Source organism: Kitasatospora sp. NPDC040550 (assembly GCF_055594965.1).
This window is the reverse complement of sequence record NZ_JBVIWC010000004.1, coordinates 380,538-438,208: the sequence shown is the minus strand read 5'-3', so window position 1 is coordinate 438,208 and position 57,671 is coordinate 380,538. Positions and strand designations below refer to the sequence as shown.

At 73.8% G+C, this 57,671-nt stretch carries 30 protein-coding genes (2 of these 30 cut by a window edge); 19 read left to right on the top strand and 11 right to left on the bottom strand.

Annotation, left to right across the window (positions count from 1 at the left end; all coding sequences use genetic code 11):
- The 3 genes in view from ACZ58X_RS09485 to ACZ58X_RS09475 are tightly spaced (at most 48 nt apart) and all read left to right on the top strand, a layout consistent with a single transcriptional unit that may run on beyond the window.
- Nucleotides 1-238: the 3' portion of a beta-ketoacyl synthase N-terminal-like domain-containing protein gene (locus ACZ58X_RS09485; protein WP_470333065.1), read on the top strand. It extends 1,559 nt beyond the left edge of the window; only the last 238 of its 1,797 coding nucleotides appear in the window; its start codon lies off the left edge, out of view; its stop codon occupies nt 236-238.
- Nucleotides 235-1,539: a cytochrome P450 gene (locus ACZ58X_RS09480; RefSeq protein WP_470333064.1), complete on the top strand. Its 1,305-nt coding sequence runs from the start codon at nt 235-237 to the stop codon at nt 1,537-1,539. Before ACZ58X_RS09485 ends, ACZ58X_RS09480 begins: the two co-directional genes overlap by 4 nt.
- A 48-nt stretch (nt 1,540-1,587) precedes the next feature.
- Complete coding sequence (locus ACZ58X_RS09475) at nt 1,588-2,283, top strand: formyltransferase family protein (RefSeq protein WP_470333063.1); 696 nt, start codon at nt 1,588-1,590, stop codon at nt 2,281-2,283.
- Between the two features lie 70 nt (nt 2,284-2,353).
- Here the strand turns inward: ACZ58X_RS09475 and ACZ58X_RS09470 are convergent, their stop codons facing one another.
- Complete coding sequence (locus tag ACZ58X_RS09470) at nt 2,354-2,647, bottom strand: hypothetical protein (protein WP_470333062.1); 294 nt, start codon at nt 2,645-2,647, stop codon at nt 2,354-2,356.
- Here ACZ58X_RS09470 and ACZ58X_RS09465 point away from each other — a divergent pair.
- The gene (locus ACZ58X_RS09465; RefSeq protein WP_470333061.1) at nt 2,646-2,843 is read left to right on the top strand and encodes a TetR/AcrR family transcriptional regulator C-terminal ligand-binding domain-containing protein; all 198 of its coding nucleotides are present in this window, start codon (nt 2,646-2,648) and stop codon (nt 2,841-2,843) included. The genes ACZ58X_RS09470 and ACZ58X_RS09465 overlap by 2 nt on opposite strands.
- 92 nt (nt 2,844-2,935) lie before the next feature.
- On the opposite strand, the gene ACZ58X_RS09460 is transcribed toward ACZ58X_RS09465, so the two are convergent.
- The 3 genes from ACZ58X_RS09460 to ddaH form a co-directional block, all read right to left on the bottom strand.
- Nucleotides 2,936-3,862 carry a TauD/TfdA family dioxygenase gene (locus ACZ58X_RS09460; RefSeq protein ID WP_470333060.1) on the bottom strand — a complete coding sequence of 309 codons (927 nt, stop codon included), beginning with the start codon at nt 3,860-3,862 and terminating at the stop codon, nt 2,936-2,938.
- The gene (locus ACZ58X_RS09455) at nt 3,859-5,766 is read right to left on the bottom strand and encodes a non-ribosomal peptide synthetase (RefSeq protein ID WP_470333059.1); all 1,908 of its coding nucleotides are present in this window, start codon (nt 5,764-5,766) and stop codon (nt 3,859-3,861) included. Before ACZ58X_RS09455 ends, ACZ58X_RS09460 begins: the two co-directional genes overlap by 4 nt.
- Nucleotides 5,767-5,918: 152 nt before the next feature.
- A complete protein-coding gene (ddaH, locus tag ACZ58X_RS09450) occupies nt 5,919-6,779 on the bottom strand; it encodes a dimethylargininase (RefSeq protein WP_375890456.1) in 861 nt (286 codons plus the stop codon).
- Between the two features lie 465 nt (nt 6,780-7,244).
- Between ddaH and ACZ58X_RS09445 the strand changes: the two genes are divergently transcribed.
- Together ACZ58X_RS09445 and ACZ58X_RS09440 are read left to right on the top strand one after the other, a co-directional pair.
- Nucleotides 7,245-10,505, top strand: coding sequence for a non-ribosomal peptide synthetase (locus tag ACZ58X_RS09445; RefSeq protein WP_470333058.1), 3,261 nt, complete (start codon nt 7,245-7,247; stop codon nt 10,503-10,505).
- Between the two features lie 83 nt (nt 10,506-10,588).
- Nucleotides 10,589-15,736, top strand: a complete 5,148-nt coding sequence (locus ACZ58X_RS09440; RefSeq protein ID WP_470333057.1) for an amino acid adenylation domain-containing protein — start codon at nt 10,589-10,591, stop codon at nt 15,734-15,736.
- Between the two features lie 122 nt (nt 15,737-15,858).
- Here ACZ58X_RS09440 and ACZ58X_RS09435 read toward each other — a convergent pair whose 3' ends face one another.
- The 5 genes from ACZ58X_RS09435 to ACZ58X_RS09415 form a co-directional block, all read right to left on the bottom strand.
- On the bottom strand, nt 15,859-16,971 hold the full coding sequence (locus ACZ58X_RS09435) for a DUF6421 family protein (RefSeq protein ID WP_470333056.1): 1,113 nt from the start codon (nt 16,969-16,971) through the stop codon (nt 15,859-15,861).
- A gap of 27 nt (nt 16,972-16,998) precedes the next feature.
- Nucleotides 16,999-18,261 carry a class I SAM-dependent methyltransferase gene (locus ACZ58X_RS09430; RefSeq protein WP_470333055.1) on the bottom strand — a complete coding sequence of 421 codons (1,263 nt, stop codon included), beginning with the start codon at nt 18,259-18,261 and terminating at the stop codon, nt 16,999-17,001.
- Between the two features lie 33 nt (nt 18,262-18,294).
- Nucleotides 18,295-19,452 (bottom strand): acyl-CoA dehydrogenase family protein, encoded by a 1,158-nt coding sequence (locus tag ACZ58X_RS09425; RefSeq protein WP_470333054.1) that lies wholly within the window; start codon nt 19,450-19,452, stop codon nt 18,295-18,297.
- Nucleotides 19,452-19,730, bottom strand: a complete 279-nt coding sequence (locus ACZ58X_RS09420; RefSeq protein ID WP_470333053.1) for a phosphopantetheine-binding protein — start codon at nt 19,728-19,730, stop codon at nt 19,452-19,454. Before ACZ58X_RS09420 ends, ACZ58X_RS09425 begins: the two co-directional genes overlap by 1 nt.
- Nucleotides 19,731-19,837: 107 nt before the next feature.
- The gene (locus tag ACZ58X_RS09415) at nt 19,838-20,056 is read right to left on the bottom strand and encodes an MbtH family protein (protein ID WP_380419462.1); all 219 of its coding nucleotides are present in this window, start codon (nt 20,054-20,056) and stop codon (nt 19,838-19,840) included.
- A 461-nt stretch (nt 20,057-20,517) separates the two neighbouring features.
- Here ACZ58X_RS09415 and ACZ58X_RS09410 point away from each other — a divergent pair, with 461 nt between their 5' ends.
- The 9 genes from ACZ58X_RS09410 to ACZ58X_RS09370 all read left to right on the top strand — a co-directional run bounded on the left by ACZ58X_RS09410 (nt 20,518) and on the right by ACZ58X_RS09370 (nt 35,439).
- Nucleotides 20,518-26,316 (top strand): amino acid adenylation domain-containing protein, encoded by a 5,799-nt coding sequence (locus ACZ58X_RS09410; RefSeq protein ID WP_470333052.1) that lies wholly within the window; start codon nt 20,518-20,520, stop codon nt 26,314-26,316.
- Complete coding sequence (locus ACZ58X_RS09405; protein ID WP_470333051.1) at nt 26,313-27,029, top strand: hypothetical protein; 717 nt, start codon at nt 26,313-26,315, stop codon at nt 27,027-27,029. The genes ACZ58X_RS09410 and ACZ58X_RS09405 overlap by 4 nt, the downstream gene beginning before the upstream one ends.
- A 102-nt stretch (nt 27,030-27,131) precedes the next feature.
- Nucleotides 27,132-28,946 (top strand): non-ribosomal peptide synthetase, encoded by a 1,815-nt coding sequence (locus ACZ58X_RS09400; RefSeq protein WP_470333050.1) that lies wholly within the window; start codon nt 27,132-27,134, stop codon nt 28,944-28,946.
- On the top strand, nt 28,943-30,172 hold the full coding sequence (locus ACZ58X_RS09395; protein WP_470333049.1) for a cytochrome P450: 1,230 nt from the start codon (nt 28,943-28,945) through the stop codon (nt 30,170-30,172). The genes ACZ58X_RS09400 and ACZ58X_RS09395 overlap by 4 nt, the downstream gene beginning before the upstream one ends.
- Before the next feature lie 32 nt (nt 30,173-30,204).
- The gene (locus ACZ58X_RS09390; protein WP_470333048.1) at nt 30,205-30,948 is read left to right on the top strand and encodes a thioesterase II family protein; all 744 of its coding nucleotides are present in this window, start codon (nt 30,205-30,207) and stop codon (nt 30,946-30,948) included.
- The gene (locus tag ACZ58X_RS09385) at nt 30,945-32,270 is read left to right on the top strand and encodes an MFS transporter (RefSeq protein WP_470333047.1); all 1,326 of its coding nucleotides are present in this window, start codon (nt 30,945-30,947) and stop codon (nt 32,268-32,270) included. Before ACZ58X_RS09390 ends, ACZ58X_RS09385 begins: the two co-directional genes overlap by 4 nt.
- Nucleotides 32,263-33,294 carry a GHMP family kinase ATP-binding protein gene (locus tag ACZ58X_RS09380; protein WP_470333046.1) on the top strand — a complete coding sequence of 344 codons (1,032 nt, stop codon included), beginning with the start codon at nt 32,263-32,265 and terminating at the stop codon, nt 33,292-33,294. Before ACZ58X_RS09385 ends, ACZ58X_RS09380 begins: the two co-directional genes overlap by 8 nt.
- On the top strand, nt 33,284-34,879 hold the full coding sequence (locus tag ACZ58X_RS09375) for an amino acid adenylation domain-containing protein (protein WP_470333045.1): 1,596 nt from the start codon (nt 33,284-33,286) through the stop codon (nt 34,877-34,879). The genes ACZ58X_RS09380 and ACZ58X_RS09375 overlap by 11 nt, the downstream gene beginning before the upstream one ends.
- A gap of 59 nt (nt 34,880-34,938) precedes the next feature.
- Nucleotides 34,939-35,439 carry an FBP domain-containing protein gene (locus tag ACZ58X_RS09370; RefSeq protein WP_470333044.1) on the top strand — a complete coding sequence of 167 codons (501 nt, stop codon included), beginning with the start codon at nt 34,939-34,941 and terminating at the stop codon, nt 35,437-35,439.
- A 69-nt stretch (nt 35,440-35,508) separates the two neighbouring features.
- Here ACZ58X_RS09370 and ACZ58X_RS09365 read toward each other — a convergent pair whose 3' ends face one another.
- The gene (locus ACZ58X_RS09365) at nt 35,509-37,341 is read right to left on the bottom strand and encodes a non-ribosomal peptide synthetase (protein ID WP_470333043.1); all 1,833 of its coding nucleotides are present in this window, start codon (nt 37,339-37,341) and stop codon (nt 35,509-35,511) included.
- Nucleotides 37,342-37,644: 303 nt separating this feature from the next.
- On the opposite strand from ACZ58X_RS09365, the gene ACZ58X_RS09360 reads away from it, so the two are divergent.
- The 4 genes from ACZ58X_RS09360 (at nt 37,645) to ACZ58X_RS09345 (ending at nt 57,084) form a co-directional block, all read left to right on the top strand.
- Entirely contained in the window at nt 37,645-41,004 is a 3,360-nt protein-coding gene (locus ACZ58X_RS09360; protein WP_470333042.1) for a non-ribosomal peptide synthetase, read from the top strand.
- Between the two features lie 59 nt (nt 41,005-41,063).
- Complete coding sequence (locus ACZ58X_RS09355) at nt 41,064-41,882, top strand: phytanoyl-CoA dioxygenase family protein (protein WP_470333041.1); 819 nt, start codon at nt 41,064-41,066, stop codon at nt 41,880-41,882.
- Between the two features lie 197 nt (nt 41,883-42,079).
- The gene (locus ACZ58X_RS09350) at nt 42,080-53,092 is read left to right on the top strand and encodes an amino acid adenylation domain-containing protein (RefSeq protein ID WP_470333040.1); all 11,013 of its coding nucleotides are present in this window, start codon (nt 42,080-42,082) and stop codon (nt 53,090-53,092) included.
- The gene (locus ACZ58X_RS09345; RefSeq protein WP_470333039.1) at nt 53,092-57,084 is read left to right on the top strand and encodes an amino acid adenylation domain-containing protein; all 3,993 of its coding nucleotides are present in this window, start codon (nt 53,092-53,094) and stop codon (nt 57,082-57,084) included. The genes ACZ58X_RS09350 and ACZ58X_RS09345 overlap by 1 nt, the downstream gene beginning before the upstream one ends.
- 80 nt (nt 57,085-57,164) lie before the next feature.
- On the opposite strand, the gene ACZ58X_RS09340 is transcribed toward ACZ58X_RS09345, so the two are convergent.
- On the bottom strand, nt 57,165-57,671 hold the end of the coding sequence (locus ACZ58X_RS09340) for a GntG family PLP-dependent aldolase (RefSeq protein ID WP_470333106.1). The gene runs 534 nt beyond the window's last position; 507 of the gene's 1,041 nt are visible here — the last part of the coding sequence; its start codon lies off the right edge, out of view; its stop codon occupies nt 57,165-57,167.

The window sequence follows — 57,671 nt, the reverse complement described above, 5'->3', positions numbered from 1 at the left end:
CTCGACCGCCACGGCTGCCGCCGCCGTCCCGGCGTCCGACTCCGACGCCTTCGCCCGCACCGACGCCGGGATCGTGCCGTCCGGCCGGGACGCCGGGGCACTGGCCGAGCTGGCCGCCGCCTGGGTGGGCGGCCGGTCGGCGGACTTCGCGGCACTGCACCGCGGCGAGGCCAGCCACCGGGTGCCGCTGCCCACCTACCCGTTCCAGCCGCGCCGGTTCTGGCGCACGGACTGGTGACCGTGCGCACCCCGGGCCCGGCCTCGACAGCGGCCCCGGCCCCGACACCAGGCCCGAGCCCGGCCCCGGCCGCCGTGGACCTGGGCGACCCGGCCACCTTCGCCGACCCCGACCTCGACCTCGACGCGTACTGGCGCACCCTGCGCGACACTTCGCCACTGCACTGGAACCCCCCGGTCGACGGCCGGCGCGGGTTCTGGGTGCTCTCCCGGCACGAGGACATCCTGGCCACCTACCGGGACGACACCCACTTCACCTCCGAGCGCGGCAACGTTCTGGTCACCCTGCTGGAGGGCGGCGACGCCGGGGCCGGCCGGATGCTGGCCGTCACCGACGGGCACCGCCACCACGAGCTGCGCAAGATCCTGCAACGGGTGCTCTCCCCCCGGGTGCTGGACGAGGTGGCCGTCACCGTGCGGGCCAACACCCGGCGGTGGATCCGCGAGGCGGTCGAGTCCGGCGGCTGCGACTTCGCCGAGCGGATCGCCGCCCGGATCCCGATGACCACGATCTGCAGCCTGCTCGGCGTGCCCGAGCGGGACCAGGACCTCCTGCTCGACCTGACCAGGACGGCGCTGTCGGCGGACGACGAGGACGTCGACGAGGTCGACTCCGAGATGGCCCGCAACGAGATCCTGATGTACTTCATGGACGTCGTCGAGGAGCGCCGCGAACACCCCGGCGAGGACGTGATCAGCATGCTGATCGCCAGCTCCGTCGACGGCGTGCCGCTGACCGACGAGGACGTGGTGCTCAACTGCTACAGCCTGATCATCGGCGGCGACGAGACCAGCCGGCTGACGATGATCGACTGCGTCCGCACCCTGGCGGCCCGGCCCGACCAGTGGCAGCGGCTCAAGCGGGGCGAGGTCGAGGTCGGGACGGCCGTGGACGAGGTGCTGCGCTGGGCCTCGCCCACCCTGCACTTCGGGCGCAGCGTCGTCCGGGAGACCGAGGTGCACGGCGTACGGCTGCGGCCCGGCGAGATCGTCACGCTCTGGCACGCCTCCGGCAACCGGGACGAGCGGGTCTTCGACCGGCCCGGGCTCTTCGACCTCGGCCGCACCCCCAACAAGCACCTGGCCTTCGGGTACGGCCCGCACTTCTGCGTGGGCTCCTACCTGGCCAAGGTGGAGATCGCCGAACTGCTCAGGGCGCTGCGGGACTTCACCACCGGGTTCGAGCAGACCGCCGAGCCGCGGCCGATCCGCTCCAACTTCCTGACCGGGTTCGCCACCCTGCCGGTGCGCTTCGACCCGGACCGCGCCGGGCTGGCAGCCGGACCGGAAGGGGCCGACTGACGCGCTGCCGCCGACACCGAGACCCGACCAGTGAGCGCAGGAGGACGGATGAACATCTACCTATCGGGACAGGGGGCGTTCGCGGTGCAGGTCGCGGAGGCCCTGCTGGACAGCGGGCACAAGATCGTCGGCGCGGCCGCGCCCCGGCTGCGCAAGGGGAAGTCCGACGAGGCCGACGCGATGTGCTGGGACCGCGTGCGGTCCTGGGCGTTCCCCAGGGACATCCCCTGGACGGACTCGGCCGAACTGCGGGCGCGGCACGTCCCGGACGGGGTGGACGTCATCCTCGCCGCGCACTCGCACGCCTTCCTCGGCCGGGAGACCCGCGCCCGGGCCACCGTCGCCACCATCGGCTACCACCCCAGCCTGCTGCCGCTGCACCGAGGCCGGGACGCGATCCGGTGGACGATCCGGGACGGCGACAAGGTGACCGGCGGGAGCGTCTACCACCTGACCGAGCGCACCGACGCCGGCCCGATCGCCGCCCAGCAGCACCTGTTCGTGCCGCCGGGCTCGACCGTGCAGAGCCTGTGGCGCGACCACCTGGCGCCGCTCGGGGTGCGACTGCTGCTCAAGGTGGTCGCCGACCTGGCCGCCGACCGGCGGATCGAGGTCCCGCAGGACGAGTCGCTGGCGACCTGGGAGCCCGCGATGGGCGCGCCACCGCTGTTCAAGCCCGAGCTGATCGCGCTGCCGGGCACAGCGCGGGTCGACGGCAGCAGGTGGGCACTGCACGAGCAGTGAGCCCGCACGCCGCAGGCCGTCGGCCCCGCCCCCTGGCGAACGGCGGGCGGGGCCGACGGCCTGCGGCGCGTCAGTCCCCGGCAGCGGCCCGGGCGGTGCCCTCGGCCTCGGGACGGCCGGGCAGCAGCAGGCAGAGCGGCACCGCGGCGGCGGTGAGCGCCACCGACCACCAGAAGGCCTGGTCGAAGCCCCGGGCCAGGGCGACCGGGGTGCGGTCGCCGCCGGTGCCGTGCTGGAGCACCACGGTGAGCAGCGCGATGCCCACCGAGCCGCCGATCTGCTGGGCGACCCTGGTGATGATGCTGGCGTCGGGGATCTCGGCGCGCTCCAGACCGACGAAGGCGGCCCCGGCCGGGGCGATCATGGCGGCGCCCAGCGCGAGCCCGCGGACGAACAGGGCCGCCGCCCGCGGCGAGGTCGACCCGGCCAGGCTCACCCCCCGGCTCAAGTCGCTCCCCTTCGACCTGCTGCGCCTCCAGATCCTCACCACGTTCGCGCCCGCGCCCGACGACGCCCTGGAGGAGATCGTCGACACCCTCTTCCTGCCCCTGCTGCGCTGACGCCCGCCGGACCGGGCCGTCCGAGCGCCCGGCGCTCCGACCGCCCGGCACTCCGGCGGCTCAGCCACTCGACGGCTCAGCCACTCGACGGCTCAGCCGCTCAACGGCTCGGCCATGGCGACGGCGACCCGGCGGGGCGGGGTGAAGGGCTCGCGGGCGTGGGCGGTCAGCATGTTGTCGAGCATGACGACGTCGCCCTCCCGGTAGTCGAAGCGCGTCGAGGCCTTGCGGTAGCAGTCCCGCACGTGCGCCATCACGTCGTCCGGGATCGGGCCGCCGTCGCCGTAGTAGGTGTTGTTGGGCAACTCCTCGACGGCGAAGAGGGCTTCGAGGCCGGCCCGGAGGCCGGGCGAGAGGGTGGAGAGGTGGAACATGGCCGCGTGGTTGAACCAGACCGGCTCTCCGGTCTCCGGGTGGGTCCGGACGGCGTCACGGACCACCCGGGTGCGCAGGGTGCCGTCGTCGAGCCACTCGGGCTCGATCCGGTTGGCCGCGCAGTAGGCCGCCACCTCGCCCCGGTCGGTGGTCCCGAAGACGTCCTGCCAGGGCAGGCCGAAGCCGGGGCCGAAGTTGCGGACCAGCATCCAGCGCCGCCGGGTGAAGTCGGCCAGCACCTCCGGGTCGAGCAGCCGGAGGATCTCCCGGCAGTCGGCCAGCGGGGTCGCGCCGCGGTCGGCGGGCGGCTGGACGCAGTGGAAGAACAGCGTCATCGGCCAGGAGGCCTGGTACGAGTTCTCGTTGTGGAAGAAGATCTCCTCCCGGGCCGGGTGCTCGGTCGAGGTGTAGACCCCGCCCTGGATCCGGCTGCGCGGGGACGACTTCTCCTGGTACGGGAGCGGCGGGCCGGCCAGCCGGCGGACGGTCTCCTCGAAGTCCTCGACGCCCCGCAGCGCGAAGCCGCGCAGCAGCACGGCCCCGTGGCTGCGGACGAGTTCCCGGATCCGCGCGCGGTGCCGCCGGGCGTGGTCGACCAGCAGGGTCGACGCCCGGTCCGGCTCGATCCGGTACGGGAGCGTCATCGGGCGCTCACCGCCGACGCGGGCCGCGCGGACTCCGGCCCGTCCTCCAGGGCCGCGCCGAGCGAGCGGATCGTCGGGTGGTCGAGCAGCATCCGGCTCTCCAGCCGGATGCCCAGCTTCGCCGCCCGGCCCGCCACCAGCAGGGTGGCGACCGAGTCGCCGCCGACGTCCAGGAAGTGGTCGTCGATGCCGACCTCGTCCAGGCCGAGCACCTCCTGCCAGATCCCGGCCAGCGCCCGCTGCAGCGGGGTGACCGGCGGGGCGCTCGGGCCGGAGCCCTCGACGGGGGCGTCCGGGAGGCGGGAGCGGTCCACCTTGCCGTTGGCGGTCAACGGCAGGGCCTCCACCGGCACCACGACCGAGGGCACCAGGTAGCCGGGCAGCACCTCGCGGGTCCAGGCCCTGATCTCCTCCGCCTGCGGCTGCGCCCCGGGCCGGCCGGTCACGAAGGCGATGATCCGCCGGGTCTCCCCGACGTCCCGGACCACGGCGGCCGCGGCCGCCACCTGCTCGTGCCGCTGGAGCACCGCCTCGATCTCCCCCGGGCTGACCCGGTGGCCGTTCACCTTCGCCTCGTCGTCCAGCCGGCCGATGAACTCCACCGAGCCGTCCGCGAGGTAGCGTCCCGCGTCGCCGGTCCGGTAGAGCCGACTGCCGGGCGGCCCGTACGGGTCGGGGACGAAGTGCCCGGCGGTCGGGCCGGGCAGTCCCGCGTACCCGCGCGCCACGCCCGCTCCCCCGATGTGGATCTCCCCGGCGACCCCGACCCCGGCGATCCCCAGATCCGGATCCAGCACGTACTGGCGGACGTTGGAGATCGGCCGGCCGATCGGCACGGCCGGTCCGGCGGGGAGCGGGTCGGACACGAAGGCGGCCGAGGAGCCCACCGTGGCCTCGGTCGGGCCGTACTCGTTGACCACCCGCAGCTGCGGCATCCGCTCCAGCCACGGGCGCACCAGCTCGGTCGGCAGTGCCTCCCCGCCCACCACGAAGGTGCCCACCTCGGGGGTGTGGAAGGAGAGCGGGAGGGCGTGCTCCAGCATCCGCAGGTGCGCCGGGGTGAGCTTGACCAGGTCGAACCGGACGCCCTGGCGCAGCAGTTCGGCCAGTTCGTCGACCCCCTGGCCGTCCGGGACGATCCGGACGCCGGCACCGGTGACCAGCGGGGCGAGCAGGCCGGTCAGCGTCAGGTCGAAGGTGAGCGGGGTGTGCAGCGCGGCGCCCTCGGCCGCGGGGTCGCCGGTCAGGTAGGCGCGGGCGGCGTGGTCCACGTAGTTGGCGAGCGCCTGCTGCTCGATCAGGACGCCCTTCGGCCGGCCGGTGGAGCCGGAGGTGTAGAGCACGTAGGCGAGGTGGTCCGGTCGGACCGCGACCGGCTCCAGCGGGCGACCGCCGCCGTGGTCCACGTCCAGCACCGGGACCGCCTGGCCGGCGAGGAGCCCGGCGGTCCGGGCGTCGCCGATGACGCCGCAGGGCTCGGCGTCCGCGAGGACGGCCCGGATCCGCTCCTTCGGCCACTCCGGGTCCAGCGGCACGAAGGCGGCACCGGCCCGCAGCACCGCGAGCACCGCGGCGACCAGGGCGGGCGAGCGCGGCAGGCAGATCGCGACCCGCTGCTCCGGCCGGGCCCCGACGGCGTGCAGCCGACCGGCCAACTCTCCGGCCCAGCTGTCCAGTTCCGCGTAGTCGAGGTCGCCGATGCCGGTCAGCAGGGCGGGCCGCCCGCCGTCCCGCTCGGCCCAGCGCGCGAAGCGTCGGTACACCGGCTCGGCCGCCGGGACGGCGGGCCCGGCGGAGAGTTCGGCCAGCCGTTCCGCCGTTCCGCCCGGTGCGGCGGTGCTGTCGTGATCGGCCCTCTCGGGCTCGGCTCTGTCGGGCTCGGCTCTGTTCTGCTCGGCCTGCAACGCGGACTCCTCATTCCTCCCACGACCCGGTCCGGCCCGGGTCGTTCGGCGAGTTGACTCGACTGCTCGACTGCTCGACTGCACGGCTGGGCGACCGCTCGACCGGGCGACGGGCGCCCCGCCGGCTCAGCCCTGCGGCCCGGCCCTGCGGCTCAGCCCCGGGGCTCGGGCCGCAGTTCGAGGGTGCAGCACTTCGCGGCGCCGCCCGCCTTGAGAAGCTCGGTGGTGTCCACCCCGACCGGGTTGAAGCCGCGCTCCCGGAGCTGCTCGATCAGGCCGGCCGCCGCCTGCGGCAGCACCACGTTGAGGCCGTCCGAGAAGGCGTTGAGGCCGAACACCGCGGCGTCCTGGGCATCGGCGAGGATCGCGTCCGGGAAGAGGGTCTCCAGGACGGAGCGGCTGCCGGGGGTGAAGGCCGCCGGGAAGTACATCACCTCGGTGTCGGACAGCACCGAGAGCGCGGTGTCCAGGTGGTAGTGCTCGGGGTTGACCAGGGTCAGCGAGGTGACCGGCAGCCCGAAGAACTCCTGCGCCTCGTAGTGCGAGCGCTGGTCGGTGCGGAAGCCGGTGCCGGCCAGGATCCGCCGCCCGACCGGCAGGTAGTCGCCCTCGCCCTCGTTGACGAACTCGGGCCAGAGCACCTCGCGGTAGCCCTGCTGGACGAACCAGGCCAGGTAGGCCGGCCCCTCGGCGGTCCGTTCGACGTGCCGGAACCGGGCCCCGAGGACCTTGCCGTCCACCACCGTCGCGCCGTTGGCGGCGAAGACCATGTCCGGCAGGCCGGGTACCGGCTCGATCACCTCGACGGTGTGGCCCAGCGACAGGTACACCTCGCGCAGCCGCTCCCACTGGAGCAGCGCCGACTCGCGGTCCACCGGCTTCTCGGGGTGCATCCACGGGTTGATGGAGTACGTCACGTCGAAGTGCTGCGGACGACACATCAGGAGTCGGCGCGGGGTGGCCCTTCGGGCCGTCGGCCGTATCGGCTCGGGCTGAGTACCGCCACTGGACACAGGGATCTCCTCTGCGATGGTGGTTTCAGGAGAGGGAATGGGGTGCCGGGTCGCCGTGCGGACCGCGGCGCCGGTGGGGGTGCACCAGGGCCCGGTCACGAAACGCCGTCACCGCGACGATCCTGACATGTCATCGGCAAGCCCACAATCACCCGACCCTAGCAGTCGACCTGCCCATTGTCCCGGGTGTTCATGCCACGAACGGCCGACCGGACTCCGCCGCTCCGCCCGGCCGGCGGGCGGTTCGCCGCCCGCGGCCCCGGCGACATAACGGGCACAACCGCTCCGTTACCCCTCCAACCGCCCCAGGGGGGATCAATGATCCGGGGCCTTGACTTCCCCGGGCGTCAGTCAATAGCTTGCGCCGGAGTGCCCAGATGCCCCGAACCGCGCAATCACGACCCGGCATCGCCGAACTCCACCGGAATTCCGGCGATCCGCGGGAAGGAAAGGTCGGACCGCCGGATGACGAACCAGGACACCGGGACCGGAACGCCGGCCGAGGAACAGCGCCCCACCCTCCGGGAGATTCCGCTCGCCCACCCGCAGGAACGCCTCTGGTTCCTGCACCAGCTCCATCCGGACGTGCCGGTGTACAACGAGCCGGCCGCCTACGGAATCACCGGCGAACTCGACGTCCCGGCGCTCACGGAGGCGATCCGGGCGCTGGTCGGACGGCACGAACCGCTCCGGACCGGATTCGCCGTCCGGGGGGACCGGCCGGTCCAACTGATAGCCGACGAACTGCCCTTCGAGTTCCCGGTGGAAGACCTCGGAACGGATGCCGGGGCGGTCCTGCGCCGGCTTTCCGAAGCCGCCTCGAAACCCTTCGACCTGAGCCGCCCCGGGCTTTTCGACATCCGGCTGGCGAAGCTGTCCGAAAACCACCACATCCTGTACCTCAACCTCCACCACCTCATCACGGACGGCCAGTCCGGCCGACTTCTGATCGATGAGATCGGCCGTTCCTACCGGAACGTGAAATCCGGCCGCCCGCCCGTTTCCGAGCCGCTCCCGGTGAGTTATTCACGGTATTCGGTGCAGCAGCGCGAGCGCCTAGCCGGCGCGGCGGCCGAAGCCGACCTGGCGTACTGGGAGTCGGCGCTGACCGGCGTTCCCGGCCTGCTCCGGCTGCCCGCCGACCGCCCGCGCGGGGCCACCCAGGACTTCACCGGGGCCGACTTCCGCTTCAAGCTCTCCGGTTCGTCCACGCAACGCCTCACCGAAGTCGCCAAGCGGTACAACGCGTCGCACTACATGGTCCTGCTCGCGGCATTCAACCTCCTGCTGCACCGGTACTCGGGGCAGCAGTCCCTCGTGGTCGGCACCCCGGTCGCGAACCGGCCGGGCGATGGCCTGGAACAGACCCTCGGATTCTTCGTCAACACCCTCCCGATCCGCAGCGACCACGCCCCCGGGCAGACCTTCGCCGAGTACCTGGGCGCGCTGCGCGAGACCTGCCTGGACGCCTTCGCCCACCAGGAGACCCCGTTCGACCACATCGTCCAACGGCTCGGCCTCCAGGGCGAACTGAGCCACGCCCCGCTGGTGCAGACGGTCTTCGCGTACAACCACACCCAGCACCGCCCGCACCTCGCCGGCCTGGACGTCCGCCCGCTCGACGTACGCACCGCGACCGCCCGCTACGAGCTCGGCCTCTACCTGGACCGCTCGCCGCAGGGCGGCCTGGACGGCCGGTTCGAGTTCGCCACCGCGCTCTTCGACCGCACCACGGTGGCCCGGCTCGCCGAGAACTACCGGACGCTGCTGGACGGGCTGTTGGCCGACCCCGACCGGCCGCTGGAGGCGTACGAGCTCTGCTCACCCGCCGAACGCGCCCTGATCGCCCGCTGGAACCGCACCGGGGCGCAGTTCCCGGAAGAGCGCTGCGTGCACGAGTTGTTCGAGGCGCAGGCCGCCCGCACGCCGGACGCCGTCGCGGTGAGCGCGGCGGACGGCGAGCTGACGTACCGTGAACTGGACCGCCGCGCCTCGGCCCTGGCCGAGCGGCTGCGCGGGCGCGGGGTCGGCCCGGACCAGTGCGTCGGCGTGTTCGTCGAGCGCTCGGTGGCCCTGGTGGTGGCCCTGCTCGGCATCCTCAAGGCCGGCGGCGCCTATCTGCCGCTCGACCTCGCGGCGCCCCGCGCCCGGCTGGAGCAGATCCTGTGGGACGCCCGCGCCCGGGTGGTGCTGACCGGCGGGGTGCCGCTGGAGCCGTTCGACGGCATCGAGCCGATCGGCCCGCTGCCGGACCCGGACCCGGCGGACGGCCCCGACCACCCCGAGCAGGCGGCCCGCCCGGCCCACCTCGCGGCCCATCCGGAGCACCTGGTCTCGGTGTACTACACCTCCGGCTCCACCGGCGCCCCCAAGGGCGTGGCCAACCGGCACCGCGGCTGGGTCAACCGGCTGACCTGGATGCAGCGCCGGCACGCCCTGCACCCGGGCGAGACGGTGCTGCACAAGACCACCCTCACCTTCGACGACTCCGCCCTGGAGATCTTCTGGCCGCTGTCCGTCGGCGGCCGGGTGGCGGTGCTGCCGCCCGACCTGCACCGCGACCCGCAGGCCATCGTCGAGGCCCTGGCCCGGCACCGCTCGGTGTACCTCCAGGTCGTCCCCAGCATGCTCAACTCCGTGCTGGACGTGGTGGAGCAGCGCGGCGCCGCCGGGCTGGAGGCGCTGCGCGGCACCACCTCCAGCGGCGAGGCGCTGTCCCCCGGCACCGTGCGGCGCTTCCGCGCGCTGATGCCCGGCGAACTGCACAACACCTGGGGCGCCACCGAGGTCTCCATCGACTCCACCCACCACACCTGCACGGCCGAGGACCTCACCGGCGCCGGACCGGTCAGCCTGGGCCGGCCGTTCGACAACAACACCGTGCACGTGCTGGACGCCTCGCTCCGGCCGGTCCCGATCGGCGTCGTCGGCGACCTGTACATCGGCGGCGTCGGCCTGGCCCGCGGCTACGCGGGCGACCCGGCCCGCACGGCCGCCGCCTTCGTCCCGCACCCCTCGCTGACCGGCGACCGGCTCTACCGCACCGGCGACAAGGGCCTGCTGCGGCCGGACGGGCGGCTGGAGTTCGTCGGACGCACCGACCACCAGGTCAAGATCCGCGGCATGCGGGTGGAACTGGGCGAGATCGAGGCGGTACTGGAGGCCCACCCCGGGGTGAAGGAGGCGGTCGTCCTGGTCCACGAGGGCGAGAACGGGCTGCGCCGTCTGGTCGCCTACGTGACCGCCCTGCGGCCCGACCGGCGGCCCTCCGCCGAGGAGGTGCGCGCCCACGTCGGACAGCGGCTGCCGGAGTACATGGTGCCCTCCTTCGTCACCGTCCAGGACCGCTTCGAGGTGAACACCAACGGCAAGGTCGACCGCGGCGCGCTGGCGCCCCCGGAGCGCCTGCTGGACGACGCCGGGGCCCCGGGCGAGCCCTGCGAGGGGCCGGTCGAGGCCTTCGTCGCCGACATCTGGCGCGACCTGCTCGGCCTGACCCGGATCGGGGCGCTGGACGGCTTCTTCGCCCTGGGCGGCAACTCCCTGGTCGCCACCCGGTTCGTCTCCCGGGTGCGCCAGCGGGCCGGCATCGACCTGCCGCTGATGTCGGTCTTCACCAAACCGACGCTGCGCGAACTGAGCGCCGAGGTCGAGCAGCTGCTGGTGCGACGGCTGGAGGAGATGACCGAGGCCGAGGCCGGGGAGCTGCTGCGGCAGCTGTCCTGACTCCGGGCCCACCCGACCGCCGGCCCACCGGGCCGGCGGTCCGACCACTTCTCGACCATTTCGCGACCATGGGGGAGACCGACATGCCTGACGAGCGATCCGGCACGGGACCGACCGACGCAGAAGCGACCGGCGCGGGACTGACCGGACTCAAGCGCGACCTGCTGCGCCGGATCCTCTCCGGCGACGCCGCGCCCGATCCCGTCGAGGGGCTGCGCCGCCGGCCCCGGGAGGGCCGGATCCCGGCCTCCGCGGCGCAGCGGCGGCTCTGGTTCATCGACCACCTGAACGAGTCCAGCACCTCCTACAACGTGCCGTTCGCGCTGCGGATCTCCGGCCCGCTGCGGGAGGACGCCCTGTGGTGGGCCTTCGACGAGCTCCTGGCCCGGCACGAGGCCCTGCGGACCACCTTCGGCTTCACCGGCGAGGAGCTGTTCCAGGAGATCGCGCCGTCCGTGCGGGTGGCCCGCGACCGCCACGACCTGCGGGGGCTGCCGGAGGCGGAGCGCGGGCGCGCGGCCGAGGAGCTGATCGCCGAGGAGGCCCGGCGGCCGTTCCGGCTGGACGGCGAGCCGCTGCTGCGGGTGGTGCTGATCCGGGTGCGGGACGAGCTCAGCCACGTCCTGGTCAACCTCCACCACATCGTCACCGACGGCTGGTCCGAGGGCATCCTGTTCCAGGAGCTGGGCGTGCTCTACTCGGCCCGGGTGCGGGGTGTGGAGCCCGACCTGGCGCCGCCCGGGCTCCAGTACGCGGACTACACCGGCTGGGAGGCCGAACCCGAGGTCCGGGACCTGTACGAGCAGCAGCTCGGCTACTGGCGCGAGCGGCTCAAGGACGTCCCCGCCGGGGCCGCCCTGCCGACGGACCGGCCGCGCCCGGTCGAGCCGAGCATGCGCGGGGCCTCGGTGCCGGTCGCGGTGCCGGCCGACCTCCAGGCCGTCCTGCGGCGCTGGGACGGCGGCGACCGGGCCTCGCTGTTCACCGGCGCGGTCGCGGTGCTGGCCCAACTGCTGCACCGCTACGGCGGCGAGGACACCGTGGTGATCGGCGTGCCGGTGGCCAACCGGGCCCGGCGCGAGCTGGAGCCGGTGGTCGGGTTCTTCTCCAACACCGTCGCCCTGCGGGTCGACCTCGCCGACCGGCCCACCCAGGCCGAGCTGCTGGACCGGGTCCGGACCGTCTCGGTGGAGGCGCTGTCCCACCAGAACGTCCCGTTCAACCAGGTCGTGGAGGCGCTCGGGATCCAGCGTGCCCCGGGCACCAATCCGGTCTTCCAGGTCATGTGCTCGGTCAACCAGGCCACCGCGCCGCCGGTGCTGGCGGACTGCGGGGTCGAGCTGGTGGACCTGGACAACGACACCGCCAAGTTCGACCTGGAGCTGGTCGTCACGTACGACCGGGACCGGGTCGACTGCCGCTTCGAGTACGCCACCGACCTGTTCGACCGGGCGACCGTGGAGCAGTTGGCCGGTCACTTCCAGCTGCTGCTGGCCGCGTTCCTGGAGCGGCCGCGGTCCCGTACCGGGGACCTCGCCCTGGGCGGCGACGGCGCCGGTGGGACGCCGGCGGACGGGGTGGTGCTCACCGACCGGTACGGGCAGCCGTGCCCGGTCGGCGTGTTCGGCGCCGTGACGGTGGCCGGCGTGCCGGACGGCCGTACCGCCCGGCGGCTGCGCGACGGCACCCTGGAGTACCGGGACGAGCCCTCCGCCGCCGCCCCGGCGTCGGCGCCGGCCCCCGCGACGGAGGCGCCGCGGACCGGCACCGAGCGGCGGCTGGCCGCGATCTGGAGCCAGGTGCTCGACGCCGGGACACCCGGCCGGGAGCAGGACTTCTTCCGTACCGGCGGCGACTCGCTGCTGGCCACCAAGGTGGTGGCCCGGGTGCGCCGGGCCTGGGGCATCAAGCTGTCGGTCCGCCAGATGCTGCGCTCCCCCACCCTGGGCGCGCTGGCCGCCGAGATCGACCGGCTGGTCGCCGAACGGGGCGCGGAACCGGCGCCCCAGCCGTCCGGGCCGGCTCCGGTGGCGCGTCCGGCGACGCTGCCGCTGTCGCTCGCCCAGCGCGGCATCTGGTTCAACAACCAGGTCGAGGGCCAGAGTTCCTACTACCACATGCCCTTGGCGCTGCGGCTGACCGGTCCGCTGGACCGGGCGGCGCTGCACGCGGCGCTCGGTGACGTACTCGCCCGGCACGAGAGCCTGCGCACGGTGTTCCCGGTCCGCGACGGCGAGCCGTGCCAGCTGGTCCGGGCGCCGTTCGAGCCCGCGCTGCCGGTGCTCCCGGTCGAGGCCGGGGGCCTCGACGCGGCGCTGCGCACGGCCGCGGCCCGGCCCTTCGACCTGAGCGGCGAACCGCCGGTGCGGGCCTGCCTGTTCGAGGTCGGCGCCGAGGACCACCTGCTGCTGATCGTGATCCACCACATCGCCTGCGACGGCCTCTCCTGGCAGCCGCTGTGCGAGGACCTGTCGACGGCCTACGCCGCCCGGAAGGCCGGGGCCGCGCCGCGCTGGGAGCCGCTGCCGCTGCAGTACCCGGACCACGCCCTGTGGCAGCACGACGCGCTGGGCAGCGCGACGGACCCCGACAGCGGGCTGGCCCGGCAGCTCGCGCACTGGACCGGGCGCCTGGCCGGGCTGCCCGAGGAACTGCCGCTGCCGACCGACCGGGTGCGCCAGGCGACCGCCGACTACCGGGGCGACACCGTCCCGCTGGCCGTCCCGGCCGCGCTGCACCGGGCGATCGGCGAGCTGGCCGGCTCCGCCGGGGCCAGCGTCCACATGGTGGTGCAGGCGGCGCTGGCCGCCCTGTTGACCCGGATGGGCGCGGGCGTGGACATCCCGCTGGGCACGGCGGTCGCGGGCCGCTCGGAGGAGTCCCTGGAGCGGCTGGTCGGCTGCTTCATCAACACCGTCGTGCTGCGCACCGACACCTCGGGCGACCCGAGCTTCGCGGCGCTGCTGGAGCGGGTGCGGGAGACCGACCTGGCCGCCTACGCGAACCAGGACGTCCCCTTCGACCTGCTGGTGTCCGCCCTGAACCCGGCCCGCCAGCCGGGCCGCAACCCGCTGTTCCAGGTCCTGCTGTCGGTCGCGGGCCGGCCCGAGGCCAGCCCGGAGCTGGCCGGGCTCCGGGTGGAGCCGGTGCTGTTCGAACTGCCGGTCTCCCCCTTCGACCTGGACTTCTCGCTGGTCGAGCAGCAGGGCGCGGACGGCGGCCCGGCCGGTCTGCTGGGGCACGTCACCTACAACACGGCGCTGTTCGACCGGCGGACCGTCGCCGCGCTGGCCGAGCGGTTCACCACCCTGCTGGCGTCCGCCGTCGCCGGGCCGGCCCGGCCGCTGTCCGAGCTGGAGCTGCTCCCGGCGGCCGAGCGCCGACGGATCCTGACGGACTGGAACAGCACCGGCGCCCGGGTCCCCGCGGTGACGCTGCCGGCGCTCTTCGAGGCCGCCGCCGCCCGGGCCCCGCAGGCACCGGCGCTGGAGTACGGCGACACCCGGCTGACGTACCGGGAGCTCGGCGCCCGGGCCAACCGGCTGGCCCGGCTGCTGATCGGGCGCGGGATCGGCCCGGAGCAGTTCGTCGCCGTGGCGCTGCCGCGCGGCGTCGAGCTGGTGGTGGCGGTGCTCGCGGTGGCCAAGGCCGGGGCGGCGTTCATCCCGGTCGACCCGGGCTACCCGGCCGAGCGGATCGCGTTCATGCTGGCGGACGCCGGTCCGGCCCTGGTGGTCACCACCGCGGACTCCGGGCTGCCGGAGACCGGGACGGCCCGGCTGGTGCTGGACGACGCCGCCACCGCGGAGCTGCTGGCCCGGCAGTCGGACGGCGATCCCACCGACGCCGACCGGACGGCCCCGCTCGACCCGCTCAGCCCCGCGTACGCGATCTACACCTCGGGCTCGACGGGGGTCCCCAAGGGCGCCGTGATGCCGCACACCGGTCTGCTCGCGCTGAGCGACCAGATGGCCGAGCGGCTGCGGATCGACCACGGCTCCCGGGTGCTCCAGGTGTCCACGCCGAGCTTCGACGCCTGGGTGCTGGAGCTGCTGATGGCCTTCCCGGTCGGGGCGGCCCTGGTGGTGGCCCCGCCGGGCCCGCTGGCCGGCGAGGAGCTGGCGGACTTCCTGCGCGGGCGGCGGATCACCCACGCCTTCCTCGCCCCGACCCGGCTGGCCACCGTGCCCCCGGTCGAACTGCCCGCGCTGGTCGGCCTGGCCAGCGGCAGCGAGGTGCTGCCCGGGGACCTGGTGGGCCGCTGGTCGCCCGGGCGCCGGATGATCAACATCTACGGGGCCACCGAGTCCACCGTCATCTCCACCACCACCGGCCCGCTCTCCGGCGACGGCGTGCCGACGCTCGGCGGGCCGAACCTGGACGCCCAGGTGTACGTGCTGGACGAGGCGCTGCGGCCGGTGCCGCCGGGCGTCCCCGGGCAGGCCTACCTGGCCGGCACCGGGCTGGCCCGCGGCTACCTGCACCGCCCCGTCCTGACCGCCGACCGCTTCGTGCCCTGCCCGTTCGGGGCGCCGGGCGAGCGGATGTACCGGACCGGGGACGTGGTGCGCTGGACGCCGGACGGCGAGCTGATGTTCGTCGGCCGGGCCGACGACCAGGTGAAGCTGCGCGGCCTGCGGATCGAGCTGGGCGAGGTCGAGTCGGCGGTCGGCTCGCACCCCGCGGTGGCGCACGCCGTCGCCGTGGTGAGCGGCTCGGCGACGGGCGACCGGCTGGTCGCGTACGCCGTGCCGATGGCCGGAACGGCGGTGGACGGCCCCGCGCTGCGCGAGCACGCCGCCCGCACCCTGCCCGACTTCATGGTGCCCTCGGCCGTGGTGGTGCTGGACGCCTTCCCGCTGCTGCCCAACGGCAAGGTCGACCGCGGTGCGCTGCCGGCCGCGCCGGAGCCCGAGGAGGAGTACACGGCGCCGCGCACGCCCGTCGAGGAGACGCTCGCCGGGATCTGGCAGGACATCCTCGGGGTCGAGCGGATCGGCGTGCACACGGACTTCTTCCGGCTCGGCGGGCACTCCCTGATGGCCACCCAGATCCTGAGCCGGATCCGCTCCTCGCTGGGGGTCGCGGTCCCGCTGGTGCGCTTCTTCGAGCACTCGACGATCGCCGAACTGGCCGCCGAGGTGGACCGGACCGGGCGGGCGGGCGCGGCGGAGCCGGCGGTGGTGCGACGCCGTCGGACCGTGCTGACCGACACCGCCCGGCCGGAGTGACCGGGCGGGCTCCGGAAACGACCGGACCGGCCCGCGGCGGGAGCTGCGGGCCGGTCCGTCGGTGTCGCGTCCGGGCGGGGGTCGTGCGGGGCGTGCGGGCTGTGCGGGGGCCGTGCGGGCGCTCAGATCCCCAGGCGCTGCTTGACCTCGGCGAAGAACGGGATGTGCCGGTAGTCCTTGGCCTGCGGGTCGTAGTCGGTGTAGCGGTTGGTGAACTCCAGCAGCCCGGCGCGGACCCGCTCCAGCGGCTCGGTGCGGATCCGCCGCTCGATCGCCCGGATCTCGCCCAGGAAGGCGGCCAGCACCGCCGGCAGCTCAGGGGCCAGCTCGATCAGGCCGTCGCGCAGCCGGATTCCCCGGTGCTCCGTCAGGTAGCTGAACAGCAGCTGGGAGGCGACCGCGTCGTAGTTGGGGCGCGGGATGCCCTCCACCGCGTAGCGCAGCAGTCGCTCGGCCAGGATGTACTCGTAGGCGGCGCGGGCCTGCTGCTCGGGCAGCTGCGCGTCGTCGAGGCAGACCAGCATGGCCGAGACGTCCACCCGGAGCTCCTCCAGCCCGGCCAGCGGCTTGAGCTTCTTGGCGTCCAGGAACTCCGGGATCGGCAGGTCGCCCTGCCGGTGGTGGTACTCGTGCAGCCGGACCCACCAGGAGGAGGCGGCCTCGACGACGTCGTCGGGGGCGCCCTGGATCCGCGGGAAGCTGCCCGGTGCCATCACGGCGTCGATCATCTTCCGGGTGATCCGGTTGTGGCGCTCGACGAACTTGTCGATGAAGTAGAAGATCAGGTCGTCCGGGTCCTGCCGGCCGTCGAGGTGGTTCTCCGGGAACAGGGCGACGACCACCCGGGACTCGAAGCCCTCCGACTTCGCGAGCAGGTTGACCGGCCGGGTGTTGCTGGCGTACCGGACGGCCAGGTGCGGGTCGGTCGGCAGGGTCCGGTACGCCAGGTAGTCGAGCGAGAGCTTCGGGAAGTACGAGGCGTCGAAGAACGAGAAGACGTGGTTGTCGCGCTCCTCGTTGATGTGCGCCTTGGTCGCAAGGAGCCGGGAGCCGTCCGGGCTCTCCCGCAGGTCGGCCAGGAAGGCCTGGACGATCGGCTGGCGGCTCAGCTCGGTGCTGCCCGCCAGTTCCTTGGCCAGCCGCTCCAGGAACACCGGGTCCCTCGGGTCCGCGACCGGCTGCAACCGGCGGCGCAGGGCGTTCACTTCGGCGATCACCGGCGCTACGGGGTCCACGACTGGTTCTCCTCTCCGCGCGGCCGGTCAGCCGGCCGGTGTGACGGTCAGGTGCGGGAACTCCGAGGTGGTGAGCATGACCCGGGCGCGCTGGACGGCGTTGAAGCCGGTGTCGTACCCCAGCCCGGTGAGGATCTCCCGGCCGGTGCGGCGGCCGTCCGCGGCCTCCTGGATCGCCTTGACCTCGGGCCAGGCGATCCAGGAGGCCACCTCGGAGGCGTTCGGGTCGGGGTGGTAGCCGCCGTCCCGGTCCAGGACGTGGCGGTGGCGCACGGCCTTCGGGCGGTCGAGCACGCCGTCCAGGAACATCCGGTTGCGGTCGGCGTCCGAGACCCTGGTGCCCGTGCCGGCGCGGTCGGGGCGCAGGTAGAACCAGAGCATCGGCGAGTTGTCCAGGTGCAGCAGGTTGACCAGCTGCCAGCGCGCCAGGTCGTCCAACCGCTCGTACGGGGCCAGCAGTTCGGGGTCGGTGAGCTCCATGGTCCAGAGGAACCGCCGGCGCATCTTGTCGAAGCCGTTGACCTTCGGGGCCTCCAGCAGCAGGCCGCACTCGCGGGCCAGCCCGGCCAGCGAGTCGACGTCGTAGGAGGTCTCGCAGGGGTTCATCCAGCGGTCCGCCCAGGCGGGTTCGGGGCTGCGCCGGGTGTCCTCCAGGTGCTTCGTCATGGTGCTCTCGACCTGGAGCGAGCCGGCCAGGCTCCGGGCCAGGGCGTACCGCTCGCGGTGGCCGTGCTCGGCCTCGGGGGCCAGGATCCGCAGGGCCGCCTGGAAGGACTCGGCCTCCCGGCGGTGGAAGCGGTTGTAGACCATGAGTTCGAGCACGCCGTCGTCCCGCACCGCCGCGGACAGCCGCTCCAGGCAGCGCCGCGGCTCCGGGTTGTGGTGGATCACCCCGGTGCAGACGACCAGGTCGAACTCCCGGTCGTACCCGGCCTGGGTGATGCCCTGCCGCACCAGCCGCAGGTTGGTCACCCCGAGCTGCTCGGCGTTCTGCCGGCAGATGGCGAGCGACTCCGCGGAGACGTCGGTGCCGAGCACCTCGGCCGCGGGGAACTGGAGCGCCGTGATCAGCGCCTGGTTGGTCCCGCAGCCGGCGACCCAGATCCGGCGGACCGGCCCGAGGTCGGCCCGGCCGGTCTCCTGGCGGATCAGGGCGGCGTGGAAGTCCGGGTCGCTCATCCGGTCGAGGTGGACCGGCTTCCACGGGTAGGGGAACGTCCCGTAGAACTCGGAGACGGTGTTCTCGTGCCCGATCAGCCCGTGCGGCGTCGACACTTGTGCTACTCCCATTCGCTCAGGGTTGCGGTGCGGATCGGCGGCCGATCAGATCAGGGTCACCGAGCGGTCGAGCAGGGACAGCGCTCCGATGCCCACCCGCAGGCCGTCGTTGGCGTGGGTCAGGCTCGCCGACCGGAGGTCGCGGAAGTGCCGCTCCAGCGGGATCGGGGCGTCCTGGAGGTAGCCCAGCCGCAGTCCACCCAGCTGCACCATGTTGTCGACCGCCCGGAAGGCCAGGTCGGAGGTGGCCACCTTGAGGGCGTTGAGCTGGAGTTGGGTCCGCGGGTGGGCCAGCGAGCGGCCCTCGGCCCGGGCCAGGTCGACCTCCTCGCGGACCCGGGTGAGGTAGGCGCTGGCGAGTTCGAGGTCCACCCGGATCCGGGCGAGCCGCTCGTGGAAGAGGTCGGAGGCGCCGTCGGCCCGGCCGGACTTCCAGAGGAAGCGCACCAGTTCGCTCAGCGCACCGCGGGCGGCACCCAGCCAGCAGGCGGCCCAGGCGAGGTGCGAGACCGGGATCATGCTCTCCCGCGCCACGTCGGCGAAGCGGCCGGAGCCGCCGATGACGTTCCGGGCCGGGGCGCTGCCCTTGATGACCATCCCGACGCTCTCGGTGGCCCGCATGCCGAGCGCGTTCCACTCGCCGGTGGTCACCAGTTCCAGGTCGGCGCGGTCGGCGTAGACCAGCGAGACCTCGTGCTCCGAGGCCTCCGCGCCGGCCCGCATGCTGATCAGGTAGCCGTCCGCGTGCGCGCCGCCGGTCACCACCGGGGCGATCCGGTCGATGCCGACCCGGTCGCCGTCGGGGACCAGCGGGCTGTGGGCGGTGAACAGGCTCGCACCCCGGCCCTGTTCGCTGGTGACGGAGGCGACGAAGAGCTCCTCCGCGCCGATCCGGGTGAGCAGGTCGGCCTTGAGCTCCGCGCTGCCGTACCGGACCACCGCGTCGACGTGCGACACGTGCATCGCCCAGATCTGGGCGGTGGACAGGCAGGCGCCGGCCAGTTCCTGCGCGACCTCGGTCCACAGCCGGGTGGAGGCGCCGGAGCCGCCGTACTCCTCCGGGACGGTCAGGCTGAGCAGCCGGTGCTCGCGCAGGGTCTCCAGCGACGCGGCCGGGAAGGCCGCGAGCCGGTCGGACTCGGCGGCCTGTTCACGCAGGACCGGCAGGATCCCGGCCACGATCTCGGCCGCGGTCGCCGACATCAGCCGTCCTTCCGAACCGGGTGGCCCGCCTGCGCGAGGGTTTCGGAAACCTCGGCCCAGAGCGTCGCGGGTGTCGCGAAGATCTGGAAGTTGAGCAACTCGAAGGCGAACTCGACGTCGTACTCACGCTCCAGCTGCATCATCAGCTGGACGATTCCGATGGAGGTCAGACCGGCTCCCGAGAGATCGAGATCCGGAACCAGTTCGACGCCACCGGAAATCCCGGGGACGACCTTCAGGAGGACTTTCTCGAAACGGTCGTCCCATGGCCTGCTCACGGTGCTGCCCCTCCCGCTGTACGGAAAACCATCGCTGCTACTGGTGAATTCGGCCGAATTCGGCCGCGCGATTCAGGACGCGTCGGCCGACGACTCCGACATGGATTTCAGGAGGTCTCGCCGGCCATTGCCCGGCGCAGGCTGAGCGGACGCATGTCGGTCCAGACCTCGGCGATGTGGTCGAGGCATTCCTGCTTCGTCCCGGTGAACCCGGGCGCGGTCCAACCGGCCGGCGGAGTGCCGTCCGCAGGCCAAACCGAGTACTGCTCCTCGTGGTTGACGACGACCTGGTAGGACCGGAGGTCCTCGTCGCTCTGCTCGCTCACGTGTCCCTCTTTCCGATCAAGGCCTGCCCCCGCACACCCGTCGACACGTATTTCCGCCCGGGTTCCTCATCGGCCGATCGAACGGCCGGGCAATCCGGCGACAGCGGGGCCCATCGCCTCGCGGCGGCCATAAGTCCGGTTCCGGGCAGGGGCTTCGATGCCAATGATCCTCTCCGCGTCCCACCCCGCTGTCAATGGTCGGAAGAGAAGTAGGGACGCCCGGACCGGGCCCCGCCCGGGCCAATATCCATACCCACCCCAACCGGGACAGACCTGAACTATTCCCACCCGCCGCTCCAACTCCCGTGGCACACCCGGAAAACGGCTGTTGACAGGAGCATCGCCAACGCTAAGATCGACTTGGATCGACTTAGTGACTGCCGTCTGCGCACCGGAAGACCATATCGACGCCGCCCCCCACCTCGCGGCCGATAAATGGGATGAAGAAAGGTCACGGCGCTTTGAGCAGCAATGAAAGCCCCAGCCCGGAGACGCTCGAGCCGGACGTCTTTCCGGCAGCCAAGGCGCAGGAGCAGCTGTACTTCGTGCAGCAGGTCATCGGCGACTCCCCCGCCTACCACGTCCCGGTCGTCTTCGCCCTGACCGGCCGGCTCGACCCGGCGGCCCTGGAGCGCGCGGTGCGCCGGGTGGCCCTGAGGCACGAGGCGCTGCGGACCCACTTCACCCTCGGCGACGACGGACTCCGGCAGGTGGTCACCGACCGCCCCGCCGACTGGCGGATCGTCGACTGCGCGTCCGAGGGCGAACTGGCCGCCCTGCTGCGGTCGGAGACCGACCGGCCGTTCGACCTGGAAGCGCCCCCGCTGTTCCGTGCCGCCCTGCTGCGGCGCGACGAGCGGACCGCCCTGCTGGTGCTGACGATGCATCACATCGTGTGCGACGGATGGTCCCTGGGCATCGTGGTCGACGAACTGTTCCGCCACTACGGCGCGTTCGCGGCCGGGCTGGACCTCGACCTGCCGGAACCCGAGTTCCAGTACGGCGACTACGCCGACTGGCAGCGCGCCTGGCTGCGCAGCCCCGCCGCCGAGAAGCACCTCGACTTCTGGTCCCGGACCCTCGGCGGAGAGCTGCCGGTCCTGGAACTGCCCGGGGACCGGCCGGCCGGCGCCCCGGCCCCGGGCCTCGGCGGCGGCCTGCTCACCTTCCCGCTGGAACCCGAACTGCTGGACGGCCTGCACGCGTTGGCCACCACGGCCCGCAGCACGCTGTTCACCGTACTGCTCGCCGCGTACCAGGTCCTGCTCAGCCGGTACACCGGGGTCGAGGACGTCATCGTCGGCAGCCCGGTGGCCAACCGCAGCCGGATCGAGTTCGAGCGGACGGTCGGCTTCTTCGTCAACATGGTGGCGATCCGCACCGACCTCGGCCCGGCCGTTCCCGGGACGGCCGGGGCGGGAACGGGCGGGCCGAGCTTCCGCGAACTGCTGACCCGGGTGCGCACCGCCGCGTTACAGGCCCAGGACCACCACGAGCTCCCCTTCGAGTCGGTCGTCCAGCTGGTCAACCCGCGCCGCGACCCCGGCCACGACCCGGTCTTCCAGGCCCTGTTCATGCTGGACGACACCACGACCGAGCCGCCCGCGGCCGAGGGGCTGGAGATCGTCCCGGTGCCGGTCCACTCCGACACCGCCAAGTTCCAGCTCTCCCTCCAGGTGAACGAGCACGACGACCGGCCGGGCTTCGAACTCGAGTACCGCACCGACCGGTTCACACCCGAGTGGGCGCAGCGCTTCGCCGGGCACTACGCCCGGCTGCTGCGACTGGTGGTCGAGCAGCCCGACCGCCCGCTGGACGAGCTGTTCGACCTCCCGGCGGCGGAGCGCGCCCCGGCCCGGGCGGACGGCCCCGGCCGGGCCCCGGAGGATGCCGCGGGCCACGCCTCGGCGGACGGTCGGGGCGACAGCTGGGACGACGGCTGGGACGACGGCTGGGACGACGAGGACGACACCCCGTACGTGGCGCCGCGCGACGAGGACGAGCGGATCCTGGCCGAGGTCTGGCAGCAGGCGCTCGGCCGCAGCGACATCGGCATCGACCACAACTACTTCGAGGTCGGCGGCGACTCGATCCTCAGCATCCAGATCCTCTCCCGGGCCCGCCGGCACGGCCTGCGGTTCGAACTGCGCGACCTCCTGGTCGCCCAGACGATCCGCGAGCTGACCCCGCTGGTGACCCGCACCGCCCCCGAGGCCGAAGCGGCCCTGGAGCCCTTCGACCTGCTGACGGCCGCCGACCGGGCACAGCTGCCGGACGGCCTGGCGGACGCCTATCCGCTCACCTCGCTCCAGGCCGGCATGCTGTACCACAGCGAGCTGGACGCCGTGCACCGCGCCTACCACGACGTCGCCGGCTACCACCTGCGCGGCCCGTACTCGCCGCCGGCCTGGCGCTCCGCCGTCGCCGCCCTGCTGGAGCGGCACGAGCTGCTGCGCACCTCCTTCGCCCTGCGCGACCTCAGCGAACCGGTCCAGCTGGTGCACCACCAGGTCACCGAGCCGCCGGTCACCTTCGAGGACCTCGGGGCGGTGCCCGCCGACGAGCAGCCGGAGGCGCTGCGCCGCCACTACGCGTGGGAGCGCGAGCACCCCTTCGACTGGGAGCGCCCGCCGCTCATCCGCTTCCACGTGCAGCGCCGCTCGGCCGACACCTTCCAGCTCTGGGTGGTCGAGCACCACGCGATCCTGGACGGCTGGAGCGGGCGGCAACTGCTGACCGAACTCCTGGAGCTCTACCTCCAGGCCCTCGGGCGGAGCACCCGGGAGCTCCCCCCGCCGCCGCTCGCCCGGTTCCGCTCACTGGTCGCCCTGGAGCGCGAAGCCGTCGCCGACCCCGCCCAACGCGCTTTCTGGCGTGAGCAGTTGGACGGGATGACGGCGCTGCGGCTGCCGCGCACGGCCCCCGCCGGCGGGGTGCCGGACCTGGTGATGACCGAGTACGAGCTGCCCGAGCAGCTCTCCGCGGACCTGCTGCGGACGGCCGCCGACCTCGGCGTCCCGGTCCGGATCGCGCTGCTGGCCGCGCACCTGCGGGTGCTGGCGCTGCTCGGCGGCACCGATGACGTGGTCTCGGGCGCGGTCTACAACGGCCGGATCGCCGAGGAGGACGGGGAGCGGGTGGTCGGCCTGTTCCTGAACACCCTGCCGGTGCGGGCCCGGATCACCGACCGCACCACCTGGGCCTCGCTGGTCGCCGACGTCGCCGCGACCGATCTCGCGCTCCAGCCGCACCGCCGCCTCCCGCTCGCCACCGTCCAGCAGGACGCCGGCAGCGGGCCGCTGTTCGAGACCTTCTTCAACTACACCCACTTCCACGCGCCCGACGAGGGCACCGCCGGGGAACTGGAGATCCTCGACGAATTCGGCGTGGTGCCGACCAACTTCCCGTTCGGCGTGGAGTTCATGCGCGACGCCCGGACCGGGCGGATCGGCCTCGGACTGCGGTACGACGCGGCGCAGTTCGGCACCGAGGAGATCGACCGCTGGGCCGGCTACCACCTGGCCGCGCTGCGCTCGCTGGCCGGGGAGCCCGGTGCGGGCATCGGCCGGACGGAGCTGCCGGCCCCCGCCGAACTGGCGCTGCTCGACCACTGGAACGACACCGCGACCACGTACCACCGGCCGCACCTGCTGCACGTCCTGGTCGAGGAGCAGGCCCGGCTGACCCCGGACCGGATCGCGGTGGTCTTCGAGGGCGACACGCTCTCCTACCGGGAGCTGGACCGCCGGGCCGGCGCCCTGGCCCACCGGCTGGTGGACCGCGGGGTGAAGCCCGGTGACCGGGTCGGGGTGTGCCTGGAGCGCTCGACCGAGCTGGTGGTCGCGCTGCTGGCCGTCCTCAAGGCGGGCGCCGCCTACGTGCCGATCGACCCGGAGCACCCGGTCGCCCGGATCGGCACGATGGTGGCGGAGGCGGCACCGGCCCTGGTGCTGACCACGACCGCGCTCGCCGAGCGGGTGGAGCCGTCCGGCGCGGCCGTCGAGGCGGTGGATGCCCGAACCGTCGGGACCGGGACGCCCGCCGGCGGCCCCCGGGTGGCGGTGGACCCGGACGCCCCGGCCTACCTGATCTTCACCTCCGGCTCCACCGGCGTCCCCAAGGGCGTCGTGGTCTCGCACCGGGCGATCTGCAACCGACTGCTGTGGATGCAGGAGGAGTTCGGCCTCACCGAGGCGGACCGGGTGCTGCAGAAGACCCCGTACACCTTCGACGTCTCCGTCTGGGAGTTCTTCTGGCCGCTGATCCAGGGCGCCCGGCTGGTGGTCGCCGCCCCCGGCGCCCACCGGGAGCCGGAGGAGCTGGCGCAGCTGATCCGTGAGCAGGCGGTGACCACCGTCCACTTCGTGCCCTCGATGCTCCGGGTCTTCCTGGACCACGCGGACCCGGCGGACTGCGCGAGCCTGCGCCTGGTGGTGTGCAGCGGCGAGGCCCTGCCCGCCGACCTGCGGGACGCCCACCACGAGCGCCTCGACGCGGAACTGGTCAACCTCTACGGCCCGACCGAGGCCGCCGTGGACGTCACCTGCTGGCGCTGCCGCCCCGGCGACGGCCCGACGGTGCCGATCGGGCACCCGATCGCGAACATCCGGATCCACCTGCTGGACGCCCGGCTGAACCGGGTGCCGGTCGGCGTGACCGGCGAGCTGTACATCGGCGGCGTCGGCCTGGCCGACGGCTACCACGGCCGACCGGACCTCACCGCCGAGCGCTTCGTCGAGCACACCTGGCCGGACGGCGGCACCGAACGCCTCTACCGCACCGGCGACCTCGCCCGCCGCCGCCCCGACGGCGCGATCGAGTACCTGGGGCGGGCCGACCAGCAGGTGAAGGTCCGCGGCATGCGGATCGAACTGGGCGAGATCGAGGCCGCGCTGACCCGCCACCCGGACGTCCGCGAGGCGGCCGTGGTCCTGCACGGGCACCGGCTGGCGGCGTACGTGGCGGCCCCGGAGGCCGTCACCGGCGACGCCCTGGCCGAGTACCTCGGCGACACCCTGCCCGAGTACATGCTGCCGAGCGTCTGGACGCGGCTGGAACGGCTGCCGCTGGCCTCCAACGGCAAGGTGGACCGCAAGCTCCTGCCGGAGCCCGGGCCGGCCGCCCTGGCCGGGGAGCGGACCCCCGCGCCGCCGGTCACCGACGTCCAGCGCCGGCTGGTCCGGGTCTGGGAGGAGACCCTCGGGGTCAGTCCGATCGGCATCCACGACAGCTTCTTCGCGCTCGGCGGGCACTCCCTGGTGGCGCTCAACCTGGCCATGCGGATCCGGCGCGAGTTCGGCCGCAAGCTCCCCGTCGCGGAGCTCCTGACGCACAACACCGTCGCCCGGCTGGCCCCGCTGGTGACGGCGCGGGAGTCCGGCGACGAGGACCCGGCCCGGCTGCTGCCGATCCGCCGGGCCGGGGAGGGCGCACCGCTCACCCTGGTCCACCCGGTCGGCGGCGGCGTGTTCTGCTACCTCCCACTGGCCTCCCAGCTGCGACCGGGCCGGCCGGTCTACGGGATCGTCTCGGAGGGCCTGGTCTCCGGCAGCGTGGCCCACCTGTCGGTGGAGCGGATCGCCGAGAGCTACGTCGACCTGCTGGTGGCCAAGCAGCCGAAGGGCCCGTACCACCTGGCCGGCTGGTCCTTCGGCGCGGTGCTGGTCTTCGAGATGGCCTGCCTGCTGCGCCGCCGGGGCGCCGAGGTCGGCTCGCTGAGCATGATCGACGCGGCCTACCCGGGCCAGTTCGACGAGAGCCTGCGCGACGAGGACCTCGCGCTGCTGGTCTTCGTCGACGTGCTGCGGGCCGCCGGGATGGCCGTCCCGGAGCACGACGACGCGGAGTGGGCGGCGGCCCTCGCCGAGTTCCCGACGATCCACCGGAAGCTGCGCTGGCTGGTGAGCCGGCTGCCCACCGCGGCGGACGGCAAGGCCACCGAACTGGAGCAGTGGGAGGCCTACTTCAAGGTCTTCACCACCAACCTCACCGCGCACAACGACTACCGGCCGGGCCGCTACCCGGGCGACGTGGTCTACATCGAGGGCCTGGACGGCGGCGCCATCGGCAGTGCCGGCGCCTGGCGGGCCGCGGTGGACGGCCGGTTCAGCGCGCACACCATCGAGGCCAGCCACTACGACATCCTCCAGCAGCCGCACGTCCGGCAGATGGCCCTGCTGGTGGACCGGGCCCTGGACGGGGCCGTGGACGGGCCCGTGGACGGGGCACCCGACCCGGCTCCGGACGGGACGCCCCGGTGAACGCCGCCGCGGACCGCGTGCGCACCGCCGCCGCGCTGGTGATCCCCGCCCGCTACAACGGACCGGACGGCTCGGCGCACGGCGGCTACGCCTGCGCCCGGATCGTCGCCCTGGCCGACGGCCGGCACGGCCCCGACCCGGCGGTGACCCTGCTGGCCCCGCTGCCGCTGAACGCCCCGCTGGAGTTCCGGCCCGGCGAGCGCCGGTCCGGGCTGTGGCACGGCGCCGAGCTGGTGGCCACCGTCACCCGGGCCCGGGACGGCCTGCCGGTGCCGCCGCCGGTCGGGCTCGCGGCGGCACGCGCCGCCGCCGCCGACTACCTGGGCCGCACCGGCCACCCGTTCCCCCGCTGCTGGGCGTGCGGGCCGGAGCGGTCCGAGGACGGCCTGCGGCTGTCCCCCGGCCCGGTGGCCCCGGGCACGGTGGCCTGCACCTGGACCCCGCGCGGCGCCCCCGGCACGGCCGTACCGGCCGAACAGGTCTGGGGCGCACTCGACTGCCCGGGCGGCTGGGTGACCGACCCGCGCGCCCGCCCGAGGGTGCTCAGCCGGATGACGGCCACGCTCACCGGGCCGGTGCGGGCCGGCCGGGAGTACCAGGTGGTGGCCGCCCGGCACGCGACCCACGGGCGGACGGTGGTCAACCTCACCGCCCTGTACGACGCGGACGGGCAGCCGCTCGCGCGGGCCACCGCGCTGTGGACGGAGGTCTGACCACCCGACGGCCCCACCCCCCGACGACACGCCAGTTGCCCACGAAACCGGGCCCGTGACCGGCACGGTCCGGACCGCCCCGAAGGGACAGTTGATCAGCCAATGGCCACGGTAGACACCGCAGTGGTCCCCACCGGGGGCCTGACGTCCGTGTGCGACCGCTTCGCGTCCGTCGCGCGCGACCGGGCCGGCGCCACCGCCGTCCGGTCCGGCGACACCCGCCTGTCCTACCGGGAGCTCGACACCCGGGCGGAGGCCCTCGCGGCCCGGCTCCGGGCCGTCGGCGTGCGGCGCGGCGACCGGGTCGGGGTGCGCCTCGACCGCTCGGCGGAGCAGGTGACCGCCCTGCTCGGCGTGCTCAAGGCCGGGGCCGCGTACGTCGCGGTCGACCCGCAGGACCCGCCGGCCCGGGCCTCCGCCCTGCTGGCCGACGCCGGCGCCCGGGCGGTGCTGGCCGGTCCGGACCTCGCCCTCACCGTGCTCACCGAGGCCGCCACGAGCGGGGCCTCCGCGAGCGGGCCCGACACGGCCCCCGGCCCCGAGGACACCGCCTACGTCGCGTACACCTCCGGCTCCACCGGCCGCCCCAAGGGCGTCTGCGTCCCGCACCGGGCCGTGCACCGCCTGGTGGTCGGCGGCGACCCGCTGGCCTTCCACCACGAGGACGTCTTCCTGGCCCACGCCCCGATCGCCTTCGACGCCTCCACCCTGGAGGTCTGGGGCGCCCTGCTGAACGGCGCCTGCCTGGTCGTCGCACCGCCCGGACCGCTCGGGCCGGCCGAGTTGACCGAGCTGGTCCGCGCGGCCGGGGTCACCGTCCTGTGGCTGACCGCCGGACTGTTCCACCAGGTGGTCGACGCCGGGCTCCCCCCGCTGCCGGCGCTGCGCTACCTGGTGGCCGGCGGCGACGTCCTCTCCCCCGCCCACGTCGACCGCGCGGCCGCCGCACTGCCGAACGGCGTCGTGGTCAACGGCTACGGGCCGACCGAGAACACCACCTTCACCTGCTGCCACCCGGTGCGCCAACCCCTGGACGGGCGCCCGGTGCCGATCGGACGGCCGATCGGCGGCACCCGGGTGCACGTACTGGACGAGCGGCTGCGGCCGGTGCCCGCGGGCGGGACCGGCACGCTCTTCGCCGCCGGCGCGGGACTGGCCCACGGCTACCTCGGCCGCCCCGACCTGACCGCCGAACGCTTCCTCCCGGACCCGTTCACCGCCGAGCCGGGCGCACGGATGTACGACACCGGCGACCGGGTCCGGCAGGCCCCGGACGGCACCCTCGAGTTCCTCGGCCGGACCGACACCCAGGTCAAGCTCCGCGGCTTCCGGGTCGAACTCGGCGAGGTCGAGGCGGCCGTCAGCGCCCACCCCGACGTCCGCTCCGCCGTGGTGGTGCTCCAACAGCGGGCCGACGGCGACCGCCGGCTCGCCGCCTTCTACCAGGGCGAGGTCGAACTGCTCTCCGCCGAACTGCGGGCCGGCCTCGCCGCCGAACTGCCGCGCCACCTCGTCCCGAGCACCTTCACCTGGCTGGAGACCCTGCCGCTGACCCCCAACGGCAAGGTCGACCGCACCGCCCTGGCGCAGCGCCGCGGCCGCGAGCGCGAGGACGTCGGCAGCGAGCACCGGCCCCCGCGCGGCGCCGCCGAGGAGTGGCTGACCCGGCTGTGGGAGGAGGTCATGGAGATCGACGGGATCGGCGCCGACGACGACTTCTTCGAACTGGGCGGCCACTCGCTGATGGCCACCCGGATCACCAGTGAGATCTCCGCCGAGACGGACCTGCTGATCACCGCCCGGACCTTCTACGAGAACCCGACCGTGGCCGAGCTGGCCCTGCGGGTCGTCGAGGCCGCGGCCGAGGAGGGCGCCGAGCCCGAGGTGATGCGCGAGCACGACGGAGCCGGCCGATGAGGATCACCGCGCAGCCCCACCCGGAGCGGATCGACCCGGACACGGTGGACCTCGGCGACCCGGCCTTCTACGCCGAGGGCGACCCGCACCCGGTCTGGACGGTCATGCGCCGGGAGGCACCGGTGCACCGCCGGACCCTCCCGGACGGCCGGTCCTTCCTCTCGGTGACCCGGCACGCCGACGTCAGCGCCGTCCTGCGCGACCACACCCGGTTCACCTCCCGCCGGGGCACCATGCTGTCGATCCTCGGCGAACGCGACCCGGCGGGCGACAAGATGATGGCCGCCTGCGACCCGCCGGTGCACGGCTCACTGCGCGAGCCGATGGCCCGGGTGCTCTCCTTCGCCCGGCTGCGCCCCCGCCAGGAGGCGATCCGCGGCCTGGTCCGCACCCTGCTCCGACCGCTCGCCGACGGCGGCCCGCTGGACCTCGCGGCGGCCGCCACCGGCTTCCCGATGGCCTTCACCGGTGCCCTGATGGGGCTGCCGGAGCAGGACTGGGAGTACCTGGCCCGGCTCACCACCATGGCCGTCGCCCCGGAGGACGCCGCCTTCCAGCAGGTCGGCGGGGGCGCCAAGCTGGTCCGCGCGCACCACGAGCTGTTCGCGTACTTCGCCGACCAGGCCCGCTCCCGCGGCCCCCGGGACGACCTGGTCGGCTTCCTGCGGAGCATGCCGGTCGGGGACCGCACCATGCGCCGCGAGGAGCTCGTCTACAACTGCTACAGCCTGCTGCTGGGCGCCAACGTCACCACCCCGCACGCGATGGCCGCGACCGTCCTGGCCTTCACCGAGCGCCCGGAGCAGTACCGCCGGATCGGGGACGGCGCCGCCACCGTCGAGGACGCCGTGGAGGAGGGCCTGCGCTGGTCCTCCCCCGCCAACCACTTCATGCGCTACAGCGTGGCCGACACCGAGCTGAGCGGCGTCCCGGTCCGGGCCGGTGAGGCGGTGGTGGCCTGGCTCGGCTCCGCCAACCGGGACGAGCGGGTCTTCGCCGACCCCTTCGCCTTCGACGTGTCCCGCTCCCCCAACCGCCACCTGGCCTTCGGCTTCGGCCCGCACTACTGCATCGGCGCCCCGCTGGCCCGGATCGCGCTGCGGGTCTTCTTCGCGGAAGTGGTGCGGCTCGTCGCGGAGTTCGAGCTCGCCGGCCCGGTCGAACACCTGCGGTCGAACTTCGTCGCCGGGATCAAGAGCCTGCCGGTGACCGCCAAGCTGCGCTGAGCGCACGAGAGACTCCAGAGGTGAGGTGCTGTATGACGACGGTCAGCAAGCCCGGGAGGTGGCTGCTGCGCCGGCCGTCGCCGGAGGCGGCGGCCCGGCTGTTCTGCTTCCCGTACTCCGGGTGCGGCGCGTCCATGTACAACGGGTGGCCGCGGCGGACCGGAGACGTCGAGCTCTGCCCGGTGCAGCTGCCCGCGCGGGAGAACCGGATGCGGGAGCCGCACCACGGCTCGTACGAGTCACTGGCCGAACAGGCCGCCGAGGCGCTCGCGCCCTACCTGGACCGGCCGTTCGGCGTGTTCGGGCACTGCGGCGGCGCGCTGGCCGCGTTCGCCACCGCGCTGCAACTGCAACGGACCGGCCGGCCGGTGCCCACCGCGGTGTTCGTCTCCTCCCAGGTCGCGCCGCACCAGGGACCGTACGGGCGCTTCCTCGGCCTGGGCCGGGACGAACTGCGCGAGGAGCTCGCGCGGTTGACGCTGTCGATGGGCGGCCGGGTCCAGCCGTCCGCCCTCGACCTCGCGCTGGACGTCCTGGAGCAGGACGTGGCGGGAAACCGGAACTACCGGCTGGACGCCCCGGTCCTGCTGGACGCGGCGGTGCACGCGATCGGCTGGAGCGGGGACGTGGAGATCCGGCCCGACCAGATGGACGGCTGGCGGGAGTACGCGGCCCCCGACCGCTACCACCCGGTGGTGCTGGACGGCGAGCACCACGCCTTCCTCAAGGCCCCGGCGGAACTGATGGCACGATTCACCGAGGGACTGGCACTGTGACGTCCGGCCGGAAGACCGGCGTGCTGCGCCGCAACGGAGACTTCCGCAACCTGTGGCTCGGCCAGTCCGCGTCCATGCTCGGCTCCAACATGACGGCCGTGGCCGTCCCGCTGATCGCCTCGGTCACGCTCTCGGCCTCGATCTCCGAGCTGGGCGTGCTCAGCGCCGCGAGCTACCTGCCCTACCTGCTGGTGAGCCTGTTCGTCGGGGTCTGGGTGGACCGCAAGCCCAAGCGCCCCATCATCATCGGCGCCGACCTCCTGCGCGGCGCCACCATGATGCTCGTCCCGTGCGCCTGGTGGCTGGACGCCCTGACGGTGCCGCTGCTGGTCGGCGTCGTCCTGCTGGTCGGCCTGTGCAGCGTGGTGGCGGACATCGGCAACGCCTCCCTGCTGCCCGCCCTGGTCGAGCGCGACGACCTGATCGAGGGCAACAGCAAGCTGGAGCTGAGCAGTTCGGTGTCGAACATCGGCGGCCACTCGCTCGGCGGGGTGATCGTCCAGGCCCTGACCGGCCCGGTCGCGATGGCCCTCAACGCGGCCACCTTCGTGGTGTCCGCGCTGTTCACCTCGCGGATCAGGCGGCGCGAGCCGGCCCCGGAGAGCACCGGCGAGCCCGGCTCCGTCTGGAAGGACGCGGCCGAGGGCACCCGCTTCGTCCTGGGCAACCCGCTGCTGCGGGTCCTGGTGCTCGCCACCCTGGTCGCCAACTTCTTCGCGCTCGCCTGCGAACCGCTCTTCCTCGCCTTCGTGACCCGCAGCCTGGACCTCGCCCCGACCTTCGTCGGCGTCATCCTGGCCTCCTCGGGCGCGGGCGCCCTGATCGGGGCGGTGCTGGCCGGGCCGATGAGCCGGCGGATGCCGCTGGGCCGGCTGCTGGTGCTCACCTCGACCGTGATCGGCCTGGCCTCGCTGCTGACCCCGTTGGCCACCGTGGTGCCGGAGGCCGCGGCGATCGTGCTGCTGCTGGTGATGCACGTGGTGAACTCCGCGATGGTGATCGTCTGCAACATCAACCTGCGCGCCTACCGCACCTCCATCACGCCGGACGAACTCCAGGGCCGGATGACCGCCGTGGTGCGGATGGTCGTCATGGGCGGCGCCCCCCTGGGGGCCGTCTTCGGCGGCTTCCTCGGCGACCGGATCGGCGTCTCGCCGGCCCTGGTGCTCGCCTCGGTGGGCCTCCTGGTGGCCGCCGGGATCATCGCCCTGTCGCCGGTCCGACGGGTGACCGAGATCCCCGGGGCGGCCGCCGGCCCGGAGCCGACCGCGGACCACGGGTCGGCCCAGGCCGACCCCGTCGAGGGGGTCCCGGTTGACTAGCCCCACCGACCTGCCCGCCGCCACCGCGCTGCGGGAGGCCCCTGGCCGCGGCACGGGCACCGGCCGGGCCTTCGGCACCTTCGGCGAACTGCTGCAGGGCGCACTGCCCGACGACGGCCCGGAGTTCCTGGTCACCCTCCCGATCGCCGGCTGGAGCTCCGCGACCTTCCGCTACGACCCGGAGGAGCCCGGGGTCACCGTCCGGCCCGCCCACAAGGCCAAGTCCCGGCGGCTGGCCGGGCTGCTGCTGGAACTGACCGGACGGCCCGGCGGCGGCGAACTGGAGCTGACCGGCGAACTGCCCGAGGGCAAGGGGCTGGCCAGTTCCTCCGCCGACCTGGTGGCGACCGCCCGGGCCGTCGCGGCGGCGCTGCGCACACCCCTGCCACCGACCTCGATCGAGGCGCTGCTGCGGCGGATCGAACCGACCGACGGCGTGATGTACGACGGCATCGTCTCCTTCCTGCACCGGGACGTCCGGCTGCGCGAGCGGCTCGGCTTCCTGCCGTCCATGACCGTCCTCGCCCACGACGAGGGCGGCCGGGTCGACACCGTCGGCTTCAACCGGATCCCCAAGGACTACACCGACGAGGAACGCCGGGAGTACGGCCGGCTGCTGACCGCGCTGGGCACGGCGGTGCGCACCGGGGACCTCGCCGAGGTCGGCCGGATCGCCACCCGCAGCACCGAACTGAGCCTGCGGCGGCGGCCGCACCGCGGCTCCGCGGAACTGCGCGCGCTCTGCGCGGAGCTCGACGGCCTCGGGCTGGTCCGCGCGCACAGCGGCACCAACCTGGGCGTCCTGCTGCCCGCCGGCGACCCGGAGCTGGCCGCGAAGGTCGAGCACGCCCGGGCCGTCTGCCGGTCGGCCGGCGGCACCGTGTCGGTGCACCGCACGCTCGGCCCCGAGGAGTTCACCGCCGTACCGGACCTCAGCGCCGTGGCGGACCTCACCGCCGCAGCGGACCTCACCGCCGTACCGGCCGCACCCGTCGCCGGGGAAGGACAGTCCCATGCGCTCTAGGCCCCCGCGCTCTGACGCCACACCGGCCGAGGCCGAGGCGGACACCCTCACCGGGCTGCTGGCCCGCCGAGCGGAGCGCCGCCCGGACGCGACGGCCGTGCTGTGCGGCACCGAACGGCTGAGCTACCGGGAACTGGACGAGCGCGCCAACCGGCTGGCCCGCGAGCTGATCGCGCGCGGGATCGGTCCGGAGCAGCTGGTGGCGGTGGCCCTGGAGCGGTCGGTCGGGCTGCTGGTGGCCCTGCTCGGGGTGCTCAAGGCCGGCGCCGCCTACGTCCCGGTGGACCCGGGGTACCCGGCGGAGCGCCTCGACCAGGTGCTCCGGGACGCCGAACCGGCGCTGCTGCTCACCGTCGCCCCGACCGCCGGGGCGCTGCCCCGCACCCCGACCCCGGTGCTGCTGCTGGACTCCGCCGCGACCGGGCTCGCCCTGGCCGGCCACGGCGCCGACCCGGTGCGGGACGCCGAGCGCCTGCGGCAACTGCGGCCCCAGCACCCGGCGTACGTCATCTACACCTCCGGCTCGACCGGACGGCCCAAGGGCGTCGTGCTGTGCCACGCCTCCGTGGTCAACTACCTGACCTGGGCGGCACGTTCCTACCCGAGCACGGGCGGGGTGGCGCTGGTCCAGTCCTCGGTCGCCTTCGACCTGACCGTCACCGGCCTGTTCGCCCCCCTGCTGGCCGGCGGCGCGGTGCACCTGGCGGGCGGGCGCGGCGGCGGCCGGGCCGCCCTGCGCGAGCACCCGTGCACCTTCCTCAAGGCGACCCCGGGGCACCTGCCGCTGCTCGACCTGCTCCCGGCGGAGTTCTCCCCCCGCCGTGAACTGGTCCTCGGCGGCGAGCAGTTGCTCGGTGCCGCACTGGCCGGCTGGCGGGCCCGGCATCCGGAGGCCACCGTGGTCAACGAGTACGGGCCGACCGAGGCCACCGTCGGCTGCACGGAGTACCGGATCGAACCGGGCGCGGAGCTGCCGCCCGGGCCCGTCCCGATCGGCACCGCCATCGACGGCGTCCGGCTCCACGTCCTGGACGCGCGGTTGCGGCCGGTCGACGGGCCGGAGGCCGAGGGCGAGCTGTACGTGTCGGGCGCCGCGCTGGCCCGCGGCTACCTCGGGCGACCGGACCTGACCGCCGAGCGCTTCCTGCCCTGCCCGGACGGCCCGCCCGGCGAACGGATGTACCGGACCGGCGACCTGGTGCGGCGCGGCGCGGACGGCGTTCTGTACTACCTCGGCCGGGCCGACCGGCAGGTGAAGGTCAAGGGGTTCCGGATCGAACCCGCCGAGGTGGAGGCCGCGCTGCTCGGCCACCCGGCGGTGGCCCAGGCGGCCGTCTTCGTCCAGCCCGCCGAACCGGACACCCCGGGCGACCGGTTGGCCGCCTGCGTGGTGCTGCGTGCCGATCGGTCGGAGCGGGCCGAGGAGCTCCGGGCCCATCTGGTCGACCGGCTGCCCGAGTTCATGGTGCCGACCCTTCTGACCGTGCTCCCGGAGATCCCGCTGACCCCCGGCGGAAAGGTCGACCGGGATGCCCTGGCGGCCCGTAATTCCCTTGCCTCCGAGGCCCCTCCCGTCCTTTCCTGAATGAACGACCCGTCAAATGCCCGATCGTGTCCGACAAGCCCACTGCTAGGATCTGTCAAATGCGCCCACTCGCCGACAACGAAGTCCGAGAATCCTTCGTCAACTGCACCAAGGGAGAGGCGCGCAGGCTGAGCCTTCCCCGCAACCTCTCCGAACTCCCCTGGGACGACCTGGACTTCCTGGGCTGGCGGGATCCGGGCGCGCCCGACCGCGGCTACCTGGTGGTGGAGCGGGGCGACGGCCTGGTGGGGATCACCCTGCGGTCGCCGAACGTCCGGCGCAGCCTGACGAAGACCAACGTCTGCTCGCTGTGCATCACCATCCACGGCGGCAGCGGGGTCGCCCTGCTCTCCGCCCGGCTGGCCGGGCCGGCCGGGCGCGAGGGGAACACCGTCGGCACGTACATCTGCGCCGACCTGGCCTGTTCGCTGTACGTGCGCGGCAAGCGCAGGTCGGCCTCGGTCAGCCGCCCCGAGGAGTCGCTCTCGTTGGAGGAGCAGATCGCCCGCACGATGACCAACCTCGACGCCTTCGTGGCGCAGGTGCTCAAGAAGGCCTGATCCGCGGGCCGCGGAAGCCGGCGGCCGAGGCCGGAGGCCGACGACCCGGGCGGTCGTCGGCCTCCGGCGTCACGGCGCCCCGGCCCCGAAGGCCTCCCGCAGGTGGGCCGTGAACCGCTCGACCGTGGGACGCTCGTAGAGTGCCTCGGCGCCGAGCCGCAGTCCGGTCAGGGCCTCGATCCGGTCCACGATCCCGGCCGCCTGCAGCGAGTGGCCGCCCAGCTCGAAGAAGTCGTCCCGCACGCCCACCGGTTGGATCCCGAGCGCGTCGGCCCAGAGCCCGGCGATGATGCCCTCGATCTCGTCCCGCGGCGCCGCGTACGGCGTGCCGAGGTCCGGGCGGCCCTCGTCCGGGCGGGGCAGGGCCCTGCGGTCGACCTTTCCGTTGGGGGTCAGCGGCAGTTCGTCCAGGGCCACGAACCGGCCGGGGACCATGTGCTCGGGCAGGCTGCGGCGGCACCACTCCCGCAGCGCGGCGACCTCGGGCGCCCGGCCGCTCCGCCAGACGCCGTACGCCACCAGGGCGGTGCCGCCCGGGAGGTCCTCGCGGGCCAGCACGGCGACGGCGAAGGCCTCCGGGTGGGCGCCGAGCACCGCCTCGACCTCGCCGAGGTCGATCCGCATCCCGCGCAGCTTGACCTCGTGGTCGATCCGGCCGAGGAAGTCCAGAAGGCCGTCCGGGCGGCGGCGGACCAGGTCGCCGGTGCGGTAGACCCGGGCGGGCGTCCCAGGGGCGCCCGGGTGCGGCACGAACCGCTCGGCGGTGAGCCCGGGGCGCCGCCAGTACCCGCGGGCGACCCCGGCCCCGCCGATCCACAGCTCGCCCGGGGTGCCGTCGGGGACGGCGGCACCCGCGTCGTCCACCACCAGCACGTCGGTGCCGCGGATCGGCCGGCCGATCGACACCCGGCCACCGGGGTCGACCTCCCAGGCGGTGGCCCACACGGTGGTCTCGGTGGGCCCGTAGACGTTGGTGACGGTGGACGCCACACCGGCCAGCGCCCCGGCCAGTTCGGCGGTCAGCGCCTCGCCGCCGACGACGACCCGCAGGCCCGGCACCCGTTCCCGGAGTTCGGGGACGAGCAGGCGCAGCAGCGAGGGCGTGGACTGCAGCAGGGTCGCCGCCGAGGCCCGGAGCGCCTCGGCCAGCCGCCTTGGGTCGTGCACCAGTTCACGCCCGGCCAGCACGACGGTGCCGCCGCTGACCAGCGGCCCGAAGATCTCCAGCACGGCGATGTCGAAGGAGACGGTGGTGATCGCGAAGAACCGGTCCGCGGGGCCCAGCGCGAACCGCTCGACCATGTCGGCCAGGAAGTTCACCACGCCGGCGTGCCGGACCATCACGCCCTTGGGCAGTCCGGTGGAGCCCGAGGTGTAGATCAGGTAGGCGAGGTCGTCGGGCCCGGCAAGGCCCTCGGGGCCGCCTGGGCGGGCCCGGTCCTCCGGGGAGACCTGGTCCTCCGGGCCGTCCGGGTCGTCCGGGTCGTCGGCGTGCCGCGGCCCGTCCAGGTCCTCCAGCAGGAGTTCCTGGAGGCCCTCGGCCCAGGCGCGGCCGCTGTTGTGACGGTCCGTCACCAACACGGCGGCCTCGGCGTCCTCGACCATGAAGCGCAGGCGCCCGTCCGGGTACGAGGGGTCGAGCGGCAGGTAGGCGGCGCCCGCCTTGAGCACCGCCAGCAGGGCCGCGACCAGGCCGGTGCCGCGTTCGACGGCCACCGCGACGTGACTGCCGGGGGTGACGCCGCGGGCCCGGAGGGCTCGGGCCAGCCGGTCGGCCCGCGCGTTCAGCTGCCGGTAGGTCGTCCGGTCCGGGCCGCTGACCACGGCGAGCGCGTCCGGGGTGCGGTCGGCCTGGGCCTCCACCAGCCGGTGGACCGTCGGCGCGTCGTCTGCGGAGAGCATGGATCCCCCATCGTCGGGTACGGTGCGGACTGCGTCGACAGAGCGATCCTGCAACGGGGCGGGCCCCCGGAACAAGATCCGCGGGCGACCACCCCGCCCGGATGTCCCGTTCATGACAATATCTCACCTCTCGTCGGCCCCTGCGCCGGTACGGCGCGATTCCGGCGAGTTTCCGGACGGCACCGTGCCGTTCGGGAAAACTCGGGCTACCGAACCTCCCCGGTTCCTGGCAGACTCGACGATTGATCGACAACGGGGCCGTCGCGGACACAATCTCCCGGCCTCCTACGAACTTCCACAACCATGAGGCCGGGCACGTCGATTGACATCGTGCCGTCGACACGGGGGTGCGGCGTGAATTCCGATAACGAACTCCTTCGACGCCTGCGCGAAAACCGCAGGACCACGACCGGAAAACCGACGGTCGAACACCTTCCGGCCACCGGACCGGTTCCCGCGTCGAGTTCCCAGCAACGCCTGTGGTTCCTCGACCGGTTGCACGGCGGCAACGCGGCCTACAACGTCCCGATCGCCGTCCGGATCGACGGCCCGCTCCGGCCCGACGCGCTCACCGGCGCCGTCCGCGACCTGGTCCGCCGGCACGAGGCGCTGCGGACCCGCTTCACCTTCGACGGGCAGGACCTGCTCCAGGAGACCGTCACCGCAGCGGAGTTCGACGTCCCGTACCGCACCGTCGAGGGATCCGACCCGGCCGCCCGGGAGGCCGAGCTCGGCCGGCAGCTGACCGCCGAGGCCCGACGGCCCTTCGCCCTCGACGGCGAACTCCTCGTCCGGGCCGCGCTCCTGCGCACGGAGCCCGACCGGCACGTCCTCCTGCTGAACTTCCACCACAGCGTGATCGACGGCTGGTCCGAACGAGTCCTCCTCGCCGAACTGTGGACGCTCTACCAGGGCCTGACCACCGGCCCCGCCGCCGAACTCCCGCCGCTGCCCGCCACCTTCGCCGACCACGCGCGCCGGGAACGGGCGGCGACGGACCAGGGCGGGTTCCGGGACGGCCTGCGGTACTGGCAGGAGCAGCTGCGCGGCCCGCTCCCCCGGCTCGACCTGCCCACCGACCGCCCCCGGCCCGCGCGGCCCAGCTTCGCGGGCGACGCCGTCCTGCTCGAACTGCCGCCCCGGCTCACCGCCCGGGTCGGCGAGCTCTGCCGGGCCGAGGGCGTCACCCCCTTCATGCTGGCGACGGCCGTGCTGAACGTCGTGCTGTCGCACCGCACCGGCGGGACGGACCTGGTGATCGGCACGCCGGTCGCCAACCGGCGGCAGCCGGAGTACCACGGCGTCGTGGGCTTCTTCGCCAACACGGTGGCGCTGCGCACCAGCCTGGCCGGCTCCCCGGACGTCCGGGAGCTGCTGCGCCGCACCCGCGGCACGGTGGCGGCGGCGCAGACCCACGAGGCCGTCCCCTTCGCCCAGGTGGTCGAGGCCGTCGCCCCCGGGCGCGACCGGACCGGCGCCGCGCTCTTCCAGGTCCTCTGCACCTACGCCGACCTACACGACTCCCCGGCCCCCTCCGGGCCCGGACCGGCCCTGCGCACCGGGTTCGTCGAGATCGCCGGGTGCAGCACCCGCTTCGACCTGGAGGTGCAGGTCGAGCGGCGCCCGACCGGCCTGGTCTGCCGCTTCGCCTACGCCACCGAACTCTTCGACCGCGACCGGATCCAGCGGCTGGCGGAGCACTACCTGGCGGTGCTGACCGCCGCCGTGGCCGACCCGGGCCGGCCCGTCGCCGACCTCCCCACGGTCTCCGCGGCGGAGCGCGCCCTGCTGCTGACCACCGGGACCGGCGAACGGCTCGCGCCGCCCCCGCGCACCGTCCCCGAGCTCTTCCAGGACCAGGCCGCCCGCACCCCGGACGCCACGGCGCTGCTGTACGAGGGCGAGGCACTCGGCTACGCGGAGCTGAACCGCCGCGCCAACCGGCTCGCCCACGCGCTGATCGCCCGGGGCGCCGGGCCGGAACGGGTGGTCGCCCTGCTGCTGCCGCGCTCCGCGGAGATGTTCGTCGGCCTGCTGGCGGTGCTCAAGACCGGGGCCGTCTACCTGCCGGTCGACCCGGACTACCCGCCCGAGCGGATCGCCCACCTGCTCGGCGACGCACGGCCGGTGCTCGCCCTCACCCACGCCGACACCGCGCCGGCCCTGCCGCCCGGCGTCCCGCAGCTGCGCACCGACACCGCGGACACCGCCGCCGACCTCGCGGGGCGACCGGACCACGACCCCGAGGACCGCGACCGCACCGCCCCGCTGCACCCCCAGCAGTCCGCCTACCTGATCTACACCTCGGGCTCGACCGGCACCCCCAAGGGCGTCCTGATGCCCGCCGCCGGCCTGCTCAACCTGCTGACCTGGCACCGCACCGCCTTCCCCGGCGGCCCGGGCACCAGGACCGCCCAGTTCTGCGCGATCGGCTTCGACGCGTCCGTCCAGGAGATCCTGACCACCCTGGTGACGGGCAAGACCCTGGTCGTCCCCACCGACGCGATCCGCCGCAGCCCGGAGGACCTGGCCGGGTGGATCGAACGGCACGAGGTCGACGAGCTGTTCGCGCCCACCTCGGTGATCGAGGCCCTGTACGAGGCGGCCGAGGAGCACGGACGGGCCCTCGCCCCGCTGCGCACCGTCTACCAGGGCGGCGAGGCGCTGACCACCAGCGCCCGGGCCCGCGCCTTCCACCACCCCGACACCGGCCGGCGGCTGCACAACATCTACGGGCCGGCCGAGACTCACGCCGTCACCGCGTACAGCCCGGCACCGGACAGCACGGGCTGGCCGGCCACCGCCCCGATCGGCGGCCCGATCGCCAACACCCGGGTGTACCTGCTGGATCCGACCCTGCGGCTGGTCCCGTACGGCGTGGTCGGCGAGGTCCACCTGGCCGGGGCCGGCGTCGCCCGGGGCTACGCGGGCCGGCCCGACCGGACCGCAGAACGCTTCCTCCCCGACCCCTTCGGGCCGCCCGGAGCGCGGATGTACCGCACCGGCGACTTGGCCCAGTGGCTGCCCGACGGCACCCTGGCCTTTCTCGGCCGGGCGGACCACCAGGTCAAGATCCGGGGCTTCCGGGTGGAACCCGGGGAGATCGAGGAGGCCCTGAGCCGGCACCCGGCCGTGGCCCGGGCGGCGGTGGTGGCGCGGGAGGACCGGCCCGGCGGGAAGGCCCTGGTCGGCTACCTCGTCCCGGCCCCTGCCGGGACCGGCCGCGGCGCCGTCCCCGCCGCCGCCCCTGCCCCCGCTCCGACTCCGGCGGAGCTGCGCCGGCACCTGTCCCGCACGCTGCCCTCCTTCATGCTGCCCACGTCCTACGTGTGGCTCGACCGGCTGCCGCTGACCCCGAACGGCAAGCTCGACCGGGCCGCCCTCCCCGCCCCCGAATCCGAAACCCCGGCCACCGCACGGGAGTTCGGCAGCGAGACCGAGCGGCGGCTGAGCGCGGTCTTCGCCACGGTCCTGCGCCGGCCGGACGTCGACGTCGACCGGAGCTTCTTCGACCTCGGCGGACACTCGCTGCTGGCCACCCGGCTGATCAACCGCATCCGCTCGGAGCTGGGCGTCGAACTGCCGCTCCGCGCGCTCTTCGAGACCCCCACGGTGGCCGAGCTGGCCGCACTGCTGGACAGCGCCGCCGCGAGCGACCGGTGACACTGTGTTGAACCCGCACACCGACGTGCGCCCACCCACCGACGCAGGAGTGTCGTGCCATGACCGAACCCGATGTCGACTTCGACGGAATCGTCGAGCAGTACCACCGAGACGGCTTCGTCGTCCTCCCCGCCCTGATCCCCGATCAGCTCCTCCAGGAGATCCGCCGGGCGCTCCCCGGCCTCCTCGCCGAGGACGGCCCGCAGCGCTTCTTCGAGCAGGACGGCAGCACCGTCCGCGCCGTCTACGGCCTGCACCGCAAGGGCGCCCCCTGGCGCACCGTCAGCGAGGAGACCCTGCTCCCCCGCGCGGCACGGACGCTGCTGGGCGAGTCCATGTACGTCTACCAGTGGAAGATCAACCCGAAGGCCGCCAACACCGGTGACCGCTGGGAGTGGCACCGCGACTTCACCTTCTGGCAGCGGGAGGACGGCATGCCCGCGCCGGACGCGCTCACCGCGGCCGTCTTCCTGGACGAGGTCACCGAGGAGAACGGCCCGCTCCAGCTGATCCCCGGCAGCCACACCGTCGCGACCAGGTACGAGACCGCCGAGGAACAGCGGGCCGACAGCGCGAGCCGCGCGGACGACAACTGGTCGGCCATCGTCTCCGCCAACCTGTCGCACTCGATCCCGCCGGCCGTGGCCGAGGAACTCGCCGAGAAGCACGGCGTCCACCGCGCCACCGGCCCCGCCGGGACGGTGGTGCTGTTCAGCAGCAACATCGTGCACGGCTCGTCGCCCAACCGGTCCGAGCAGCCCCGGACGCTCGCGCTGATCACCTACAACACGGTGGGCAACGCCCCGGCGGAGTGGGCGAACCCGCGCCCCGAGTTCTTCCTGAACCACGACGCGACGGCACTGGACGTCCGTTCCTGACCGCACGGCCGGGGCCCGCCGACCCCGCCACCGCGCGGGCCGCGAGGCCATGACCGCGCGGGCCCCGGAGCCATGACCGCGCGGGCCCTGGAGCCGTGGCCGCGGGGGCCGCGAGCCCGCCACCGGCTGACGCCGTCCGCCCGCTCCTCCTCCGATCACGAGATCATCCGCAGAACCCTCCATGAAGTGGACACGACATGCCCTTCGACGATGAGCACTCCCCCCTGCCCCGCCGGGACATCGCGAGCGAGGTGGTGGACGTGGACCTCTCCACGGTTCGGCGGGAGGAGCGGGCCGGCTCGGCACCGCTCTCGTACGCCCAGGAACGCCTCTGGTTCCTCGACCGGATGGACCCCGGCAACAGCGCCTACACCGTCCCCGTCGCCCTGCACCTGCTCGGCGAGCTCGACCGGGCCGCCCTGGCCCGGGCCCTGGGCCGACTCGTGGACCGGCACGAGATCCTGCGCACCCGGTTCACCGAGGGCCCGGACGGCACACCCGTCCAGGTCGTCGACCCGAGCGGCGAGCTCCCGCTCACCCCCGTCGACGCGACCGACCAGGACGACGCCCAACTCTCCGAAACGCTCCACCGGGAGGCCTACCGGCCCTTCGACCTCGCCCGCGGACCCCTCGCCCGGGCCTTCCTCCTCCGCCGCGGGCCACGGGAACACGTCCTGCTGCTGACGATGCACCACATCGTCACCGACGGCTGGTCGTACTGGGTCCTCGCGCAGGAACTGGAGGAGCTGTACGGTGCCTTCCGGCTCGGCCAGGACGATCCGCTGCCCGAACTCCCGGTACAGTACGCGGACTTCGCGATCTGGCAGCGCCGGTGGCTCCAGGGCGAGCGGGTGGAACGGCAGTTGGCCTACTGGCGCGACCGGCTGGCCGGACTGGAACCGCTGGACCTGCCCGCCGACCGCCCCCGCCCCGCCGTCCGCGGCACCCGCGGCGCCTCCCACAGCATCACCCTTCCGGAAGACCTCGCCACCGGGCTCCACGAGCTCACCCGGGCGCCGGGGGTCACCACCTTCATGGCCCTGATGGCCACCTACCAGATCCTGCTGGCCGCCTACACCGGCCACCGGGACATCGCCGTGGGCACCCCCTTCGCCGGCCGCAACCGCTCCGAGATCGAGGACCTGGTCGGGTTCTTCGTCAACACCGTGGTGGTCCGGACCGACCTCAGCGGCAACCCGACCGTCCGCGAGGTCCTGGACCGGACCCGCGAGAGCACCCTCGGCGCCTACGCCCACCAGGACCTCCCCTTCGAACGCCTGGTCTCCGAACTCGCCCCCCACCGCGACCTCAGCCGCACCCCGCTCTTCCAGACCATGCTCGGCGTCCAGAGCGCCGCCACCGGCACCTGGCAGCTCCCCGGCCTCGACGTGCGGACCCTCCCGCTGGACGACACGGCCGCAAAGTTCGACCTCACCGTCAACGCCACCGAGTCCGACGCCGGCCTGACCGTCGAATTCACCTACAGCACCGAGCTGTTCGACGCCGCGACGATCGAGCGGCTGGCCGCCCACTTCCAGAACGTCCTGCGCATCGTCACCACCGAGCCCGACGCCCGGTTGGACCACCTCGACGTCCTGAGCCCCGACGAGCGCCGCCGCATCCTGCACGAGTGGAACGACACCGCCGCGCCCTACCCCCACGACCGCACCGTCCACCACCTGGTCCAGGAACAGGCCCGGCTGCGCCCCGACGCGATCGCCCTCGTCCACGGCGACCAGCAGATCGGCTACCGCGAGCTCGACGAGCGCGCCAACCGACTCGCCCACCGGCTCAGGGAATCCGGGGTCCGCACGGACTCCGCGGTGGGCATCTGCGCCGAACGCGGCCCCGAACTCGTCATCGGCCTGCTCGCCGTCCTCAAGGCCGGCGCCGCCTACCTCCCGCTCGACCCCAGCCACCCCACCGAACGCCTCACCCGGATCCTCGCCACCGCCCGCACCGCCGTCGTCCTGCACGACGCGCACCTCGCGGACCGCCTGGACCGCTACGACGGCGCCCTCATCGCGCTCGGCGACCCCGCCACCGCCACCCGCCCGGCCACCGACCCGGCCGTCGACGTCCGGCCCGACAACCTCGCCTACGTGATCCACACCTCCGGATCCACCGGCACCCCCAAGGGCGTCCAGATCACCCACCGCTCCGCGCTCAACACCTGCGCACGGATGGCCGAGTCGCTCGCCGTGTCGGCCGAGGACCGGGTGCTCCTCAAGACGCCCTTCGCCTTCGACGTCTCGGTCTGGGAGTTCGTCACCACCCTGATCACCGGCGCCACCCTGGTGATCGCCCCGCCCGGCGCGGAGCGGGACCCCGCGCTCCTCGCCCGCACGGTGCACGAGACCGGTACGACCGTGCTCAACTTCGTACCGAGCCTGCTCCAGCGCTACCTCGAAGTCCCCGACGTCCGGCGCCTGTCCACCTCTCTGCGCGTCGTGCTGTGCGGCGGCGAAGTGCTGCCGGCCACCGTCGCCCGGAAGGTCCGCGAGTCCATCGGCGGCGCGGAGTTCCGCAACCTCTACGGGCCGAGCGAGGCGACGATCAACGCCACCTCCTACGACTGCCGTTCGGGGTCGTGGGAGGAGGCGGTGCCGATCGGGCGGCCGCTCGACAACACCCGGATCCACGTCCTCGACCCGACCGGGCGCCCCGTCCCGATCGGCGTCACCGGCGAGCTCCACATCGGCGGCGACGGCCTCGCCCGCGGCTACCACCACCAACCCGCCCTCACCGCCGACCGCTTCGTCCCCGACTCCTTCACCCCCGGCGCCCGCCTCTACCGCACCGGCGACCTCGCCCGCTACCGCCCCGACGGCACCCTCGACTTCCTCGGCCGCACCGACGACCAGGTCAAGATCCGCGGCCACCGCATCGAACTCGGCGAGATCGACGCCCGCCTCCAACAACACCCCGCCATCACCGCCAGCACCACCATCACCCGCGAGGACACCCCCGGGGACAAGCGGCTCGTCGCCTACCTCACCACCAACGCAGCGACACCACCCAGCACTTCGGAACTGCGCGAACACCTGCGCCGCCACCTGCCCGACTACATGCTCCCCGCCGCCTTCCTCACCCTCGACCACCTCCCCCTCACCCCCAACGGCAAGATCGACCGCCGATCCCTGCCCGCCCCCGACCACACCCGCCCCGAGCTCGACACCACCTACGCGGCGCCCGGCACCCCCAACGAACAAGCCCTCGCCCGGATCTGGACCGACATCCTCGGCCTCACCACCGTCGGCATCCACGACAACTTCTTCGACCTCGGCGGACACTCCCTCCTCGCCACCCGCGTCACCTCCCGCCTACGCACCGAACTCGGCCACGAACTCCCCGTCCGCGCGATCTTCGAGACCCCCACCATCGCCCAACTCGCCACCACCATCGACGCCTCGGGAGCGGTCGCCGCCAGGGCCCTCCGTCGCGCGGAACGACCGGCCGCCGTCCCGCTGTCGTACGCCCAGGAACGCCTCTGGTTCCTCGACCGGATGGAGCCGGACGGCAACGCCTACACCGTCCCCGTCGCCCTGCACCTGTTCGGCGAACTCGACCCGGCAGCCCTGGAGCAGGCGTTGCGGCAACTCGTCGCCCGGCACGAGATCCTCCGCACCCGGTTCGCCGACATCGCGGACGCGGCACCCGCCCAGGTGATCGACCCCACCGGCGACCTGCCGCTCGTCCAGATCGACGCGAGCACCTGGGACGACGCCCACCTGGTGTCAGCACTGCACCGAGAGGCGAACCGGCCCTTCGACCTCGCGCGCGGTCCGCTCGCCCGCGCACACCTGTTCCGCCTCGACCCGCAGCAGCACGTGCTCCTGCTCGCGATGCACCACATCGTCACCGACGGCTGGTCCTACCGCATCGTCGCCAGGGAACTGGACGAGCTCTACGCGGCCCTCCGCGAGCGACGGCCGAGTCGACTGACCGAACCCGGCCTCCAGTACGCCGACTACGCGATCTGGGAGCGCGCCCGGCTCCAGGGCGAGCTGGTGGAAGGGCAGTTGGCCTACTGGCGGGAGCAGCTCGCCGGACTGGAACCGCTCGACCTGCCCACCGACCGCCCCCGCCCCGCCGTCCGCACCGGCCGGGGCGCCACCCACACCATCACCGTTCCGCACGACCTCGCCACCGCCCTCCACAAGCTCGGCCAGGACCACGGCGTCACCACCTTCATGACCCTACTGGCCACCTATCAGATCCTCCTGAGGACCTACACCGGCCACCACGACATCGCCGTCGGCACCCCCGTCGCCAACCGCAACCGCTCCGAAACCGAAGACCTGGTCGGCTTCTTCGTCAACACCCTCGTCCTCCGCACCGACCTCACCGGCAACCCCACCATCCGCGAGATCCTCAACCGAACCCGCGAGAGCGCCCTCGGCGCCTACGCCCACCAGGACCTCCCCTTCGAACGCCTGGTCTCCGAACTCGCCCCCCACCGCGACCTCAGCCGCACCCCGCTCTTCCAGACCATGCTCACCGTCCACGGCTCGACCACGGACATCTCCGACTGCTGGCGGCTGACCGGCCTGGACGTCCAGACGCTCCCGCTGGACGACACGGTCGCGAAGTTCGACCTGACCGTCAGCGCGACCGATTCGGGCTCCGACCTGACCGTCGACTTCACCTACAGCACCGACCTGTTCGACCCGGCGACGATCGAACGACTGGCCACCCACTTCCAGAACGTCCTGCGCGCCGTCACCACCGAGCCCGACGCCCGGTTGGACGCACTCGACGTCCTGAGCCCCGACGAGCGCCACCGCATCCTCCGGGACTGGAACGACACCGCCGCGCCCTACCCCCACGACCGCACCGTCCACCACCTGGTCCAGGAACAGGCCCGGTCGCGGCCGGACGCGATCGCCCTCGTCCACGGCGACCAGCAGATCGGCTACCGCGAGCTCAACGAGCGCGCCAACCAACTCGCCCACCGACTCCGCGCATCCGGCCTCCACCCCGACACCACCGTCGGCATCTGCGCCGAGCGCGGCCCCGAACTCGTCATCGGCCTGCTCGCCGTCCTCAAGGCCGGCGCCGCCTACCTCCCCCTCGACCCCACCCACCCCACCGAACGCCTCACCCACCTGCTCAGCTCCACCGACACCAGCGTCGTGCTCCACCACCCCCACCTCGCCGACCGCCTCGGCCCGTACGACGGCACCCTCCTCGCCCTGAACGACCCGGCGACCACCGGGTACCCGACCACCGACCCCGATCCGGTCGCCCGCCCCGGCAATCTCGCCTTCGTGATCCACACCTCGGGGTCCACCGGCACCCCCAAGGGCGTCCAGATCACCCACCAGGCCGTCCTACGCCTCGCCCACAACACCCGCATCGCCGACACCACCCCCGACGACGTCTTCCTCCACCTCAACTCCATCGCCTTCGACGCCTCCAGCTACGAGATCTGGACCCCCCTCACCACCGGCGCCACCCTCGCCATCGCCACCCCCGGCCGCACCACCACCGAAACCGCCACCCACGACATCCACACCCACCGACCCACCGTCCTGCTCCTCACCACCGCCCTCTTCCACACCCTGGTCGAGGACTCCCCGCAGGCGCTGGCCGGGGTCCGGCACGTCCTGGCGGGCGGCGAGGCCCTGTCCGCCGCGCATGTCCGAACGTTCCTGGAGTTCCACCCCCGCTCGGCCGTCGTCAACGTCTACGGGCCCACCGAGAGCACCACCATGGCCACGGGCTTCACCTGTCGGCCGGGATCGTGGACGGGTTCGGTGCCGATCGGGCAGCCGATCGACAACACCCGGATCCACCTCCTCGACCCGGCCGGGCGCCCCGTCCCGATCGGCGTCACCGGCGAGCTCCACATCGGCGGCGACGGCCTCGCCCGCGGCTACCACCACCAACCCGCCCTCACCGCCGACCGCTTCGTCCCCGACTCCTTCACCCCCGGCGCCCGCCTCTACCGCACCGGCGACCTCGCCCGCTACCGCCCCGACGGCACCCTCGACTTCCTCGGCCGCACCGACGACCAGGTCAAGATCCGCGGCCACCGCATCGAACTCGGCGAGATCGACGCCCGCCTCCAACAACACCCCGCCATCACCGCCAGCACCACCATCACCCGCGAGGACACCCCCGGCGACAAACGACTCGTCGCCTACCTCACCACCAACGCAGCGACACCACCCACCACTTCGGAACTGCGCGAACACCTGCGCCGCCACCTCCCCGACTACATGCTCCCCGCCGCCTTCCTCACCCTCCACCACCTCCCCCTCACCCCCAACGGCAAGATCGACCGCCGATCCCTGCCCGCCCCCGACCACACCCGCCCCGAGCTCGACACCACCTACGCCGCACCCACCACCCCCAACGAACAAGCCCTCGCCCGGATCTGGACCGACATCCTCGGCCTCACCACCGTCGGCATCCACGACAACTTCTTCGACCTCGGCGGACACTCCCTCCTCGCCACCCGCGTCACCTCCCGCCTACGCACCGAACTCGGCCACGAACTCCCCGTCCGCGCGATCTTCGAGACCCCCACCATCGCCCAACTCGCCACCACCATCGGCGAACCGCAGGCCGCCGGCGCACCGCCCGTCGAAGCAGCCGAACGCCCCGCCGTCATCCCCCTGTCGTACGCCCAGGAACGCCTCTGGTTCCTCGACCAGATGGAGCCGGACAGCAACGCCTACACCGTCCCCGTCGCCCTGCACCTCCTCGGCGAACTCGACCAGGCGGCGCTCGCCACCGCCCTGCGGCAACTCGTCGCCCGGCACGAGATCCTCCGCACCCGCTTCCCGCTGGGCGCCGACGCCGCCCCCGTCCAGGTGATCGACCGGACCGGCAAGCTGCCGCTGGTCCGCATCGAGGCGGGCGACTGGGACGACGCCCGCCTCGCCCAGGCCCTGGAGGACGAGGCGGCCCTGCCGTTCGACCTCGCGCGCGGCCCGCTGGCCCGCGCACGCCTGTTCCGCCTCGACCCGCAGGAACACGTGCTCCTGCTCGCGATGCACCACATCGTCACCGACGGCTGGTCCTACCGCATCGTCATCCGGGAGCTGGAGGAGCTGTACGGTGCCCTCCTGGCCGACCGCCCCGAACGACTCTCCCGACCCGACCGATCCGGCGGAGCCGACCGGACGACGGGACTACCCGAACTCCCCGTGCAGTACGCCGACTTCGCCATCTGGCAGCGCCGCTGGCTCCAGGGCGAGGTGCTGGACGGGCAGTTGGCCTACTGGCGGGAGCAACTCGCCGGACTGGAAGCACTCGACCTGCCCACCGACCGCCCCCGCCCCGCCGTCCGCACCAGCCGGGGCGCCACCCACACCATCACCGTTCCGCACGACCTCGCCACCGCCCTCCACAAACTCGGCCAGGACCACGGCGTCACCACCTTCATGACCCTACTGGCCACCTACCAGATCCTCCTGAGGACCTACACCGGCCACCACGACATCGCCGTCGGCACCCCCGTCGCCAACCGCAACCGCTCCGAAACCGAAGACCTCATCGGCTTCTTCGTCAACACCCTCGTCCTCCGCACCGACCTCACCGGCAACCCCACCGTCCGCGAAGTCCTCCGCCACACCCGGGACACCGCCCTCAACGCCTACGCCCACCAGGACCTCCCCTTCGAACGCCTGGTCTCCGAACTCGCCCCCCACCGCGACCTCAGCCGCACCCCGCTCTTCCAGACCATGCTCACCGTCCAGGACGCCACCCTCGACAGCTGGCAGCTCCCTGGTCTGGACGTCCGCACCCTCCCGCTCGGCGACGACGTCGCCAAGTTCGACCTCACGGTCACGGCCACCGAGTCGGCCACGGGCCTGACGATCGACTTCACCTACAGCACCGACCTGTTCGACCCGGCGACAATCGAACAACTGGCCGCCCACTTCCAGAACGTCCTGCGCATCGTCACCACCGAGCCCGACGCCCGGTTGGACGCACTCGACGTCCTGAGCCCCGACGAGCGCCACCGCATCCTCCGGGACTGGAACGACACCGCCATGCCCTACCCCCACGACCGCACCGTCCACCGACTCGTCGAACAGCACGCCGCCGAACGCCCCGACGCGATCGCCCTCGTCCAGGGCGACCGACGGTTCAGCTACCGCGAGCTCAACGAGCGCGCCAACCAACTCGCCCACCGACTCCGCGCATCCGGCCTCCACCCCGACACCACCGTCGGCATCTGCGCCGAACGCAGCCCCGAACTCGTCATCGGCCTGCTCGCCGTCCTCAAGGCCGGCGCCGCCTACCTCCCCCTCGACCCCAGCCACCCCACCGAACGCCTCACCCACCTGCTGACCTCCACCCGCACCACCGTCGTGCTCCACCACCCCCACCAGGCCGGGCTGTCGGCCTCCTTCGGCGGCACCCTGATCCCCCTCGACGATCCGGCCACGGCCGACCGGCCGACCACCGATCCCGGCCACCCCGTCAATCCGCACCACCTCGCCTACGTGATCTACACCTCCGGTTCCACCGGCACCCCCAAGGGCGTCCAGATCACCCACCAGGCCGTCCTACGCCTCGCCCACAACACCCGGATCGCCGACACCACCCCCGACGACGTCTTCCTCCACCTCAACTCCATCGCCTTCGACGCCTCCAGCTACGAGATCTGGACCCCCCTCACCACCGGCGCCACCCTCGCCATCGCCACCCCCGGCCGCACCACCACCGAAACCGCCACCCACGACATCCACACCCACCGACCCACCGTCCTGCTCCTCACCACCGCCTTGTTCAACACCCTGATGGACAACGCCCCGCAGGCCTTCACCACGGCCCACCACGTCCTGGTCGGCGGCGAGGCGCTCTCCCCCACTCATGTCAACGCCTTCCAGGAACTGCACCCGGACAAGAGCCTGGTCAACGTCTACGGGCCGAGCGAGAGCGCGACCATCGCCTCCACCGCCCTGCTCTCGACCCGCCAGGGGAGCACCGTCACGATCGGGCGGCCGATCGACAACACCCGGATCCACGTCCTGGACGCGGCCGGGCGCCCCGTCCCGATCGGCGTCACCGGCGAACTCCACATCGGCGGCGACGGCCTCGCCCGCGGCTACCACCACCAACCCGCCCTCACCGCCGACCGCTTCGTCCCCGACCCCTTCACCCCCGGCGCCCGCCTCTACCGCACCGGCGACCTCGCCCGCTACCACGCCGACGGCACCCTCGACTTCCTCGGCCGCACCGACGACCAGGTCAAGATCCGCGGCCACCGCATCGAACTCGGCGAGATCGACGCCCGGCTCCAGCAGCACCCGGCCGTCACCGCCGGCACCACCGTCGTCCGCGAGGACACCCCCGGCGACAAACGACTCGTCGCCTACCTCACCACCAACGCAGCGACACCACCCACCACCACCGAACTCCGCGAGCACCTGCGCCGCCACCTCCCCGACTACATGCTCCCCGCCGCCTTCCTCACCCTCCACCACCTCCCCCTCACCCCCAACGGCAAGATCGACCGCCGGGCCCTGCCCGCCCCCGACCACACCCGCCCCGAGCTCGACACCGCCTTCGCGGCGCCCGGCACCCCCGCCGAGCAGGCCCTCGCCCGGATCTGGGAGGAGGTCCTCGGCCTCACCGCCGTCGGCATCCACGACAACTTCTTCGAGCTCGGCGGCGACTCGATCCTGGGCATGCAGGTGATCGCCAAGGCCAAGCGCTTCGGTCTGCGGCTGACCCCCCGGATGATCTTCCAGTACGAAACGGTGGCCGAGATCGCCGCCCACCAGCACCAGGCCGGCGCGGTCGACGCCGAACAGGGCCCGGTGACCGGGGACGTCCCGCTGACGCCCGTCCAGCACTGGCTGTTCGACCAGCGCCCCGCCCGCCCGGACCACTTCAACCAGTCGGTCCTGCTCGACGTGGCGGGCCTCGCCCCCGAGCTGCTGCGGCCCGCGCTGGCAGCGGTGGTCGACCACCACGACGCGCTGCGCCTGCGCTTCCCCCGGGACGGTGCCGGACCGGCCCGGCACGCCCTCCCGGCCGACCCCGAGCAGCTGCTGACCGGCGTCGACCTCTCGGCCGTCCCGGACGCCGAACTGACCGACCGGCTCCAGCGGTCGGCCGACGACCTGCAACGCGGACTGGACATCGCCGAGGGTCCGCTGGTCCGCGGCGCGCTGTTCGACCTCGGCGGGGCCCGCGGCCGGCTGCTGCTGCTGGTCGTCCACCACCTGGTGGTGGACGGCGTCTCCTGGCGGATCCTGCTGGAGGACCTCGGCACCGCGTACGCCTCGCTGGACGCGGGCCGGGAGGTGCTGCTGCCCGCCAAGACGACCTCCTTCCGCGCCTGGTCACGGAAGCTGACCGAGTACGCCCTCTCCCCGGCCGCCACGGCCGAGTCGGCGTACTGGACCGCCGCCCCGGCGGCCGTCCCCCTGCCCCGCGACCACACCGCACCGGCCGACGGCCGAACCGACGACGGCGGGAACACCGTCGCCGCCGAGGAGCTCGTCACCCTCCGGCTGACCGAGGAGGACACCGAGGCCCTGCTGCGCCAGGTGCCCCGCGCCCTCGGCACCCAGATCAACGACGTGCTGCTCACCGCCCTCACCGAGGCCGTGGCCAGCTGGACCGGTCGCGACACCGTGCACATCGACCTCGAAGGCCACGGCCGGGAGGACCTCTTCCCCGAGGTCGACCTCTCCCGCACCGTCGGCTGGTTCACCAGCGTCTTCCCGGTCGCCCTGCACCGGGAGCCCGGGGCCGCCCCCGCCCGGCAGGCGGGTGCCGTCCGCGACCAGCTCGCCCGGGTGCCCCGACGGGGCATCGGTTACGGGATCCTGCGCCACCTGGGCGCCCCCGGAACGCGGGAGGCGCTGAGCCGCCCGGCACCGGAGATCAGCTTCAACTACCTCGGCCAGTTCGACCGCGAGCTGCCCGGCCTGGGCGGCTACGCCGACCCCGACCTACTGCGGGCCGGCGAACTCGACCCGGCGATGCGGCGCGGCCACCTGCTCCAGGTGACCGGCAGCGTGCTCGACGGGCGGCTGCGGATCGACGTCGGCTACGCGCCCGCCGTCCACCGCCGGGAGACCGTCCAGGGCCTGGTGGACGCGATGGCGCGCACGCTCACCGCGCTGGTCGCCGCCGCCTCGGGCGGCGCCGACCCGGCCGCCCCCACCGTCCACGACTTCCCCCTGGCCGACCTCGAAGCATCGGATCTGGCCGCCATCCTCAAGAGGTTCTCCTGATGACCCAGCACAACGTCGAGGACATCCACCGGCTCTCCCCGCTCCAGGCCGGGATGCTCTTCCACTCCGTGGCCGACTCCGGCGGCGAACAGCCGTACCTGGTGCAGACGGTGGACGAACTGTCCGGGCCGCTGGACCGCTCGGCGTTCCGGCAGGCCTGGCAACAGCTGCTGGACCGGCACACGGCGCTGCGCAGCGTCTTCCTCTGGGAGGACCTGCCCGAGCCGTTGCAGGTCGTGCAGCGGCGGGTCGAGCTGCCGCTCGCCGAACTCGACTGGCGGGACCACCCGGACACCGAGCAGCGCGCCCGCCTGGACGGGCTGTTGCGGGACGACCGCGCGGCGGGCCTCGACCTCGCCGCGGCCCCGCTGTTCCGGCTGACCCTGGTCGCGGTCGCCCGGGACCGGCACTGGCTGCTGTGGACCTTCCACCATCTGCTGCTCGACGGCTGGAGCCTCCCGCTGCTCCAGCGGGAGTTCGCCGAGCTGTACCGGGCGGCGCTGCGCGGCGCCCCGGCCGGGCTCCCCGCGCCGGTGCCGTACTCCCGCTACATCGCCTGGCTGGACGCCCAACCGAAGGCGGCGGCCCGGGAGTTCTGGCAGTCGTACCTGGCGGGCTTCACGGAGCCGACCCGGCTCGGGGTGGACGGGCCGACCGGGCGGACCGGCTTCGCCGCCCACGAGCTGGTCCTGGACCGGGCGCGGTGCGCGCGGGTGCGCGAGTTCGCCCAGCGCAGCCGGGTCACGGTGAACGTCCTGGTGCAGGCCGCCTGGGCGCTGCTGCTGAGCCGGTACGGCAACGGCGAGGACGTGCTGTTCGGCACCACCGTGGCCGGACGGCCGCCGGCCCTGGCCGGTGCGGAGTCGATGGTGGGGATGTTCATCAACACCCTGCCGGTCCGGCTCCGGGTGCCCGGCGGGGAGCGGGTGTCGGCGTGGCTGCGCCAGGTGCAGCGGCAGCAGGCCGAGTACCGGCAGTACGAGTTCGGCTCGCTGGCGGAGATCCAGGGTTGGAGCGGGCTGCCGAAGGGGGCGCCGCTGTTCCGCTCGATCCTGGTGTTCGAGAACTACCCGGCCGCCCCGGCGCCGGAGCGGCCGGACGAGCTGACCGAGCTGACCGAGCTGACCGTCGAGACCCTGCTCAGCGTGGAGAACACCGGCTATCCGCTCACCCTGGTCGCCTACGCGGGCCGGGAGCTGGGGGTCCGGTTCTCGTACGACCGCGGCCTGTTCGACCCGGCCGCGGTCGAACGGATGGCGGGGCACTTCGAGAACCTGCTCGACGCCCTGGTCGCCGCCCCCGACGCCCGGCTGGACGAGCTCGACCTGCTCGGCCGCGAGGAGCACCACCGGCTGCTCCGGGACGCGGCCGGGAGCGGCCGCACCGCGCCGCGCCCGCAGGACCGCACCGTCCACCAGCTGGTCGAGGAGCAGGCCCGCTCGCGGCCGGACGCCGTCGCCCTGGTGCACGGCGACCGGCGGCTCCGCTACCGCGAGCTCAACGAGCGGGCCAACCGGCTCGCCCACCGGCTCCGGGGCCTCGGCGTCCGGCCGGACACCACCGTCGGGGTCTGCGCCGAACGCGGGCCCGAGCTGGTCGTCGCCCTGCTCGCCGTCCTCAAGTCCGGCGCCGGCTACCTCCCGCTGGACCCGGCCCACCCCACCGAGCGCCTCACCCACCTGCTCGCCACCACCGGCACCGCCGTCGTGCTCCACGACGCCCACCTCGCCGACCGCCTCGGCCCGTACGGCGGCACCCTCCTCGCACTGGCCGACCCCGCCACGGCCGACCACCCCGGCACCGACCCCGACCCCGTCGCCGGGCCCGACCACCTCGCCTACGTGATCCACACCTCCGGGTCCACCGGCACCCCCAAGGGCGTCCAGATCACCCACCGCAACGTCCTCGGCCTCTTCGCGGCGACCGGCCCGGAGTTCGGCTTCGGGCCGCAGGACGTCTGGACGTTCTTCCACTCCTTCGCCTTCGACTTCTCGGTCTGGGAACTGTGGTGCCCGCTGACCACCGGTGGCCGGGTGGTCGTGGTCGACCGGGCGACCGCCACCAGCCCGGCCGAGTTCCTCGACCTGCTGGCCCGGCAGGAGGTGACGGTGCTCAACCAGACCCCGTCCGCCTTCGCGATGCTCCAGCAGGCGCTCGACCCGGCGAGCGCCGCCCGGCTGCGGCTGCGGCTGGTGGTGTTCGGCGGAGAGGCGCTCCGGCCCGCGCGACTGGGCCGCTGGCTCGCGCTGGTGGGCGAGGGGCGCACCCGGCTGGCCAACATGTACGGCATCACCGAGGTGACCGTGCACGCCACGCTGCGGGACGTCCGGCCCGCCGACATCCTGGCCGCGGCCCCCGGCTCGCCGATCGGCCGACCGCTCGGCAACACCCGGGCGTACGTCCTGGACCCGGCCGGGCGCCCCGTCCCGACCGGGGTGCCGGGCGAGCTGTACATCGGCGGCGAGGGCCTGGCCCGCGGCTACCTCGGCCGGCCCGCGCTGACCGCCGAGCGCTTCGTCCCCGACCCCTTCACCCCGGGTGCCCGGCTCTACCGCACCGGCGACCTGGCCCGCCGCCGCGCCGACGGCGACCTGGAGTACCTGGGCCGCGGCGACGACCAGGTCAAGATCCGCGGCCACCGGATCGAGCCCGGCGAGATCGACGCCCGCCTCCAGCAGCACCCGGCCGTCACCGCCAGCACCACCGTCGTCCGCGAGGACACCCCGGGCGACCGGCAGCTCGTCAGCTACCTGACCACCGGCGCCGGGACGGCCCCCACCACCACCGAACTCCGCGAGCACCTGCGCGGGTTCCTGCCCGCCCACATGCTGCCCGCCGCCTTCGTCACCCTCGACCGGCTGCCGCTCACCCCCAACGGCAAGACCGACCGCAAGGCCCTCCCGGCGCCCGACCGGGCCCGGCCGGAGCTGGCCGCCGACTACGCCGCGCCCCGCACGGCCGTCGAGGAGTCCGTCGCCGCGGTCTGGGCGGAGGTCCTCGGCCTCGCCGCCGTCGGGGTCCACGACGACTACTTCGACCTCGGCGGGGACTCGGTGAAGAGCCTGCGGATCGCCGGGAGGCTGCGCCGGCTCGACCTCGCGGTCGGCCCGGGCGACATCCTGCGCAACCCCACCGTCGCGCGGACGGCGGCGGCCGCCCGGGCCGCGGCGGCGGGCGGCGGCGCCGGGCGGGGGGCCGCCGGTCCCGAGGTGTCCGTCACCTGGCTGAGCCGGGGCCCGGCCCCGGCCCCCGTCCTGTTCTGCTTCCCGGAGATCTCCAACACCGTCCACGGCTACGCCCGGCTGGCGGCCGCGCTCGGCCCCGAGGTCTCGGTCGTCGCGCTGGCAGCCGGGACGCCGCGGGCGGGCGAGGGCCTGCCCGACCTGGCCCGGGCGTTCTGGCGGGCGGTCCGCGACGTCCGGCCCGCCGGCCCGTACCTGCTCGCCGGGTGGTCGATGGGAGGCGTGGTGGCGGCCGAGGTCGCCCGACTGATCGAGGAGGCCGGCGAACGGACCGCGCTGCTGACGCTGTTCGACAGCTGTCCGCCGACGCCGGAGTACCGGGAGCACCTGGCGGGGCGGGCCGAGATCGCCCGGGAGCTGGACGAGAAGCTCCGGGCCGCCGGGCCCGGCTTCCCGGACGACCCGTGGACCGCCGACGTCGAGGCCCTGCTGCCCGAACTGGACCTGCCGGTGGAGCTGCTCACGCTCGCCCGGGAGGACCTGCTCGCCCACCTGGCGACGCTCCGGCACAACCTCGCCGCCCTGATCGCCCACCGGCCGCGCCCGGTGCGCTGCCCCGCGCTGCTCTACCAGGCGGCGGAGTCGGACTGGCCGGTCCCGCCGGCCGAGGGCTGGGCGGCCCTGGTCGGCTCGCTGACCGTCCGGCCGGCCCGGGGCGGCCACCTCACCCTGCTCCAGGAGCCGTACGTGGCCGGGCCGGCCGGCGAGCTCGCGGAGGCTCTGCGCCGCCACCGGTCCACGGCCGGCTGACCCGCCCGCAACGCCCGATGGCACCGCCCCGGTCGGGGGCGGTGCCATCGGGCGTTCGGCGGCCGGGCGGCCCGCCGTGGTCAGTCCGCGGTCGGGCCCTCCTTGAGGACCCGGGCCACGATCGCGACGGCGGCCGTGACGTCCTCGGCGCTCACCCCGTGGTGGACGACCGCGCGGATCCGGCCGTGGCCGAACTCGGTGACCGCCAGGCCGTGCCGGGCCACCGAGGTGACGAAGCTGCGCCAGTCGAAGCGCTCGTCGGTGACCTTGAAGATCACGATGTTGGTCTCGACGGTGTCGACGTCCAGTTCCACCCCGGGCAGCAGCGCCAGGCCCTCGGCCAGCCGCCGGGCGTTGGCGTGGTCCTCGGCCAACCGGCCCCGGGTGTCCAGCGCGACCAGCGCGGCCGCCGCCAGCAGCCCGACCTGGCGCATCCCGCCGCCGAGCATCTTGCGCAGCCGGCGGACCCGCTCCACGAACTCCGCGCTCCCGGCCACCATCGAACCGACCGGCGCGCCCAGGCCCTTGGAGAGGCAGAACTGCACCGAGTCGACGTGCGCGGTGATGTCCGCGACCTCCACCCCGGC

Coding starts and splice junctions, on each gene's coding strand:
- ACZ58X_RS09475 (WP_470333063.1), top strand. CDS start 1,588: ATGAACATCTACCTATCGGGACAGGGGGCGTTCGCGGTGCAGGTCGCG.
- ACZ58X_RS09465 (WP_470333061.1), top strand. CDS start 2,646: ATGGCGGCGCCCAGCGCGAGCCCGCGGACGAACAGGGCCGCCGCCCGC.
- ACZ58X_RS09470 (WP_470333062.1), bottom strand. CDS start 2,647: ATGATCGCCCCGGCCGGGGCCGCCTTCGTCGGTCTGGAGCGCGCCGAG.
- ACZ58X_RS09460 (WP_470333060.1), bottom strand. CDS start 3,862: ATGACGCTCCCGTACCGGATCGAGCCGGACCGGGCGTCGACCCTGCTG.
- ACZ58X_RS09445 (WP_470333058.1), top strand. CDS start 7,245: ATGACGAACCAGGACACCGGGACCGGAACGCCGGCCGAGGAACAGCGC.
- ACZ58X_RS09440 (WP_470333057.1), top strand. CDS start 10,589: ATGCCTGACGAGCGATCCGGCACGGGACCGACCGACGCAGAAGCGACC.
- ACZ58X_RS09430 (WP_470333055.1), bottom strand. CDS start 18,261: ATGGGAGTAGCACAAGTGTCGACGCCGCACGGGCTGATCGGGCACGAG.
- ACZ58X_RS09425 (WP_470333054.1), bottom strand. CDS start 19,452: ATGTCGGCGACCGCGGCCGAGATCGTGGCCGGGATCCTGCCGGTCCTG.
- ACZ58X_RS09400 (WP_470333050.1), top strand. CDS start 27,132: ATGGCCACGGTAGACACCGCAGTGGTCCCCACCGGGGGCCTGACGTCC.
- ACZ58X_RS09395 (WP_470333049.1), top strand. CDS start 28,943: ATGAGGATCACCGCGCAGCCCCACCCGGAGCGGATCGACCCGGACACG.
- ACZ58X_RS09390 (WP_470333048.1), top strand. CDS start 30,205: ATGACGACGGTCAGCAAGCCCGGGAGGTGGCTGCTGCGCCGGCCGTCG.
- ACZ58X_RS09375 (WP_470333045.1), top strand. CDS start 33,284: ATGCGCTCTAGGCCCCCGCGCTCTGACGCCACACCGGCCGAGGCCGAG.
- ACZ58X_RS09370 (WP_470333044.1), top strand. CDS start 34,939: ATGCGCCCACTCGCCGACAACGAAGTCCGAGAATCCTTCGTCAACTGC.
- ACZ58X_RS09365 (WP_470333043.1), bottom strand. CDS start 37,341: ATGCTCTCCGCAGACGACGCGCCGACGGTCCACCGGCTGGTGGAGGCC.
- ACZ58X_RS09360 (WP_470333042.1), top strand. CDS start 37,645: ATGAGGCCGGGCACGTCGATTGACATCGTGCCGTCGACACGGGGGTGC.
- ACZ58X_RS09355 (WP_470333041.1), top strand. CDS start 41,064: ATGACCGAACCCGATGTCGACTTCGACGGAATCGTCGAGCAGTACCAC.
- ACZ58X_RS09350 (WP_470333040.1), top strand. CDS start 42,080: ATGCCCTTCGACGATGAGCACTCCCCCCTGCCCCGCCGGGACATCGCG.
- ACZ58X_RS09345 (WP_470333039.1), top strand. CDS start 53,092: ATGACCCAGCACAACGTCGAGGACATCCACCGGCTCTCCCCGCTCCAG.